This is a genomic window from Aquabacterium sp., from assembly GCF_050725395.1.
Taxonomy (GTDB): domain Bacteria; phylum Pseudomonadota; class Gammaproteobacteria; order Burkholderiales; family Burkholderiaceae_C; genus Aquabacterium.
In genome coordinates, this window is sequence record NZ_JBOHHL010000002.1 from 1 (window position 1) to 57,671 (window position 57,671).

Here is a 57,671-nt window from a genome sequence, read left to right on the forward strand (position 1 = left end):
GGATGTCAGCCGCCTTGGGGATGCTGAGGCCATTGCCACCCGATACCACCAGATCTTGGCCCGCGTGCACCCAAGCCGCCTGGCTGTCGTCCTGGTGCAGCGTGCTGGCGTGGTTGACCGTGTTGAGCGCCTCCAGGTTGTTGCCGGTGATGTCGCTGGTATAGCTGGCGGCGCTCGAAATCGTGGGGCGCGACACGGTCAGGTTGGTCCAGTTGGCCGGGTCCGAGTCGCCCATCGTCACCTTGGCGAGCCGGACATCCCCACCCGCGTAGATGCTCAGGTTGCCGGTTTTGCTCGGGAACAGGATCAGATTGATCGAATCGTCCATCGACACCTGACCTTCGATGGAGGTCAAGTTCAAGGTGGGCGGGGCCACGGCCAGGAGCACGGGGTTGGCCTCCTCGTCGGCGGGTTTGAAATCGATCTGCTCGCTCAAAGGACTGGCGTCGTTGTGCAACGACACCAGCAACTCGCTGGTCAGGGCGCCGGTCAAGGCCACGTCGCCGCGCACGCTGTTCAGCGACAGCGAAGAAGCATCGCCATAAGTGAAGTACGCGCCGGCGTTGGCCTGATCGACCCTGGGCTTGCTTCCCTTGGTGAGGGACCTCACCACGGTGGGGTTGTAGATGCCAGCCAGTTGCAGGTCATCGTGAGCCTGCACGGCCCATTGACCATCCATCAGGCCCAGGATCGGGGCCAGTCCTGATTCAAGGCCGGCCGTGACACTGCCACCAGCTTCCACCCGACCATCGCCGCGGCCGATCAGGTAGACGCCGCCATGGACATCGCCCCCAGCGCGCACCAGCACGTCGCCACCGTTCTCCACCACCTGTCGGTAGGTGGTGGCCTCGCCATTGGTTCCGACCACGGCGACGGTCCTCGCCGAAGTTGGCGCCACCACACCCAGTTCATCGATGTCGCCGCTGGCCACCACCCGAACATTGCCGCCGCCCATCGATCCCAGGCCTTGCTTGAAGCTGCCAAGGGCGGTGAACCATTCCACGTTCTTGTAGGCCGAGGTCGCGGAGCCCGCGCCCAAGTGGTACAGCCAGTTGCCGAACAACTGCGAGGCGGCTGGCGCCTTGATGTTGCCTCCCGCATGAACGTCGAGGCGGCCGCCACGGACGCCGTAGCTGGCCCAGACACTGGCCGCCTTGTTGCTCATGCCGGCCGGCGCGGCGGAAGGCTTGCCAGCCACGTACACCACGGCCTGCGCGTTGCCCTGTCCCAGGGTGACATCACGGGCCGCGGCCAGCTCGATCGAACCGGACGTGGTCCGGATCATCTTGTCGCCCGCCACGGTCAGCGAACCGGATTCAGCCGCGCCATTGGTCTGGGTCAGCCCGGCCGCCTTCAGGTCGGCACCCGCCGTGATCCGCAAAGATGCGCCATCGCCCAGGATGGGGGTGGCCACCTCGGTCTTGGTCGTCGGTTTCTTGGGATCGGTCACCGCCATCATGGTCGGCGTGATCGCCGCGAAACCATCGCTGAGCGTGCCATTGACGTTCACATCGCCCTTGGCCCGGATGGTCAAGCTGATGGACTCGCCACCCGCGTGCGTGGCATCCCAAAGGTTCCAGTCGTCCAGGATGTCGAAGCTGTCAGCAGCGCGGATTTCCACGCCGGAACGCAGGTGCACCTTCGCCAGGCCGCCCAGGCCCAGACCCGCCAACAAGGCGTCTTTGCCCGCCATGAACGTGTCGGAATCGCTTTCCAACGTGGCTTGACCCAGGACCGAGTCCTGGCTGGCGCCTGCGGCCAGAGCCGTGCCCTCGTAGGTGCGAACGGACTCGATGACGACCTGGCCTGCCTTGACCTGGGCCAGGGTAGTGGCGTCCAGGCTCACGTTCAAACGCTGCTCGGCTGAACTCGTCTGGCTGTCATCGCGCTGCGCACGAATCACCACCCGACCATCCTGCTCGTCATCGCCGCCCGCGCTGATGGCCACGCCCTTCTGCAGGACGACCTTGCCACCGCTGGAGGCCAGCAGCACGTCGCCACCATTGGCACCCACGCTGGCCTCCGCGGATGAATCGGCCTTGATGCGGGCACCAGTGAGGAGGCTCAGGTCGCCACCGGAAGACAACTGCACCACGCCGCCACGCACCGCCGTGGCATCGATGCTCGCGCCTTCTTTCAAGGTCAGCGAACCCGCATCGGCGCTCAGGATCACCCGGGCAGCGGTCAGGCCGTTGTTGAGCGACTGGTTGCCTTCGCGCACTCGGACGTCGATTTCACGGTGGAACCCACCATCGTTCAGCAGCCTGGCCAGGTTGTCCAGCGTGCCTTTGGCGCCCGCGGCCGCAGCCGCAGAGGCACTGCCGCTGTCCAGGTGACGCGCGTCCACCGTGGCCATGCCAGAGTTGGCATGGGTTGCGGCACCGCCCTTGATCTGGGCGCCATCCTTGATCACCAAGGTTCCGCCCGCGCCCGTTTCGCCGTGGGCAATGAGGGTCACCGAGCCCGCGGTGGCGGAGGTCGTGGAAGTGCTGGCGGTCGACACCGGCACCGACACGTCCAGCAGACCACCCAGCACCAGGCGGCCTTGCTCGGCCGTGGCCTTGATGCTGCCCCCAGGGGCCGTGGTGGCCCAAACCTGGCCCTCGCCGACCACGAAACCATTTGCCAGGGTCTTGGAGCCTGCGTCGAAAACCACTGTGTCGATATTGCCCACCTGGCCCCGCCCGGTGATGTTCAGTTGCCCCGAAGGCAGATCGATGGTGCCGCTCTGAACCACGCGCTGGCCCGACAAGCTCAACTGGGCGCCGGCCCCCACCCGGTCGCCCAGGGTGCGCGCCGTTTTGGCATCGGCTTGGCGGATGCTGAGCACACCGCCACTGTCCAGGCTTTGCCGAGCCGCGGTGTTGGCGGTGACGCGAGCGGCGCTCACCGTCACATCGCTTTGCGCGGTCACGGCACCGCCGTCATGAAACACCACGTCTCCGGTCGTGTTGAGGTCCGCCGAGGTGAAGGCCAAACGCTGCCGTCCTCCCCCCAGGGCGATGCCTTCGGCCGTCGCGTCCTTGACCGGTGGCCGAGCGGTGATGACCAGCTTGCTGGTCCCGACCTCATCAGCGGCCACGGGTGTCAGCTTGGAACCGTTGAGGAGACTCACATGCTGGGCCTGTACCGACACCACATCGTCAGCCTTACCCAATCCACGGACTGTCGGTGCGTCGATCACCAGGCTCTGCAGCGTGGGCGTGCCGTCGTTCGCCAGTTGGCCGATGCCCACCCCGCCCATCAGGTCAATGCTGCTGTAACTGCGCAACTGCAGGCGGCTCTTGTCCTCCAGCAGTTTGGCCCCGACCACCAGGGCGTTCTGGTCCTCAGACGCGCCACCGATGGCAATGCGCGGTGCACCCAGGCCCAAGGATTGGGCCGTGAGGTTCAAGCTTGGATCCAGTTTGACCAGGCGGCTCCCATCGACCTGCGCCGCCACCGCCGTGATCGTCACCTTCTTGCCGACATCAAGTTGACCCAGGCCGGCGTCATCCGCGCTGCCCGATAGATCGCGCGTGATGGTCGTGCCCAGCCGGTTGCTGAGCACCAAGGCCGCACCTTGTCCCGACATTTCCAAACGATTGGCATGCCCGCTCGCGGCCCCCTCAGCCTTCAAGGTCACGCCTTCGGCGACGACGACCCGGTCTTTGGCCACGGCCAGCAATTCGCTGACCGAAACGCTGGTGTTGAACAGCACCGACGATGCCAATGTCGTGACCGTGGCGCCATCGAGCCCGACCGAACGCGTGCCCCCCAGCAGAATGCTCCGCGCGCCCGAGTCTTCCGCCAGGGCCTCCAGGGCGTTCACAGTGACCGCGCCAAACCCGTTGGGCGCGGCTTCCCCCTCTTTGACCACTGCCATGTTCGGCATGACCAAGTCAAAGGCCCCCGCTTCAAAGCCTGACGCACCACCCAGTTGGTACTTGGCTGACCAGTCGAACGAATCCGTGGTGCTGATCAAAGAAACCCGGCCCGCATCGCCTGGCCGGTTGGGCATGGCTTGGCCGGCCTTCCCGGCTTGGCTGGCCAAGTATTCGTTGATGGAGGTAGTCTGCAAGGTCGACTTGGCCCGGAAGGTGGACTCCGGCTCCAGCAGCAAGGCCAGACGCGAGTCGTTGCCACCGCGTCCCTGGCTGCCCACCGTGGACTTGTAGCCCGACACGAAAACGCTGCCGTCGTCCTGGGCGAGGCCCGTCGGCGCAGCCACGTTGGCGGGCAGGCTGGTCTCGGACACCAGCACGGCCCCGGGCAGCACGCCATAGCGGGCGGGTAGCAGGGTGTAGCTGCCCTTGGCCAGCACGCCGTTGTCCGTGTTGACCGTGACCTTGTCACCCGCGTTCAGGGTGGTCCCCGCCGCCAGGGTCGAGGCGTTGATCTCGGTGTCGAACGGCGCGAAGTCGTATTGGTAAGTGGGCAGGATCGCGAACACGTTCTTGCGGTTCAAGGTGTCGGTGCTGCCGCCCACCCCGGCGATGAACTCCCAAGCCAGCAGATCGCCACCGGCTTGCGCCTGGAACTCCGACGTGCCATCAATCTTCAGGCCCTGGCCCTTGACGGTGATGCCCTTGTCGACACTCAGCCCATCCAGCACCTGCACGCCGTCGGCCTTGGGGTCGACGCCGCCCAGCGTGCCCGTCGTCGAGTAAACCCATTCACGCTCGTTCACCGTGGTCCCGACCGGCACCGTCACGCCATCCCCCGACACCGAGAGCAGGCTGCCCGCGCGCAGTTCCGGGCGGGTTTCGGCCAGGATGTCGATGGTGCCGAAAGGCTGGCGCACCACGCCCTTGATCACCACGTCGTGGGCCTGCAAGCTCAGGCTGGCCAAGGCCGACATCGGAGTCCGGCTGGTGGACGACTGCCCGTTGCGAGGGCCCGACACGGTCAGGCGCGACTGCCTGGCATCGGCGGCTTTGCCAAGCACGCCCTGAACGGTGAACCTGGACAAGGTGCTGGCATAGGCCTGCCCCGCCTCAATCTCGAGGTCGCCATCGAAGTTCAAGCTGCCCGTGAGCGCCGACTGGCCCGTCAAGGCCCGGCCGATGAACCGCACCTCGCCATCACGGCGCGATCCGACGACGCCATCGGCCCCCAGGGTGGCCGACAGCAGCGTGGTGTCCAGGCCTTGCAAGGCACTGTGGCCATGGACCTCGATCAAGCCGGCATACACGTCCAGCTTCGCTGTGCCCAGCACCGCCTGGGGCGGACCGGCGGGGGTTGGCAAAGGCCTGACCTGCAGGTCGCGGTCACCCAGGGAAACATAGGCAGCCTGCACCCGATGGGCATCTTGGGCTTGGCCGAGCACCTTGAGTGCCCGGGTGTTCAGGATGACCGAACTCAAGGCGGCCTTGCCTTCGCCCGCGACCAACTGACTGCCTTCGGCCATGACGATGCCGTCATCGGCGCGCAGCTGAATGCGTTCGAAGCCGGCCTTGGCCAGTTGCTCCGTGGACACAACACCTTGCCCAAATGCACCCTGTTTCAAATGCCCTGTGTTGTGCTCCGCCACCTTGGCCTCGCTGGCTTCCAGGATCAGCGTGTGCTCACTGCCTGGGTAGGCCGTCGTTCCCGTCTTCACGAAGTCATTGGAGCGCTCGGTGCTGACCGAGGCGTTGAACGTCCCCGCGCTCACGCTGGCATCCGGACGGTCCGCCACCATCTCACCTTGCAGCAGGAAGCCATCGGTTGCGCCCACGTTGAGGGTGCCCGCGCCCTTGCTGACCCGCGAAACCTGCCCGCGGTCCAGACGCAGCTCGGCCGAAGTGCCACTGACATTGATCTTCGACCCCAACTCGGTGACCACCATGCCGCGCACGGCGGTGCCAGGCGTGTAGTTCAGGTTCACGGTGCCCCCGCCCAGCACCTTGCCGGTGCCCAGCGAACGCGAAGCCGTGGTGAGGGCTGTGCCCGACACGTCCAACAGCGAACCAGCCGCCAACCTGATCTCTTGATCGGCCAGGTAGCCCACCGTGTTGGTGGAGGTTTCCGGGGTCAGCTGGGTGTTCTCACGCGTGCCGGCCAAAGCCAGTGCGATCTGGCCACCATGGGCCACCAGCTCGGCATCGTGGTTGACCAGCATGCTGCGGCCGGCCTTGAGCGACAGCGTGCCGCCCATGCCCACATCCACCCGCGCATCGCGGCCAATGGTCAGGCGACCACCCTCTTCGAAGCCGGGCAGCGCTTCACCACCGACCCCCAAGGGCGTGCTGCTGGCTTCCAGGTGCAACGTGGCGGCCTGGCGGTCCACATCGGCCAGCGTCTGAACGGTGGTCAGGCGCTCGGTACCGCGGCTGACGCGGCTGGTCGCCATGGCCAGATTCTTGATCACCGGCTGGACGTTCGCGCGGTCCAGCACGTCCACATCCCCCAAGGCCGACAACTTGAATGTGCCAAAACCATGGTCCGAGAAGAAGCTGGAAGACAATGCCAGTCCGCCATCCTTGGCCACGACGTTTTGATCGCCAATGGCCAGCGTGCGCATGCCGGACAGGCTCAACGTGCCGCCCGACTGGAAGTCGTAGGCCGACCATTGCCCCCCTGCCACCATCTGACCTGTGGGCGCCTCGCCAGAGAGCAGGCCCTGATTGACCTTCACATCCAGCGCGCCGGCCACACCTTTGCTGAGGGCACCGCTGGCGCTGCGCCACACCCCGGCGGACACGTCCACGGCACTGCCCTCGGAGAAGACCGCCGAACCATGCGCCTGAACACTCAGTTTGCCGCCGTCCACCGACAAGGGGTCGCTGCCTGAAGCGCGGCCCAGTTCGTCCAACTGGCGTCCCGCCAAGTCGATCACGCCACCTTCGGCCAGGGTGAAATCGCCCGCCTTGGCCAGGACATTCACCGCGCCACCTTCTGCCCTCAGGGCGCCGGCCACCGACACGCTTTGAGCCGTCTGCAGGGTCAAGATGCCCGAAGCCCCCAGGTTCAAGGCCACGTCCTTGCCGATGGTGATGTCCTGGGCGCCGATCAGGGTCAGCTGGCCCAGCTGGGTTTGGCCCAGTTCGGCGCTGGACACCTCGGTCACGGCAGGCAGGGCCGCGAAGAACTGATCGGCTTCGGGCGTGCCCAGTTCCGGCACCTCACCCAAAGGCAGGGCCCGTTGAGCGGACAGTTGAACCGGCCCGCCAAACCAGATGGGGGTGGTGATGTTGCCGCCCAGTTTGCCAATGGTGATCAGACCGGCCTGAGGCCGCAAGGTGCTGTACAGATCGGGCCTGTTCTTGAGAACATCGGCGGCATAGCTGCTCGCCACACGGCCGCCGCGCTGGCGCGGCCCCACCACCACGCCGGCCTTGAAGCCCGACAGGCCGGCGTAGGTCTTGCCAAAGCCTGCCACCTGGGCGGAGCCGGCATCGGCACCCTCCACATAACCTGGCGTGACCGCGCCGCTCTGACCGGTGATCAGTTCGTCGTATTTCTGGTTGGCCTTGGCGTCACTGAAACGGACCAGGCGATTGCCCTGGCGGAGGTAGGAGGTGGACAGGACACCATCCTGGTACTTGACGCTGCCACCTGAGACATCCACCTTGGCGCCGTCCAGCACCACCACATCGCCCTGCCCCTGGATGGTCACCTTGCCGCCCTTGGTCGAGAGTTCCTGCGCGCTGCGTTCGATCGCGCTGTAAAAGCCCTTGACGTTGGCCACCTGGACCGGGTCGCGCGCATCGAACTGCACCGCGCTGCGATACAAGACCCCGCCACGTTGCACCGGCGAGTCCGCCAGTTCAATCTGGAACAAGCGGCCCGCCTGCTGGTTGCGCGCCATGCTCAGCACCACATCCCGCTCGCCCGAAGCATCGATCAGCGCACCGCTGTCCACCACGAGGTGGCTGCCATCGGCGCCGCCCTGGCCCAAGGTGGGGATGCCCATCACCTGCCCGTCGCTGTTGACCTGGCTCACCGCCGTCAGGCCGATCTCGCCGGAATGGGCCACCACCTGGGCGCCGCTGGCCACGCGCACGTCCTGCCCCACCACCTGGATGCGCGAACGGTTGAAGGTCTCCGCGTCTTTCTGGGTGGCGCTGGCGTTGGCATCGGCGGTGACAGTGGTCCGGCTGGTGCTGCCCAGCTCGACCGAGCCGAGCTCGCTCGCGAAGCGGTAGCCTTCGGAGTTGCTGGTATAGGCAAGGTCGGTGCGCTTGCTGGCTTGCAGGTAGACGGCGCCGTTCTGGCCCTTCACGGCCGTGGTCGCGCTCAGCACCCCGTTCTGGCGGATGGTCATGCCCACCAGGTTGATGCTGCCTTTTTCCGCCACGATCGCGTTGATCTTCTGGGCCAGGGCCTCCGTGCCGCCAACTTCACTTGGCGGCTGGTAAGGCAAGCCCTCGGCCTGTTCGACGGTGTTGGTCCCGTCGGGCAAGGGCGCGGCACCATCGGCGCCCGGCAGGAAGGCGTCCACCGCCACCAGCAGGCCCCGCTGCGCCGGGTCGGCGGTCGTGTTGAACAGGTAGACCTTCTGGCCCGCGGCCAGGATGGCCTGGCCGGAAGGCGTTTCAATGCGGCCTTCGTTGTACACCTTGGGGCCGATCAGCATCACGTCGCCACCCGCCAGCGCCTTGATCTCAGCACCGCGTTCGACGGACACAAAGCCCTTGGCCGAATCGGCATCCGAGCCGAAGATGGCCTCGCCCTTGGCATTGTTGCGGATGCCGTTCAGGAAAGTATCGCGGCTCAAGGACAAGGCCGTGGCCACGAAGCGCTGGGTCTCGACGCGGCCCGTGGGGCCGAAGATCACGCCATTGGTGTTCTCCAGAATCACCTCGCCCGTGGCGGTGAGCTTGCCCAGGATCACCGTGGGGTTGAGGTCCCAGATCTTGTTCAGCGCCGCGCCACCCGTGGGCTGCTGGAAGTGCACGCTGTAGCCGCGCCCGATGTTGAAGCTGTCCCAGTTGATGATGATGCTTCGGTCGGTCTGGTCCACCCGCATGCTGGTGCCATCGGGCAGGTAGGTGATGCCGAAGCCTTCTGCCCGGGTGTCGCCTGAACGCCGCGAGGAACCCAACGGGCTGCGCACTGGCAGATTGTCGTTGGTGTTCTTCGTGGTAGTGCGGCCCGTCCAGGCCGTCGCCGAGCGGGGGATGGACGCGCTCAGCGACCGGGGACCGGCCACGCCCTCGTCCGCCATGGCCAGCAGGGTCATGGCGCAAGCCAGCGCCACGGCGCGGGTCTGTCCACCACCGGCTTTGCCGGCCGACCGAACATGCTCGGCGGCGGGCACACGCATGCCACGGCGGCGGTCGAAAACCAGACGATGCACTTGCTTGTTCATGGCGATACTTCCTTGCTTGCTTGGTCGATCAGTAGGCTTGGCGGATGCTCAAGTACCAGTGAGGTTCACGTCGAGTCGCCACCTCGTGACCACCGCTGTCCGCCGGGCGGCTGGTTTCATGGATGGGCATGGCCACGTCGGCCGAGACCTGAAGGCCCTGGCCGTTGTCCAGGCGCCAACCCAGGCCATGGCTGGCCAAATGCACGCGAGCGGTCTGGCCCGCCTGAGGTTCCTTCAACAAGACAAACCCCCGGTCAAAAAATGCCAGCCCCGTGGAGCGCCAGCTTCCCCAGGCCAACCATGGAGGTGATTCCAGTTCAAGGCGCGCAGCCCAACCCCAGTCGCCTGATTGTTCGGCGTCGTAGTAGCCCCGCACCGTGTTGTGGCCACCCAAGGTGTACTGCTCCCCAGACGCCAGCGGCCCTGAAGAGATCTGCGCGTCGCCACTGGCGTTGATCCGCCAGCCTCTCCAAACGGGACCGTGGTAATCAAGGCCGGCCTTCCAGACCATGAAGTCCGGGCTGGCGCCTTGGCGCTTGCACTCGAACTGGTCAAGGCGCCGCCCGTCACAGTCGACCTCGCGCCCCGACAAGCTCTCGGACGAGGCCGCCACCGAAGTCGACACCCCCACCGTGCGGTCCTCGCTGCCGAGCCAGGAGAGGCTGTAGCCCGCCGACAGCACCGTGTATTTCAAGGCGGGCTTGTCGCTGCTCAGTTCGGCGGTGATGCCGGTCTTGTCCTGGTTATTCTTGTAGTCGATGGCTGCGAAGACGTTGTGCCGCACCGGCCAGTTCAGCGCGTCCAGTTCACGTTGCCACCGCAGTCCAAAGGTGTTGCCCTGCGTCAAGGTGCTGCCACCGCTGCCGGTACTGATCGGGGTGTCGCTCTGGCTGTCGCTGACCGAGGCGATGAGCTCGTCGCGCCAATTCAAGGGCACGCTGTAGATCAAGGACAGCGAGTTGGCGTCGCCCGGTCTCATCGGAGCGTACTGCCAGCTCAGGCTGATGCGGTGGCCGAGCTGGAACAGGTTGCCGTAGCTCAGTGCCGCCAGCACCCGCCCCTGGGTGGTGTTGAAACTCTGGCCGCTGTTGACCTCCAGGGAGCCGTGCCAAGGCAGGCTGTCCTGCACCTTCAGATCGACCTGGATTTTGTCGGGCTCCGCGCCTGCGGCGATGAGCGGCGTGACCTGCACGTCCGCCGATTGCAAGCGGCCCAACTCTTGCTGAACCTCCGGAAAATAAGGCGTCTTCCCGGCCGCCAGGCTGGGCACTTGCTCGCGCAGCTTGCTGGGAAGGTGGTACGTGGCACCGGCGATGTTCAGGCGCTCGACCGAGGCCTCGGTCACTTCCAGCCGCACCTCGCCGGCGTTGATCCGTTGGTTCGGCAGGCTCACCACCACGGACAAGAATCCGGCATCCTGGTAGGCCTTTTCAAGGGCCTCTCTGGCAGCCTCGATGTCTTTGAAGGTTTTGCCAGGGCCCATGTACGGGGTCACGGCCTTTTCGACCACATCACCGGGCAGCACCGTGTTGCCTTCGATGACGAACTCCAACACGTCGAAGTCGACGCGGGCATCCGCTGCCACCGACAGCGCAGGGCATCCTGCCCACAGGCACCACGCCAAACTCAAGGCCAGTTTTTTCATTTCGCTTCAAACACAAACGAGCAGTCCCCACGGGGTGGGGACTGCACCAACAACACATTCACGGGCCAGTGCGCTTCACGAATCCAGCATGCGAAACACGCCGGGACGTGAAGGACTGTTTTTTAGTTCGTGGCGTAAGGCGCCAGCGAGTTGCCGCCGCGGGTGTACAGCGACTCAGGCGTGGTCGAGTTGACGTTCAGGAAAACGCCAGGGGTCGTGGGGCCAGTCTTGATCGACTTGTTGATCAGGTCCAGCACCTTGCCGGCCACCGTGGTGGCGGCGTTGGGGTTGAACAGCACGCTTTCGAAAACGTAGTCGTAAGCACCCTTGATGGCCGAAGCGGTTTGCGACGAACCAGCCACGCCTTCGGCGAAGTCAGCCTGGCTGAGCTTGACGAAGCGGTAGTTGTTGGTGCCAACGGGGTTGTTCTCGGCCGACAGGAAACCGAAGGCGAAGCCAGCGGCGTCCAGGCAGGTGCGAACGTTGCCAGATGTGCTGTTGATCTTGTAGGTCACGGTGTTGCCCGTGCCGTTGTCGGCCACCACATCGGCGTCGCCGTCATTGACGGGATCGTGGATGGTGAGCGCGCCAGCCAAAGGACCGGTCAGACCAGGGTTGCCCAGGAAGTAGGCTTCAGCCGCTGCTTGGGTGCCCGAAGTGTTGGGACGGCGGCAGTAGGTCAGGTTGGTCTGGGCGGTGCCCGGCACCAGGAACTTGGGGCCCAGGTTCTTGGCGTCGTTGAAGTCGAAGTTGCTGATCAGCGAGACCAGTTGCGACTTCGAAATCGTGGGCTGGTTGGCGGGCGTGGCGTTGGCGATGCCAACGGTGAGGCCTTGAGCGCCTTGCAGGGCTTCGTACAGGTCCTTGCTGACGGCCACGCCGAAGACTTGGCTGAACGTGGCGGGCTTGACGGTGTAGTTGCCAGAGATCAGGTTGGCGGCCTTGAACAGGGCAGGCTCAACGTCCAGGAAACCACCGGCGGACTTGCCGGAGGTCAGAGGCGCGGCGGCAGCGCAGTTCTGCAGCTTGGTGCCGGTCAGGAAGGCCAGGGCGCCCGTGCCCGCCACGCCCGTGCAACCGGTGGTGGTCGACGGCAGGAAGCCGCCGTTGCCAGCCAGGGCTTCAGAAGCGCCAGCGGTGGAGAACAGGATGGCGTTCAGGGAGCCGCCGTTCACGTCGAACTGAACTTCGTTCTCGCCGGAGGTGCCGAAGTTGCCGCTGGTGCACTTGACGGTGAAGTTGTTGCCCAGGGAAGACGTGGAGGTGCCGCGCTTGTAGACCAGCACGCTGTTGCTGGGGCAGACGTTGTTGGTGGACAGGGCTTCGACGACGTTGACGGCCGTGGCGGAAGCGCCGCTGACGCGGGTGACGGCTTGTGCTTGCTCGGCCATGGCGACCAGGGCCAACGAAGCGATGACGATTTGGGTGAGTTTCATGACAAACCTTTGGAATGGGAATCAGACGGGGGCAGGTGGGCGCCACAGGGGCCGTGCCGGACAAGGCCCGGCCCCTGCGATTCGCGAAGGCGTGTTGCTTACTTGGCGGCGCGGCGGCGGGCCACGAAGCCCACGGCGGCCAGGCCGATCAGGGCCAGCGCGTAGCTTTCTGGCTCGGGCACGGAAGCGGCAATGATGGCGGTCTGGTACGTCAGGGTGCCGGCAGCGGAGTCATAGGTGAACGTGGCCTGGCCATTCAGCGTGTTGCTGGTGTCCAGTTGGAAGCCAGCGGCCACTTCGTACAGGCTGCTGTCGCCGATGCGGACTTCGGAACCATTGGGGTTCAGTTGGGTCAGGTTGGTGCTGGCACCGTCGTCGGACCAAGTGGACCACTTGATGTTGTTGCGCCAGCCGTTGAAGTCGGTCGTGCCGTAGGTGGTGGTGGCACCAACGTAGGACGAGTCGGTCGAACCAGCGGCGTAGGCACCGTTGTCCGCGCTCAGGATCGTGCCCTTGTTGCCATCGACCAGGGTCTTGACCAGGGGGGTGTTGATCTGCACGAAGTTGGCGGTGTTGGCGCCACCTTGCTGGGTCAGCAGGTCGTCATCGGGCGTGCCCGAAGCCAGGAACTTGACGGGGGTGTTGCTCTTTTGCGAGCCAGCCAGGATGGCCCACTTGCTTTCGCCAGCGTCGGAGTTGGCCAGGAAGATGCTGCGTTGAGCGGCCCAGGCGTTGGTGATGCCAGCGAGCACGGTGCCATTCTGGGTGATGGTGTTGTCGTTGAAGTTCCAGACGATCTTTTGGTTGGCGCCCGTGAAAGCGGCACCAGCGGCGAACTGGCTCAGCGTGTAGCCCAGGTCGACGGTCAGGGACTGGGTCTTGTCGCCAGTGCTGTCCAGATTGACAAAAATCAGCGAGCCGTCGCCAGCGGTGGTGCTGGTGGCGCCAGTGGCTTGGTTGATGCTAGCGTTGGCGATGCCGGTGACGGCCAGGGCCACGACGGCCACGATGGTTTGCAGTTTCATTGAATGTTCTCCGAGGATGGAATGAGACAGGGTTGAAGCCTGGTATGCACACGAGCCTTGACGGCCGGCTCGAGTGGCTGGAGTGTCGGAAACGCGTGTGACAGACGTTGCGGGTGCGAGGGTCAATACCATGGTCCATTCGGACGTCCAGGGCGTCGCCCCAGCACCGATACCGCCAAGATAGCCACGCGCGATGACGTGTCGCGCCTCCCCTTCGACCAACTTCATGAGCCGTTCGGACCACCATTGATGACCAATCGCCCGTGACCCGAGGCGCGGCCGGCACACCCCTTGAACAGGGGGAATCACGGAAACAAGCCGGCCCTGGATGCAAAACGCCACCAGGCGATCAACCGTGGTGGCGTGGCTCAGGCGAGAGGGTGGTCAGGGATGGGTGACGGTCTCGCGTCCCCACTGGTCGGACTGGTCCAGGAGCACCTGGGTCAGGACCGTGGTGGGCCCGACGCCCTGCTGCTCAAGCCAGGCCACGGCCTCGCGTTGCTGCCCAAGGGCGGCCGCATGCAGGGAATTTCGGCCGTGTTGGTCAGGCATGTCCAATGGCCAACCGGCATCGGCCAACTGCCGCAGCACACCGATCTGCCCGAAGTAAGCGGCTTCGGCCAAGGCATGGCGGCCTTCCCGGTTGAACGCGCGCGGGTCCGCCCCAGCCGCCATCAGTTGCCTGACCACGCGCTGCTGCCCGGTGGCGCACGCCAGGTGCAAAGGCCACTGCCCCGTGGCACTGGCCACATCGGTGCGCGCGCCTTGGCGCAACAACTCGCGCACGACCAGTTCGTGTCCCTGAAAGGCAGCAGCACCCAGCGGGGCCATGCCCCCAGCTCCGCGCTGATCGGCTTGCGCGCCACGCCGCAGCAGTTCTTTCACCAACTCCACCAAACCGGCGGCCGCCGCCAGGCTCAAAGGCGTGGCACCGAGTTCATCGGTGGCGTTCGGGTCTGGATTGGAATGCTTGAGCAGCGCCAGGGCCTCGGCGGCGCGTCCCTGGCGGATCAGGGTCAGCAGTTGCCGCTCGCTGGCCTCCACCGTCCCCACCGGTTCGGGGCGCCAAGGGCCGGTCTGCTTGAGCACCTGGAACTGGTGGTCGGCCACTGGACCAGTGCGCTCGGCCTGCGCCGCCGGCACCCCGAATGAGGCCCACTCGCTGGCATCCTGGGCGTGGTGGACCTGGGCCAGACATGAGGTGGTGGCGATGGACAGAAGGCAGGCCGTCAGCAATGCGCGCATGGTATGGATCAGATGTAGGAGTCGCCCGAACCCACCTGGGTCGAGCCGAGTGCATTCATGGTCATGGCCTTGGCCACGGCCTGCGCGCGGTTGGCCGCACCCAGCTTGCGCAGGATCTTCTGGACATGGTTCTTGACGGTGAGCGCGCTGATGCCCAGCTTCTCGCTGATCTGCTGGTTGCTCAGGCCGTCGCGCACCCAGACCAGGATCTCGCGTTCGCGCAGCGTGATGGCGACCTGGCGCTGGTAGGCCAAGGTCTGCGGCGATGAGGCCAGGCGGGGACTGGACATCTGGCGCTCGGTCACGCACACGCGCTGGTAGGTGATGTGCACGCAGGCCAGCAGCATGCCCAAGGCCTGCAAGGAGGCTTCGCCGTGAGGATGGCTCGGGTGCGCCAGCATGAAAAAACTTTCGATCTCTTCAGGGCGCCCCGGTCGGCACAGCCCATGCACCAGCAGCTGGTCGTAGCCCGCGGCCAGCAGCGCTTCGGTCACTTCGTCGTGACCGCCGCCCAGGCTCAGGCTCAACAAGGCGGGCTGCAATCGGCCCTTGCGCCAGGTCTGGATGGCCGCCGCGGTCAAGGGCGAACGCGCGTCCTTCAAGGCCCCCATCAATGGCTCGGGCAGCGTCACGCTGTTGAAGACATCGAAGACGAGGTCGCGCCGATCACGGTCATACGCGCCGCACACCAGGATCTTGTGAGGCAACCACCGTTGCAAATCGCCCTGGGTCCAGGCGAAGAACTGGTAGCGACGACAGACCTGCGGCGCAGCCTCGATGATGCGCAGCAGACACTCGGAGCTTTCTGGCGCAATGTGGGTTGGGGACATGGTGAGGTCGGTGGCAGAGACGAAGCAGTCTAGTCAGGACGAATGACGGTTTGTTGACGGACCGTCAGGGCCCGAGCGGCACCACCGCCACCGCGTCCACTTCAAAACGCCAGTCCTCGTAGCGCTTGACGCCGTCGGGCGCGCCCAAGGGCGACTGCGTGGCCCGGCTGTACACGCCCCTGATCTGCTCGCCTTCGCGCACCAGCCCCCAGGGTTCAGCGGTGATGGGGTCGGGCCACCAGCGCCTCAGGTGGTGTTTCACGGCGGGGCCACGCGTGTCCTCGAGCAAGTCTTCCAGGCGCGCAGGCAAGGCCTTGGCGTCACCAGGAGAGTTGTCCAGGTAGCTTTTAAGCGCGGTTTTGATCTGCTCGCCCCGGAACACCAGTTCCATCTCGCGTTGCCGCCGCGATTCGACGGACCATTGCTGGGCCAGCGCCGCCAGCATGATGCTGCTGATGGCCATCCACCAGAGCAGCACCAGGTAAGTGAAGCCCGCCAGGGGGCGCGGTCGAGGTCGATGACGGCGTGACATGGGACACTCACCAATCGCTGAACGGTGTACCGTCCTGGCCTTTGCCCGTGGCGCCGCTGCGCACATCGGCCATGCCGCCCTGGTTCATGCTGTCGGCGGGCGGCGGCAACATCTGCCAGCTGTCGGGACGGCCAGTCACCGGGTCCTGCGGGATCTGCCGGATGTAGCCCCGCTGCACGAGTTCATCCAAGGAGTCGGGGTAGCGGCCACGGTCACCGAGGTATTTGTCGATGGCATCGCGCATGACGTTGAGCGAGGTGCGCAGGCTGGCCTCGCGGGCGTTGTCCACCGAACGGAAGTAGCGCGGCGCCACCACGCTGGCCAGCAAGGCGATGATGGCCATGACCACGATGAGTTCGATCAGGGTGAAGCCTTGTTTTCTTCTCATGGCGGCGCTCACCAATCCTGGTAAAGGGTGCCATCGATGGCGACACCTTCCCGCAATGAGCGGACATCGAACACATCCTTGCCCGGCGCAGGTGCGTCGGGTGGGCTGTCGTAGCTGCGCAGACCCCAGGTGGATGCCGCCGGCACCGCGGGGTCATCGGCCATGGGATCACGGGGCAGGCGCCGCAGGAAGTAGATGCGTTCACCATTGGGCGAAGTCACATCGGGCACGCCTTTGACCAGCGCCTCCAGGTTGGGGGGGTAGCCCGATTCATCGGCTTTCTTCTCGATGTGGCCCAGGTCCCAGGCCCGCTTGTAAGCATCGATCGCGGTGCGCAAGGTGCGAAGGGCCTGCCGAAGATCGGCTTCTTGCGCACGGCGTTTGTGCAAAGCCGCCAGCGGCATGGCCGCGCTGGCCAGGATGCCCACCATGAGCACCACCACGACCATTTCAATCAGCGTGAAGCCGCGTTGGCGATGGGGACGCATGAGCTGAGCCTCAACGGTCATTGTCGGGCAAGGCGGGCGCCGGTTCGGGCGTCGGCTGAACTGGCGCATCCGCCGCCGACGGCAGGTCGGCGCCGGGTGGCCGGATGCGCAGTTGCAGGATGCCCCCGCTGGCGAGACTCACCGTGGCATCGGCCACCACGCTGGCAGGCTTGGCCGACAAGGTGATCACACGGCTGCCTTGGGGTGGCACTTCCACCGCAACGCCATTTTCACCACCCGGTGGTCCCGCGATCCATTGCGGGTCGAACAACACCGTCGTCTGCAAAGTGGTCGTCGTCGGATTGCGCACGGTCACCTGGAAAGAGGCACCTGGCATGACTTCCTCGGGACCGGTGATCTCGGGCTGCGACCGGCTGGCCGCACCAGGGCGACCACTGCCCTGTCCCCCGCCACGCCCGCCCGCCGAACCCGGCCCTGCATTGGAACCCGCCGTGCCTTCGCTGATCAACAAGCGGGCAGCACCAGGCTGGGCCTCGGTGCCCGAAGGCATGGCCGAGCCGGCGGTATCGGGTTGCGGCAGGTTGCGGATGATGTGCGGCGTCACCAGCAGCACGATCTCGGTCTTGTTGTGCTCGTCCTTGGTGGTGCCGAACAGGCGTCCCGCGATGGGCAGGTCGTGCAGGCCCGGGATGCCCGCCGAGCTTCGGCTTTCATCGTCGTTGATCAGACCGGCCAGGATCTGGGTCTCGCCGTCCTTCAGGCGCAAGGTGGTGGTGGCCTGCCGCGTGCCCACCTGGTAAGCGGACGAGCCCGAACCCGCGGGGCCGTCGACCCGGGCAGTGACCGTGCTCACCTCCAGCGCGATCTTCATCGTGACGTCATTGTCCAGTTGCACCTGGGGTTCGATGTCGAGCTTGAGGCCCACGTCCAGGTAGGTGATGGTGGTCGATGCGCCACCACCGGTGCCGGCCACCAGGTTCGAGGTGAAGACCGGCAGCTTCTCGCCCAGCATGATCTTGGCCTTCTCACGATTGCGGGCGCGGATCTTGGGGTTGGCCAGCATGTTGGTGTTACCACTGGTGCCGCGCAAGGTGGCGACGGCCAGCGGGTTGCTGGTGCTCCACTGCAAGCCTTTGAGTGATGACAGCGTCGTGATCGAGCTGGGCAAGGCCCCGTAGCTGGCCTTGTCCACCGGCGTGATGCCGATCTCCATCAGTTTTTTGCTGGAGACCTCCATCACCTCGACCTCCATCATGACCTCGGGGTCGGGCAGGTCCACGCTTTGCACCAGACGTTCGACCAGGCGCATGACCTCGGGCGTGTCGCGCACCACCACCAGGTTGAGCCGGTCATCGACATAAATGTCGCGTGACTTGGCCACGGCGCGGATCATGGTCTGGACCTGCTTGGGATCGGCATTGACGAGGTAGAAGCTGCGGGTGACGGTGTCCAGCAGATCGCGCTGCTTCTGGGTCGAGTTGGGGAACACCAGCATGGTGTTGTCGTTGAGCAGCTTGGAGCCCAGTTGCTGCGTGCTCAAGATCACGCGCATGGCTTCGTCCACGGTGGTGTTGCGCAGGAACAGGGTGACGCGGGCATCGCCACGCACATCTTTGTCGAACACGAAGTTGACATTCGCTGCGCGTGCCAGCGACTCGAAGACGGTGCGCAGCGAGGCCTCACGGAACTCGAGCGTGATCGGCTTGCCGGCCGTGGCGAGCTGCAAGGTGCTGGCCCGGCGGGTCTGGTCGGCGCGCATTTCCTCGATGCGCGTCAGCATGCCCCGGGCGGTGGTGTTGCCCAAGTCCTCGCTCAGGATGGTCCGCAAGGTGACTTCGGCGCGCTCGTAGGTCTTGGCGTCCATGGCCTGTTGGGCGTCGAGCATCAGGCGCTGGTGCCGTTTGAGGCGCTCCACTTCGCCGCGCAGCCACTGGGTGCGGGGGTGGTCCGGCGCGGCCACTTCCATGCGCCGCAAGACCGACTCGATCTGGTCCATCCGGCCCGCCGCGCGTGCCGCATCGGCCTGGTAGACCAGGTAGGCCACGGTGGTGTCGGTCTGTTTGAGCACGGCCGAACGCAGAAGGCGGTCGTCCTTTTGAAGCTTCAAGGCTTCCTGCAGGCGTGCGAGTGCCGCTTCATGCTGGCCGGCCTGGCTCAGGTCCTGGGCGTCGCGCAAGGCGGGGTTGGCGCAGGCCGCGAGGAAGCCGGTGGCCAGGCTCAAGACCAGCCACGCCAAGCGCCGAACCAATGGGATGGGGTACTTCATGGTGATTTCATGGCAATCGTTTGGCGTTGCTGCAAAGGCAGGTAGGTCAGGCTCATCTGTCGTTCCTGGATCTGGTCGATGCGCCATTGCCCATCAATGACATCGCCCACCGCGACGACCCAGGTGGCATCGCCGCCGGTCAGCACCGCGCGTTGAGCCTCGTCATCGAAGCGCCCGACCCAGGCGTGGGGAAAGGGTGGTGCCATGGGCGGCGGTGGCGGCTCGGCCGTGACCACGGGGGCAGGCGGTGGTGGCGGCGGGCGCTGCGAGGCCCAGGGGTTCGCTTGGTCCGACGGCCAGGGGGCCAACGCCGGGCGGGATTGCCACTGCGCCACGCTTTGCACCAACAACTGCGCCTGGCTGGCGTCGGGTTTCACGGCGGCTGCCGGTGACTTTCCCTTGCCGGCACTGGCGCGTTGGCCGGGGGCAGGCACCCGGGAAGGCGCATCCGCGCGACGCGTGGGTTCCACCGCCGCATCGTCCTCTTGCAGGGCCACCCAGGCCGTCAAAGCCAGCGCCAGGATCAGGCCCATCAGCATCGGAGCGCGCATCAGCGGGCACCTCCACCGTTGCGCCACCACAAGGACACGCTGATGCGCGCCTTGACCGCATCGCCCATGACATCGGTGCGCTGGAGATCGACCGCGTCCAGGCTCAAGGCTGGCTCGCTCAGCAACAGGGCCAACCACGCGCGGACATCGGCATAGCGCCCTTCCACCGGCATGGTCAGGCGCTGCCGCCAGAGACCTGGCGGCCCCTCGGGCCCGCCCTTGAACTGCACCGCGCTCAGGCTCAGCCCCTGGTCACGGGCCGACGACAGCACCTGTGACTGCAGCGCCGTGCGCTGGGATGAGTCCGGCAACTGCGACCACAGGGATTGCCAGGCCGCATCGGGCGTGAGCACGCGCTCCGCCGCCCTTTTGGCGCCGGTGGCATCGGCGGCCAGCAGTTCATGGCGCAACTGGCGCGCCCGTGAGGCCTGCGCCTCGGCTTCCGCCTGCTGTCGCGGCAGCCACACCGCCTGACCCCAGCCGGCACCGGCCAACACCAGCAGCCCCACCAGACCCGGCAGGCCCAGGCGCTTGAGCAGGTGAAGCATCATGGCCCTGCTCCTGCTGCCCAGCTCGCCTCGGCCCGCAAGGCGTAGTGCCCCTGCACAGTGTCGAAGGGCGTGGCCAGGGCATCACGGCCCACCAGTTGCGCGCCTTCGCCATGAGCCGCCACCCACCGCAGGGCCGCGGCGTCATCGGGCAAGGCCGCCTGCAAACGGGCGGGCGGCAGCGCATCAAGCTTGCCCCCCCCAAGGCTGTTGATGTCCAGGCTGAACCCCATCAACACGGCGCGCTCTTGCTGGGCCGCTTGTTCCAGGCGCCCGATCACCGCTGGCCAGGGATACGCCAGCAGCTGGGACACGCGCGCGGCCTGTTTCAAGGCAGCAGGGGTCAGCGCGGGATCGGTCGCGTGGGGCGACGAAGCCGCGCGGGGTGCGGCCAGGGCCAACGCCTTCTGATGCTGGGCACGCTCCAGTCGGCGCAAGGTGGTCTGCACGTCGTCCTGGGCGGTGGCCAAGGTCTGCGCCTGTTCCGCCACGGCCATGCTGGCGGCCAGTGCGCCCACCAGCAAGGCCCAGGACCCCATCGCCACGCGAACCCGCGGCCCGACGAAGTCAAGGGCCTCGGCCCAATGGGCCTTCCAGCGTGGTGTTTCAGGGCGGGTCCATTCGACGAGCACGCTGTCTGCAGGAACACCGGCCTCGATCCGCACGCCCCCCTCGCTGTCCAACGTGGCCTCCGATGGCTCCTGACCCTCCTCATGGGCCTGCGTCCAGGCCTGAACCAAGGTGCGCTGCCCACGCTCGCCAATCTCCGCCTTGAACGATGTGCTCATCCCGGGCTCGAAAGCCTGCAGGGTCTGCGTGGACGCGTCTGGCGGCGCCTGCCAACAGGCCTGCACAGCCCAGGCCCACCACGGGCCGACCCATTCCAGCTTCACCGCATGCAAGCGCGCCGCTTGCATCAGTCCCTCGACCAAGGCACGGGGCGCGATGCAACTCAGGTCGGGTGCGACCACCGACCTCAGCACCCAGGACTGGTCGATGGTCGCCTCGCTCAACTCCATGTAATGCGCCCACTGCGCCAGCGCCTGTGCTGGCGCGCCCGCGCACGGGATCACCCAATGGCTCGACAAGGCCAGCTCGCATCGGCTGCCGGCGTTCTGCGCGCACCATTGCGCCCACTCGGCCAAGGCCGCCTCGTGCCCAGCCTGGGCCGTCGGTGGCCTCAAGAACAGCGTGTGCGAACGCCAGCGCTTCATCGGGTTCATCATTCGGCCAGGGTCACGCGGTTCAGTTCATCCAGGGTGGACTCGCCGCGCAGCACGCAGGCCAAAGCGGACTCGCGCAACAACCTGGTGCCGCTCGACCGCGCGTGCGCCTTGATCTTGATCAGCGAGGCGCGGGTCACGATCAGGTCGCGCAAGGTGTCGTCCATCAACAGGATCTCGGAGATGGCCTTGCGCCCCCGGTAGCCCGTGCCCCGGCAGTGTGGACAACCGACCGCCTGGTGAAAGTTGCCATGGGTGTCCAAGGGCAGCATCGCCGCTTTCAGGTCGCTGGCTTGCGGCAGCCAAGGCCGAGCGCAGTGCTGGCAAAGCTTGCGCATCAGGCGCTGCGCCACCACACCATTCAGGGCCGACACCACGTTGTAGAGGTCCAGCCCCATGTGCATGAAGCGGCCCACCACGTCGAACACATTGTTGGCGTGGATGGTGGACAACACCAGGTGACCGGTCAGCGCGGCTTGCGAGGCGATCTGCGCAGTCTCGGCATCGCGGATCTCACCGACCATGACGCGGTCCGGGTCGTGGCGCAGGATGGAGCGCAGGCCACGCGCGAAGGTCAGGCCCTTCTTTTCGTTGACCGGGATCTGCACCACGCCGCCCAGCTGGTATTCCACCGGGTCTTCGATGGTGATGATCTTGTCGCGGCCATCGTTGATCTCTTGCACCACCGCATAGAGCGTGGTGGTCTTGCCGCTGCCGGTGGGGCCAGTCACCAGCAGCATGCCGTAGGGCTTGCCCGCCAGGCGGCGCACCACGGCGCTGTCATCCGCGTCGAAGCCCAGGCCTTCCAGACTCAAGGCCTCGGCTTCGGTCGACAGGCGCGAGCGGTCCAGGATGCGCAGCACGGCGTCTTCGCCAAAGCTGGACGGCATGATGGAGACGCGGAAGTCGACATCGCGCACGCCACTGTCCACACTTTGCTGCACGCGCAGCTTGAAGCGGCCGTCTTGCGGCAGGCGGCGCTCGCCGATGTCCAGCTCGGCCATCACCTTCAGGCGCGACACGAGTTGCTCGGCCACCTCGCGCGAGACGACATCGCCCACCTTCACCATCACGCCGTCCAGGCGGTGGCGGATGACCATGCCAGTGGCCGTCGATTCCAGGTGCAGGTCGCTGGCCTGGGCCTTGAGCGCGTCGAACAAGGTGGCGTCCAGCATCTTGACCACCGGGCTGCTCTGGCGGCTGATGGTGTCGACCGACAAGGCGTGCGTGGCATCCAGCTTCTCGGAGGCGTCGCCCTCGGCGCTGGCCAGGGCCAGGGTGCCCCGCGCGTCGAAGTCTTGCTCGCCCTGGGCCAGCAGGCCGGCCAGCATGTCTTCGGACACACCGCGCCAGCGGATGGCCTGCGCCACGCGACGGCCCACGGCTTCGCGCAGCATCACGTCGTCGGGCGTGGTGGTCAGGGCCCAGAGCACCTGGCGCTGGTCAAGCGCCACCACCACCCGCAGGCGCATGGCCTGGGCCAGCGGCCAGCGCTGCCATTCGGGCGTGAAAACCTCATGCGCCGCCGATGGCTTCAGGAGCGCGCTCATTGGATCTGCTCCGCCACCTGGAAGATGGGCAGGTACATCAACACAACGATGCCCCCGATCAACACGCCCATGATCAGCATCAACACCGGGCTGACCACGCGGCCGATCCAGTCGGTGAAGCGCGCCAACTCTTCGTCGTAGAAGGTGGCCGCGCGGTCCAGCATGGGGCCGAGTTCGCCCGTGTGCTCGCCCACGCGCATCATGCGCAGCGACACGGGCGTGGTCAGCTCGAACTGCTGCAGGCTTTCCGACAGGCGTGCACCTTCGCGCACCCTTTGCGTGGCCTGGGCCAATGCTGGCCGCAACGAGGCGGCCACGAGTTCATGCGAAGCTTCCAACGCGGCCACCACGGCCACACCGGCTTGCAGCAACAGGCCCAGGGTGCGGTACAAGGCGGCCAGCTCGACCAGGCGCAGACGCTCCCCCACGTAGGGCAGGCGCCAAAGGTAGTTCGCCACCGCCGCGCGGACCACGGGCGATCGCCATGCCGCCATGAACGCAGCCACGAGGGCGCCCAAGCCCATCATCACGAGCCAGGGGTGGTCGCCCACGGCCTTGCCGGTGCGGAGCAAAGCGCCCGACAGCCAGGGCAGGTCGCCGCCCATGCCTTCGTAGATCTCGGCAAAGCGTGGCACCACGAACACGGTCAGGAAGGTGATCACCAGGAAGCTTGCGCCGATGAGGATGGCCGGGTAGATGGCCGCGCTGACCAGCTGGTTGCGCAGGCCGCTGATCCAGGCCAGGTAGGTGGCGTGCTGGCGCAGGGCCTGCGGGGTTTGCCCGGTGCGCTGGCTGGCTTCGATGGAGGCGATGAGCAAGGAACTGAAGGCCAGGGGCATGGTGCGCATGGCCTGCGCCAGGGTCTTGCCCTGCGTCAGCGCATCGATCAACAGGGCCAGCACTTTGGCGACGTCGGGCGAGGCTTCCTTTTCACGCAAGGTGACCAGGGATTCGACCAGCGGGATGCCGGCGTCCAGCAGCACCGCCATCTCTTGGCAGAACAACTGGCGCGGGAAGTCCTTGCCCACGGGCGCCTGGGCGGCCGTGTTGAACCAGGGGAATTTCATCAGCGTGTCGCGCTTCATGGTGATGCTCGCAGGGCCAGTGGCATCACCAGTTGGTGACGTCCTGGTCCTCTCCTTCACCGCCTTCGCGCCCGTCCTTGCCCAGCGAGAAGACATCGTAGTCGCCATGCTCGCCGGGGGCACGGTATTGGTACTCGCGGCCCCAGGGGTCTTTGGGTGGCGCCTTGCGCAAGTAGGGCCCCCACCAGCGGGATTCGTCACCGGGCTTGACCCACAGGGCGTTCAGGCCCTGCTCGGTGGCGGGGTAGTGGCCGGTGTCCAGGCGGTACTGGTCCAGCGCCTTGCCCAAGGCGTCGATCTGCGCCATGGCCGTCTTGACCTCGGACTTGCCGATCTGCGCGAAGAACTTGGGACCCACGTAGCCGGCCAGCAGGCCGATGATGACCAGCACGACCAGCAGTTCGAGCAGGGTGAAGCCGCGTGAGGGACGGTGGCTTGTCAGGGCAGTGGCGGGATCAGCGAACACCTCCGGGCGAGGTGTCAGGCACTTGGTCATCGGGGCTTCCTTTAAGCCCCGAGGCAAGGGATACAGGGCTTGAAATGATCCTATTGGACTACGCTGACAACTTGATGACAGCCATGGATCGCACCGGCCGACCGCGGCGATTCAGCCTTGGTCCGTTCGAGCCACGCGCGCTGAACGAGGCGCGTCATCGCCTGACACAAGCGCCCGCAACACTGCCACTTGTCGTCAACCACCCAGAGATCCATTCCATGTCAGTTGCTGCCTCCTCGCGCCGTGCCGTGCACTTGCTGAGCGCCATCGCGCTCGCCACCTCCACCTTCATGGCGCAGGCCTCCACCAGCGGCGTGGTCATCAGCCAGGTCTACGGCGGCGGTGGCAACAACGGGGCCACCTACACGCACGACTTCATCGAGCTGTTCAATGCGGGCTCGGCGCCCGTCAGCCTCAATGGCTGGTCGGTGCAATACGCATCTTCTGGCGGCACCTCCTGGCAGAAAACGGCCCTGGGCAATGTGACCCTGCAGCCCGGCCAGTACTACCTGGTGCAGGAAGCCCAGGGGACAGGTGGCACCACGCCCCTGCCCGCACCCGACGTCACCACCGCCAGCCCCAGTTGGATCGCCATGAGCGGCACGGCCGGCAAGGTGGCCCTGGTCAGCAATAACACCGTCCTGAGCAGCAGCGCCACGCCCACCAGCGCGGGCGTCGTGGACTACGTGGGCTTCGGCACCGCCGCCAGCGCCTTCGAAGGCGCCGGCCCCACCGCTACACTGACAAACACCACCGCGGCCATCCGCGTCAACGCCGGCTGCACCGACACCAACAGCAACAGCGCCGACTTCACCACGGGCGCGGCCACGCCCCGCAACACGGCCACGACCTTGAACGTCTGCACCGGCAACGGTGGTGGCAACAATGGCGGCGGCAGCAATGGCAGCACCGTCAAGGTCTACGACATCCAGGGCACGGGCCACACCAGCCCCCTGGTCAACACCGACGTGGTCACCACCGGCGTGGTCACCAAGGTCGTCAACAACGGCTTCTACCTGCAAGACCCGGTCGGCGACAACAACCCGCTGACCTCGGACGGCATCTTCGTGTTCACCAGCACGGCACCCACCGTCACCGCGGGCCAATCGGTGCAAGTCAGCGGCAAGGTGGTCGAGTTCAACGTGGGCGCCGCCGGCAACGCCGAGACGCTGGCCCGCACCATCACCGAGATCACCACCCCCACCGTCACCCCGCTGGGCACCACCGCCAGCATCAATCCCACGGTCATCACCCTGCCCGTGGCCAGCGACAATGAACTGGAACGCCTGGAAGGCATGCTGGTCACCATCAACACCCAGCTCACCGCCTCGCAGAACTACTTCCAGGGCCGCTATGGCCAGGTCACGCTGTCGGCCAACGGCCGCCTCGAAGTGCCAACCAACCGCGTCCGCCCCGGCGCCGGTGCCCAGGCCCTGTTCCAGCAGAACGCGCTCAGCAGCATCCTGCTGGACGATGGCACCTCGGTACAGAACCCCGACCCCACGCCCTACTTCGCGGCCGACAACACGCTGCGCGCGGGCGACACCGTCGATGCCATCATCGGCGTGATCGACTATGGCCTGGCCACGGCCAGCAACACCGGCATCGCCGACTACAAGATCCACCCGACGCAGCCCGTTACCTTCACCCGCATCAATGCACGTCCCGCCACGCCTGAGGCTGTCGGCGGCAACGTCAAGGTGGCCAGCGCCAACGTGCTGAACTTCTTCACCACCTTCCTGGATGGCAACACGGCCGCAGGCCAGAGCGGACAAGGGTGCACCCTCGGGGGCGCGGTCTCGGCCTCCAACTGCCGCGGCGCCAACAACCTGGCCGAGTTCAACCGCCAGCGCGTCAAGATCGTCGAGGCCATCGCCGGCACGGGCGGCGATGTGGTCGGTCTGATGGAGATTCAGAACAACGTGCCCAACCCCGGTGGCTCGGGCGTCAACCCCGACACCGCGGTCCAGAACCTGGTCACCGCGCTCAACGCCAAGCTGGGCGCCGGCACCTACGCCGCCGTGCCCGCTCCCGCGGCCGGCACGGGCACGGATGCCATCCGCGTGGCCTTGATCTACAAGCCCGCGAAGCTGAGCCTGTCGGGCACCGCGTTGTCCGACACCAACGCCATCAACAACCGCCCCACGCTGGCCCAGACCTTCGCCGCCCCCAATGGCGAGAAGTTCTCGGTCGTGGTCAACCACCTCAAGTCCAAGGGCAGCTGCCCCAGCAGCGCGGCCGATCCCGATGCCGACCAAGGCGACCTGCAAGGCTGCTGGAACGACACGCGCGTGCAGCAAGCCACCCGCCTGCGCAGCTTCGTGACCACCGTGCAGACCGCCAGCGGCAGCGACGACGTCATCCTGATCGGCGACTTCAACGCCTACGCCCAGGAAGACCCGATCGAAGAGCTGACCAGCCACGGCTACGTGGACCAGATCGGCCGCTTCAACACCTTCGGCTACTCCTACGTGTTCGACGGCGCCGCTGGCCGCCTGGACCACGCCATCACCACGCCCTCGCTGTCCACCAAGGTGACCCGCGCCATCGAATGGCACATCAACGCGGACGAGCCCTCGGTGATCGACTACAACACCGAGTTCAAGCAACCTGCCTGCGCCGCCTGCGGCCCCGACTACTACAGCCCCACGGCCTACCGCAGCTCCGACCACGACCCCGTCATCGTGGGCCTGAACCTGCTCAAGCCGGTCAACGGCACGCCGGGCCGCGACACCCTCACCGGCACCGCGGGCGATGACCTGATCAACGGCGGCGAAGGCAGCGACACCATCACCACCGGCGCCGGTCGCGACGTGCTGGTCTACACCAGCCTGCGCGATGGTCTGGACACCGTCACCGACTTCACGCCGGGCAGCGACCGCATCGACCTGAGCAGCCTGCTGGCCTCGCTGGGCATCTCGCCCACGCAAGCCATCAGCGGCGGCTTCGTGCGCATCGTCGACAGCAGCACTGGTGCGCAGGTGCAGATCGACACCGATGGCAGCGCCGGCACCACCACCCCCAAGGCACTGGTCGTGCTGCGCGGCGTGAGCGCCAGCCAGCTGCAAGCCGCCCGCGACCTGGCCCTGTGATTCACCGAAGTACCCAAGGAAACCCATTCATGCACATGCACGCACTCCCCACACGCATCGCCCGCACCGCCGTCCTGGTGGCCGGCTTGATGGCCGGATCTTTGGCCCACGCCAACATCGCCAACGGCAACTTCTCGGCCGGCCTCTCCGGCTGGCAGACCTTCGGCGACGCGGCCGCGCTGAGCAGCAGCCCCGCCAGCCTGGCCCTGCCCATCGGCAACAGCACCCTGGTGCTGGGCACCGCCTCACTGGGTTCTGACGACTACCCGCAGGCCAGTGGCCACTACAACGTGTCCGGCCAAGACGTGGGCGCCATCGGCACGTCCGGCGGCCTGGAAGACTTCGTGGGCGCGGCCATCGGCTCGCTGCACCCCGACCCCATCAACTTCACCAGCATCCTGTGGGAAGGCTCGGCGGCCCGCCAGAGCTTCACCGTGCAGGCCGGCGACACGCTGAGCTTCACCTGGAACCTGCTGAGCACCGACCGGGATTTCGCCGACCGCGCCTTCGTGGTCATCGACGCCCACACGGCCAATGGCCTGCAGGTGCTGGCCCTGGGCGATGCGGCGCAGGCCACCAACGCGGTCAGCGGCAACGGCCAGTTGCTGCAGACCGGATCGCAGATCTTCAGCCACACCTTCACCACCGCCGGCACGGTGACCCTGTCGCTGGCCGTGGCCGACCTCGATGCGCCTGACCAGACCTCGCTGCTGACGGTGAACGACGTGGCGCTGACGGCGGCCGTGCCCGAGCCCAGCACTGCGGTCTTCGCCCTGCTGGGCCTGGCCGCTGGCGGCCTGTTCATGCGCCGCCGCCAAGGCTGATCGCGGGCGGCACTGCCTCACCGCCATTGACACAGAGGCCTGCCAGGGTTCGCCCCTCGGCAGGCCTTCGTTTTGCCCGCATGGAAATTGCATGACATGCAGGCCTCATGAACCCAATGCACTGGAGTAGTGAACATGAATCAACAGGTCCATTCACACACGGATGTGGTCTACCGCCGCACCACCAAGGGGCAGGCCGCGGCCATGCCCAGCACCATGCCGCGCATGGACGACGAGCACCGACGTTTGTTGCTGCTGGTCAATGGCTTCACCAGCCTGGACGTGCTGGCCCAGGTTGGTCAGTTCATGGAGGGGCCCGACCGGGTGGCGCTGGACTTGAAGTCCTCCGGGCTGATCGAAGAGGCCTCCAGCCACCAGCCGGAAACCTTCATGCGTTCACCTTGGCGCACCGCCGACGCGCAATGAGGGCGCAAGCATGAGCCGAACGGCTCATGCTTCAAGCTGGCTGTAACCAACCGTCAAAGATCACTCAGATGAGTATGACCATTTAATCAAGGTAAACCCCTCATTCGCGGGGGTGCGAATGGGCGCATGCTGGGTCTCCAACCAAACCAAGCAACAGGAGGCTCACCATGCTGACACTTGCCCTGATGTCCCTCGTCATGACCACCGTCCTCGTCCACCTCGCTGTTCGCGGCGCGCACAGCACCACCGAGTTGTCGATGCAGCGCCACGATGTCTGATCGACCCTGGCGCCAGCTTCTGGTGCCGCAGACAAAAAAGGCCGCTGACAGCGGCCTTTTTCATTGGCTTGCCAAGGTCTTCACTTCCTGCCCGGTCACCGGATCATATTGTTTGATGCGGTTGATCGTCTGCGCATGCAAATTGGGCCGGCCCATGAAATGGTCCTGCAGCCGCTGAACAACCTGTTCCGCCATCCACCAGGCCATGCGCTCCATGCCCAGGATGGCGTCCGCCGTCGCGGGCGAGAACTGGTTTTGCCAAATGATGCGCAACTGGTTAGATCCGACCGGCTGGTTCCAGTAAGGTGACTCGGACGCCAGGGATCCCACCAAGGGTGCGTCTCCCAAAAATATCCACCCACCCGCCTTGGCCTCCCCCTTGACCATGGGCACCCTGAAAGCCAGAGGGGCCTGCACCAGATCCGACAATGGCGGGAAATCTTCGATGCGATCAAACTTGCGGTCAAAGAATGCGAAGTCTCCACCTTCGGCCACCTGCGCGGCCCCGAAGCCAAGCTCGCCCAAGGGCACAGCCAAGACCGTGCCAGTTTTCAGTTGCCGAGGGAAGGGACGTTTTCGCATGATCACCATTGTCATGGAAGGACCTCAGGTACAGGCTCTGGTACATCAAGCTGCCGTCTGCATCTGGCGCGCGATGCGCCGACCTTCGTGGTCGTAGTTGGCGGCCCAGATGCCCGACAGGCGGCCCCGCCGTCGTACAAATAGTTGGTCTCGCCGCCTTCGCTGTAGCACATGCGCTCAGACCGGGATGGACGCCATCCCCCGTGAGCATCCATGCCCAAACGGAAGACAGAGACGAACAAAGGGCCGCTGACAGCGGCCCTTTGTTCGAACGGGGAATGAGTATCTGGTGTGAATGGTACTCAGCTACTTGCAGCAACACACTTTTTAAAACTCATAAACCCATTGAGGATAAGCATCGTGCTCAGCGTAGTACATCAACAAGGCTCGACGCTCCTCAATCGTAGGCTTATGTGCTCCGAACACTTCCAATACTTCGCTTGCAGCGCTCGCTTCGATAAAGTAGTCAAAGCCCATGTTCTTCATTGCTACCGGAACACGGAGGCTTGCATCCAATTGACCTATCTCAGCATCAGCATCGAGCGCCCACGGTTTGCGAGCAAATATAACGTCATCATCAGTTAGCTGATCTATCCGATCCAAGGCGTCTTGAAGTTTCATATCCACTCCTTAATAGTCAGCACCCCAGAGCTTGAAGCCACCAACTCCATCAGGATGCAATAACGACTGGAAGGATCCGGCTTGATGCTGGGCTCTGGGAACCAATTGCATGACACCTGGTTGATCTGCAACATGATGCCAAGTCCAATTGGCCGGGCTTCTATCCATTCGTCCTACGCTAACTCCCAGATCCTCCATGGTTTTCGCAAAAGACGCATCCGACTTCATGGTGGCAAGGAGTGAAGCATTAGCGTCGGCAAAATGTGATGCTCTGGTGCCTGCCCCGGCTTTCGCAATGGTGGTCTCGAATCCCACCGAATAACCGGCTGCGCCCTTTGCTGAACCAAGCAGCTTGAACTCTCCACCACCTATCAACGAGGCGCCAATATTCGTTGCCGTGGCTAAACCGCTGGCCAACTGCCCGTTGGCAGTGCTGCCATTATATCCGCTGGCATAAGGCGCCACCTGGTTAGCCAGCCAGTTGTTCGTCCACAGGCCTGCAGTAGAGCCAGGCTTATTGTTCTCGACAAAGTTATAGGCCAACTTCCGACCGAATTGGTCAAGCGCACCTAAAGGGTCGAGGTTCGATGCAAATGTCTTGGTGCCGGACACTGTGGTGTCGTAGTAATTGCTGATCGTGCTACCAACACCACTCAAGGTGTTCGAAATGCTCTTGGCATACAGGCCACTTGGATCCGTGAAGTTCACTGGGTTGTTGTCAACGTAGGCATAGGCATTGATCCCGCCCTCTAGCCCAATCGGGTCACGCCCCAGGAAGCGCCCCAGCGTCGGGTCGTAGTACCGCGCTCTGTAGTACATGTAGCCCGTGCTCAGGTCCGGCTCGCGGCCCGAGTAGCCGTAGGTCGGCATCGTGCCGCCCGTGCCGATCACCCGGCCCCAGGGGTCGAAGCGTCGGTAGGCCTGCAGATTGCCCGCCACATCGGTCAGCAATGAAGGACTGCCCAGACCATCGGCGTGGTAGTACCGGTTGCCCGCACTGCTCTGGTGGATCAGTGGGTCATCTTCGCCAGGGCCTTGCGTGTAGGCCGCCACTGGCGTCAGCCACTGGAGGGCGTATTCCTTGTGGATGTCCTGCCCGTTGTAGAGGTACAGGCTCTGGTACAGCGAGCTGCCCGTCTGCATCTGCCGTGCGATGCGGCGGCCTTCGTGGTCGTAGTTGTAGATCTCGTTGTAAGACGTGGTGGTGGTCGTGCCGCCCACCACGCTGCTGACCTGGCTGATCACCTGGCGCAGGTCGTTGTTGGCGTCCCAGCCCAGTGCCTGCACGGTGTTGCCGGCCGTCTTGCTGGTCAAGTTGCCCGCCGCGTCATACCCCAGGGTGGCCTGCGTCGACTGCTTCACGCCCGCCAGGTTGTACAGGTCGATCTGGTTGAGCTGCTGCGCGCCGACGTTGGTGGGCACCCCGTTGACCTTGTCGTACACGTAGTCCAGGTAGTTGCCGTCCTTGTCGGTCTGGCGCGTGCGGTTGTTCAGGATGTCGTAGCGGTACTGACCGATCAGCGTCGTCGTCGTGGCGCCGCTCACGGTCTGGCTGTACTGCGCCTTGATCAGGCGGTTCAGCTCGTCGTACTCGTAGCCGTACTTCAGCTCGGTGCCGGCCAGGTTCTCGGCGTGCTCCTTGCGGTTGCCCCAGGCGTCGTACACATAGCTGTGCTTGGCCTTCTCGGCACCAGCCACCAGGTGGCGGATGCTGGCCAGGCTGCCGTCGTCGTTGTAGACGTACTCGGCCTTCACACCATTGGGCGACCACTTCTCGCTCAGACGTCCGCCCTTGTCGTAGGCAAAGGTCAGGTAGTCGTAGTTGGCGGCCCAGATGCCGGACAGGCGACCCAAGGCGTCGTACAGGTAGTTGGTCTCGCCGCCTTCGCTGTCGCGCATGGCGTTGAGCTGGCCGGCCGGGCTGTACTCGTAGTAAAGCGTCTTGTTGCCGCGGCTGTCGTTCACGCTTTCAAGGCGGCGTTGGCCGTCATAGGTGAAGTTCTGCGTGTACGCGGGGTTGGTGTTGACCACCTTGGTGGGCAGGCCCAGCACATCGCGCGTGAAGGTCACCGTGCCCACTTCGTTGCTGCGCGTTTTGAGCGTGCCGTCCGTGTTCCAGGTTTGCGTGGTGATCTTGGCACGCGGGTCGGTCACGGTCAGGACATCGCCCGCCATGCTGTAGGTGTACACCCATGCACGGCCCGCGCCGTCCTTGTCCTGGAGCTTGCGGCCGAAGTCGTCATAGGTGTAGCTGGCCTGCAGGGTGACGTTGTCGTTGGCCGCATTGGTGCCGGTGGCATCGGTGCGGCCGGCGTGCACCTGGGTCAGGCGTCCCAGGTTGTCGTAGGTGTACTTGGTGACGCGCCGGATGTTGCCGTTGGCCGGGTCATTGACCACAGGGCCCACCACGCGCACCGGGCGGTTGAGTTCATCGTAGGTGCTCAGGGTTTCGCGCTCGGCGCTTCCATCGGCCGGGATCACCTTGGTGCTCTTGACGTTGCCCACCTCGTCATAGTCGTATTCGACCGCACGCGCGTTGGCAAAGCCAGAGGCCTTGGGCTGGGTGAGCCGCTTGAGGCGGAAATCGCGGCTGGCGTCCCAATAGCTGTAGTTGACGCTCAGGCCATTGGGGTCGATCACCGTCAGGGGTCGGCCATCGATGTCCAGCGTCTTGCTGACAGCATTGCCTTCCTTGTCCCGCGCGCTCACCACGCGGTTCATTTCGTCGTAGGTGTAACGCAGGGTCCGGCCGTCAGGATCGGTCTGGGCAATGAGGTTGCCCGAGGCGTCGTACTCGAAGGCCGCGGTCAGGCCATTGGCCATGACGCGCACCTTGCGGTCGGCATCGTCGTACTCATGGGCCGTGACCTGCAGTTGGCGGACCACGCCCGCCACCGTGGCTTCGAGCTTCTCCAGCTTCACGTTGCCGTTGGCATCGTACTCAACCCGCGAGGTCACGTTGGCGGCATTGGTCACCGACTTCACGCGGCCTTGGTCATCGTAAGCGTAGTTCACGGTCGACCAGCGGCCATCCACGCCCGTCTTGGTCTGGCCCACGGCGTCCGGCACCAGGGTGGCGGTGTCGAACTCGTCGGCGGCGATGGTGCCATCGCCATTCTTGTCGCCGCGGCGGGTGACCTTGTTGCGGTAGGTGTTGGTGGCCTCGTAGCCATACTCGACCGTGGGACCGACCTTGGTGGCCATGTCCCGCACCTTCTTGCTGGTCAGCAGGTTGCCATAGCTGTCGTAGGTGTTGACGGTCCACGCGGCGATCTGGGCCACGGCGTCGGTGGCGGAAGGTGCGTAGGTGGTCGGGTCAATGCTGGCGCCGAAACCGCTCTTGAGCTGGATGGTCTCCAGCACGTTGCCCTTGGCGTCGTACTTCAGCAGCGTGTACAGCCCCCGCACATCCTTGATGCGGCCTGGCTGCGAGAAGCTGTTGTAGTGGCTGCGCTCTTCGATGCGGCCCGAGGCGTAAGTGGTGGTCAACAGGTTGCCGGTCGTGGCATCGTAGGTGTACTTCACACGTGCGCCACGCGGATCCACGGATTCCGTGAGGTTGAAGCGCTGCGGCGAATCTTCACCGCCATAGGTGAATTCGCGGCCCGCCAGGTTCTCTTCCACTGTCTTGAGCGGCATGCCGTTCTTGTCGAAGAAAAAGCGGCGCTCGAAGCCGCGTTCATTGACCTGCACCGTCTCACGGCGGAAGTCGTTGTACGAGAAGGACATCGACTCGCCCTTGGAGTTGGTGTGGCTCAGCACCCGGCCATTCGGGTAATAGACGAACTCCATGTAGTTGCCACGCGCCAGGGTGTAGCGCTTCATGGCATGGTCCAGGTTGGGACCATCGGCGGTGGCGTAGTAGCTGTAGCTCACTGTGGGCGTGTCTGACGCCACGGTCAAGCCTGGCTTCCAGACCTTGACGAGGTTGCCACTGCCATCGTAGGCAAAGCTGTGCTTGCGCGAAAGCGGATCGGTCACGTCCTTGATGCGCGTGGACGCGCCGTCGTAGCCGAAGGTCAGGGTGCGGCTGCCATCGGTCACCGTGCTCAGGCGTTTGCTGCCGTCGTAGTTCAGCGTGATGGTGTTGCCATTGCGGTCCTTGATGCTGGCCAGGTTGGCACGCTGGTCCTTGGTCCCTGCCACCGCCTCGAAGGTGTACGACACACCGCCCTTGTCGGTCAGGGTGTAGGTGTTGTCGGCATTCTTCTTGAAGCTGAAGTAGTAGCCATCGGGTGTCTTGAAGGTGGCCGTGGTGGCCAGGCCGGCGGCGCTGGCGCCCGCCGTGACGGCGATGTACTTCTCGCTGCCAGTGCCTTCGGTCCAAGTCACCGACGAGGTGAGGCCGTCCGTGTCGGCTGCCTCCGTGCTGCCGTTGACGTTGTCGTCGCGGAAGGTGATGAACTGGTTGAAGCTGTGCGTCCAGCCGAAGCCCAGCGGGCCGTCCACACCCTTGCGGCTGTTGTAGGCGCGCTGGAACACCAAACGCTGCCCACCCCGAACGGTCAGGTCCACATCGGTCTCGTTGTGGTACATGTTGCCGGTCACCATGTTCACGGGGTCACCCGAATATGTGTTGCCCAGCGAGCTACCGTAGTTGATGTAAGAGTTGACGACCGGTGGTGGCGTGTAGGTCTGGACGACGCTGTTGAACGACACCGGCGCGATGGGCGGGGTGTAGTAGTTGTAGCCCGTCTGCAAGTATTGGTTGTAGTTGTAGGAGATGGGGTTGGACAGCGAGTAGCCGCCGCTGTAGCCGCCAGAGATGGCGTACAGGCCCGATCCCTTGGTGGCGTTCTCCGAGATGTAGACGGTGCCCACCCAGTTCTCGTAGGTGATCTTGGCCTTGGGGATGTAGAGGGTGGCCCCGGCATCGATCTCGGCCTTCAAGGGCACCTTCTCGGCGGCGGTGTAGGCCAGCTGCGCGCTGTCCGTCGCCCAGTTGGCGCTCGTGAGCTTGAGCACGGTGTTGCCGTTCTCGTTGGCGAACTGCAAGCCGCGGATGGTGGACACGGCGTCCACCTTGGCGTTCTCCTGCCAGATGTAGGACTCCATCGCGGACATGCTGCGGCCGCCCAGGAAGAACAGCTCCGTGTTGGACACCCCGGTGCTCAGGTTGCGGAAGTCACTGAGCCCACCCGGCACGTCCACCAGGAAGCCCTTGCGGGTGATCGCGAAAGGCTGGTCGAACACATAGGAGATCTTCGACTTGGCCGTGGTCACGCCCAGGTGCGGTCCCTCCCATCCGAAGTGGCCTGAGTTCTGGCTGATTTTCGCAACGGTGTCCGACAGGTAGCGCCCGTACTTCTGCGCCACCACGTTGAGGAACTCACCCTCGATCTCTTCGACGTTGCCGTTGGGCGCCGAGGCCGAAGCCTTGATCGCGGCCTGGAGCTTGGCGATGCGCTTTTGCAGGAAGGCGTCCGACGCGTGGAAGCCTGACGCCAGCAGCGCATAGATGTTGGGGGCTTCGATGTTGGAGAAAAATGCCTTGTTGACGCAGCCTTCGCTCGTCGTCACGGAGTTGACCGTGCACGACAGCGCGGGCAAGGACACGAACAGGTCCATCTTCACGTTCTTGGCGCAGAAATCAACGGGACTGCTCACCGCGCCGGCCGCTTGCTCCACGCCATCCGCTTTGATGGTCGGCACCACGCGCGTCATGTCCGCCGCGGTGCAACTGGGCTCTGGCGAGTCCATGGTGCCGGCGTTGCGCCATGCATCAATGCGGGCCTGGTGGGTGGCGTCGATGCCCTTGAAGGACACCGTCATCCGCTTGAAGATGGCCTCGACCATGGGCAGCGATTTCTCGGCCAGGATCGCGGTGCCCGCCTGGTTCTTGACCACCACCTTGAGCACATTGCGCTGGGCGTCCGGCAAGACGGCCACATCGCCTGCACCACCCACGAAGGTCACGAACTGGTTGACCTTGTAGGGCAGCGAAGCCGGCAGGACGTCGAAGTTCCCGGCGCGCACCGCGCCCCGGTAGGGCACATCGGCCAGGCCCGCACCGGGGTTGGAGGCCCGGATCGCGGCCTCGACATCCTTGAGGTACTTCTCGTGCGGCAGGCTGTCGGGGCCATTGGTCCGCTTGGCCAGGTAGGCGTTCAAGTCGAAGTTGACGTTGTGCTGGATGCCTGGCTGGTGGACCTTGTCCTTGTAGCTGGCGTCCAGCGGCAACCAGCGGTGCCCACGGTTCGTGAGCTTGACGCCTCGGTAGCTCGCGTAGGGCAGGCAGGCCTGCACCCACACGTGCAAGGTTCTGACGCCAATGGCCTGCCCGCCCGCGTTCTTGAGCACCTCTTGCTGCAAGCCAGCCTGGTTGGCACTTTTCACCGCCGCATAGTCCTTCACCGACAGCCACCGGTTGATCTGGCCATCGGCGCCCATGGGTTGCGGGTCCACCACATCGATCTGCCCGAACACGTAGCGGGCCGGGACATTGGAAGCCCGCAGCAGGGCGACCAACAAGGACGCGTGGTCGTAGTCATTGCCAGCCTGGCTCAGGTAGGTGCCATAGGCCCCCTTCATCGAGCCGAAGTAGTTGGACTGGTACTTGATGTTCTTGTTGACGTACTCGAAGATCTTGACGGGGCTGTAGTCCAGGCTCTTGGCCAGGTCGGCCAGTTCCGGGTACTTGCTGCTGTTGACCTCTTCCTGTGCCTTGCCCAGGTCGGTGGTCGCGTTGTATGAACAGGAGTTCGCTTCCGCGGGCGTCGGCAGCAGGACGGCTGAGCCCCCCGCGGCCGCCAGCGCCAAAACGGGGTAACCGTCCTGGTTGTACTGGGCATAGGCGGGTGGCCGATCGGGCTGCCCCAGTGGCGTGGTCAGGAAGGTCTCCGTCCCACGGGACAGGGTGGGCGTGGCCGGCGCCAGCAAGGGTTCCGCCACACCTTCGCCATTCGTGCCCTGGTAGCGCTTCACCAGGGCCTGGGCCTGGGCCGCGGCCTGGATCAGTTCGGCCGACTTCTCGGCCTTGGCCCCCGCTGACAGCAGGCGGCTCAACTGGTCCAATTCACGCAGGGCGCGTCCGCCCTTGGCCTGGTCCTGGAAGCCTTGCTGAACCACCGTCCTCACCGATCCCAACAGGGTCTGCTGGCTTTGCAGGTCCGTCCTGGCAGTTTGCAGATAGGCCCGCAACTGCACCGCGCTCAAGGTGTCCTTGGGCGGCCCGGCATAGCGCTCAAGCACCGCGCTCATCTGCCAGAGCAACTGGCTGACCTGGTCGGCCAGCACGGCCTTGGGCGACATGGGCGCGTTGACGACCCGTTCGATCACATCGGCCGGGATGGGCGCGACGTCTCGGTGGGCCGCCAGGGCCTGCACGCCAGTCATCTGCACAACGGCCGCGGCCAAAGCGCTGCCGACGAACCTGGCAAGGTATCGCTGTTGCATGGAGATCCCCTGATGTATCGGTTATTTATGGAATGAATGGGGTCACGGCTGGACGATGGTCACGGCGCGGTCCACCGCGCTCACGTCCAGCGTCTTCTGCGTGCCATCGGGCCACTTCACGACGACCGAAGCCGCCATGGCGTTGCCCAGGCCGAAGTGCAGCGCACCGCTCCCTGCGTGCTGCGCCAGCACCTGCCGGGTCTGCGTCTGTCCGGCCGCGGTGACCTGAACCTGCGCGCCCAGGGCACCGCGGTTGCCGGCCTTGCCCTTCACGACCACGTCGATCGCATGGTGCACATTGCCTTCGTTCAGCAGGCGGTAGCCCGTGTTGGCCGAGTTGGGCCAGAACAGGTCGGCCTTGCCGTCATCGTTCAGGTCGACATACACCGGCGAGTCATGCGCCGCGACCGCGGTCGGGAAACCCGTTTCAGCCACTGCCTTGACGAAGCTGCCGTCCAGTTGCTGCCTGAAGATGGCGTTTTCCAACTGGGTGGCGGACACATCCCTTGCCGACACCACGATGTCGGGCCGACCGTCGTCATCGACGTCGGCCACCAAGCCACCGCGGTTGACGGCATCCGGCAGGTTGCTGACGGCGGACAGGACCGCATCGGTGCGGATCACGAACTTGGGCTGCAGGCTGGCATTGAGGCCACCATGGTTGAGGATGGTGACCCGGCTGCCCGCGTAAGCTTCGGTGGCACCGGTGCCCTGCGTGGCGGTTTCGAACAGGACCAGATCCAGGTTGCCATCGCCATCCACATCGGCCGGCACGATGCGGTTGATGCGCTTGCTGGCCAAGGCCGGCAAGCTGGTTTCATTGGCCACCGCCGTGAACGTGCTGTTGCCGTTGTTGCGGAAGAACTTGATGCCCGTGGTCGCGTCCAGCGACACCAAGTCGATGGTCTGCGAGGCATCCCCGTCAACATTGAAGCCCACGGGCGCCTTGACCGCGCCCAGGCCGGAGCTGGCGCTTTTGTCCTCATAGGTCAGGAGGGTGCTGTTGTAGACGTAGAGCTTGGCCGCGGCGCTGCCATTGCTGACCACGAAGTCGGGCACGCCATCCTTGTTTGCATCCAGGACGACCACGTCACCTTCGGGGGCCACATCCAGCTTCAGGGCCACGGTCACATCGGTGAACAGCAGGACACCGCCCGCGGGCGTGTCGTTGCGCAACAGCACGACCGGCCTGAATGGCAAGGTCGACTTGTCGGCGGCATCGGTGCTGCTCGTGACGACCTTGTTGAGGTTCAGCACCAGGTCTTTCTTGCCGTCGTTGTTGAAATCGACCACCTGGATGCTCTTCAGGTCACCCGTGAACTTGACGCTCGTCAGCAGCTGGTTCACGTAGGCCAGGGAACCTCCAAAGTTCTGGAAGGCGGTGATCTGCCCCCAATCGGGACCGGCATACGGCGTGCAGGGTGAGCAGTTGAGCCGATTGAAGGCTTCGTTGGCGCCGCTGAAGTAAGCCACGACATCCTGGCGGCCATCGTTGTTGAAGTCATCGACCACGGCCTGCCAGCCGGCCTTCAGCTTGTTCAAACCCGCATCCGAGGCGAACAGGGTCGGCAGATCGTAAGGGTCGGCATCGGCACGGAACAAGGTCGGCTCAACGTCAACGCGAAGCTGCACGGCCTTCTCAAGGCCCGCCGCGGTCTTGTAGGTGAAGCGATGGTAGAAACTTCCGACATCCGTGGGCGAGCCACTCAGTTGCAGCGTCAAAGGAGAGCCCGTCGCTGCCAGGCTCACACCAGGCGGCAGAGCACCGGACGTCGTGGTGCAGCAAGTGGTGGCATCGGTCACCGGCAGCTTGAAGAGCAGCGCCTTGCCACGCAAGCCTGAATAGGCGTAGACCACGGCATTTTGATTGGCCGGGGTGTCGATCCCCGTGTTGGGCGAAGCCAATTGCTTGCCATCGGCCTTGGTGGCATCGGTGCCCAGGTAGGCTTCGATCGAATCGGGCGTGCCATCGCCATCCGTGTCCACCACAGGCGTGGACGACGTGCCGACCAGTTGCAGCGCCAGGGCGGTCGAGAGCGCATCGCCCCAGTCCCCGTTCGCACTTTGGCTGCGCTTGAGGTAATCCAAGGCCGCCTGGACGGGCGCGTCGGCGCGGGCACCATTGGCCATGAGCGCCGAGCCGGCCAGGGCGGTGTCCAGCGGTGTGTACAGGCCATCCACCCCAGTGAAGGCACCTTGCCCGCTGCCAGCCGTTCCCTGCCTGGCCTTCAGGTAGGCCACCGACTCGGCCAAGGCCGTGGGCGACAGGTTCAATGTCTTCAGCGCCAGGGCGCTGAGCGCCGTGGGCAGCACCGGCTCGCCTTTGGCCTCGCCCGGCGACGAGCCCATGGCGTCCAGACGGTGCAGCCAGTAGCGCTGCCCGGTGGCCGGTGCCGTGCTGGAGGTTTCGAACTGCGTGGCCAGGGCCGCGGTGTCAGTGACCGCCACGCCCGCCGTCTGCAGGGCCAGCATGGCCAAGGGCGTGTCAGGGATGCTCGATCGGTACCCGGGATAGGCGCCCCAGCCTTTGTCGTCGGCATTGCGCCGATCCTGAAGTGCCTTGGCCAGGCGCAGGGCCGTCGCATCGGCCCCGGCTTTCTTGAGCGCGATCACCTGTCGGGCCAAGGCATCGGTGCTGCCGGCCTCGGCGTTCTGCAACCACGACACCGCGGCGGCGAACTGAGGCAGCTTGGTGTGCGAGGAAGCGACCAGTGCCTCGATGACGGCAGATGTGGCCTGGACATCCAAGCCCTCACCGCCGGCTGACCACCGTCCATCGGCTTGCTGTGTCTTGACGAGCCAGGCCACCGCCTTGTCCCGAACCACGTCCAGTTCCGCCTGGGTGGCCGCATGAGCCCACGCTGGAGCAATGGACACCAGCAAACACAGTGTGAGCTTGCGCATGACATTCCCTGAAAATTGAATTTATGCCGCCCAATCTAAGGGCCCGGTAAGTCACGCGTGCGACAAGCCCATGATCCGAACAGCGGCGCGGACAACCGTCTTGGTCCTGTCATCCCGCCATGCTCGAATGCGCCATCAAATGCAAAAGGGAGAGCGAGAATGAAGCTGAAATTCTGGGGATGGGTGGTCCTGCTGGCCGCCTCCCTGCCAACGCAGGCAGCGACCAAGGAAGCCCGCCAGGATGTGCTGCGGTCCTGCGCCCAGCAATCACGCGACCAGTCCTTCACCGGGGATGACCATGCCACCTTCATGCGAAGCTGCCTGAAAGCCCCCGATGACGCCAAGCCACCCGCCTTCGCCAGCAGCGGGCCGCAGAAGCTGCCCCCCGGCCAGGTCATCCAACCGGTGATGGTGCAACCCGCCAAGACCGACAGGAAGCCCAGGTAGCCCAAGACCACGGGCGGGGTGTCATAGTGGCGCACCATGAGCGCCACCACCCACCTGATCTACCTGCACGGCTTCCGATCATCGCCACGCTCCACCAAGGCGCAGCAGATGACGTCCGCCGTCCAGGAGCTGCGCCAGCAAGGCCACGCGCTGAGCTGGGCCTGCCCCCAGCTGCCCCCTTCGCCCGCCCAGGCCTGGGCCGACATCCAGCAGATCGTGGCCGACTGGCCGCGCGACACCATGGCGGTCATGGGCTCGTCCCTCGGTGGCTTCTATGCCACGGTGCTGGCGGAACGGCTCGGCTGCCGCGCCGTGCTGGTCAATCCCGCCGTGGCCCCGGCCCGCGACCTGGCCCGCCACATCGGTGAACTCAGCCACTTCCACGACCCGGACGCCAAGTTCTTCTTCCGACCCGAATTCATCGACGAATTCAAGGCCATCGAGCCTTACCCGATCAGCGGCCCCGAGCGCTATTTGCCCATCATCGCCAAGGGCGACGAGGTGCTGGATTGGCGCGAAATGGTGGCTCATTACCCTGGCACGCCCATGCGGCTGTTGGACGGCGGCGACCACGCCCTGACCGATTTCGCCCCCCATTTGCCCGCCGTTTTGCGTTTTCTGGGCCTGGGCCAGCAGCCGTAGGACAATACGCGCTGCCTTTTCTTCCCAGCTCCTTCCTAGCGACACCTTCTGAATGTTTGCCCTTTTTGACGACGCCGGTAAATTCCAGGCCGGCCGTGTGATGTCCGAAGCCGACAGCTCCATGCAGATCGAGCTTGATTCGGGCAAGCGCGTGAAGGCGAAAAACGCCAACGTGCTGATCAAGTTCGCCAAACCGAACCCGGCCGAGGTGCTCGCCCAGGGCGCCGCCCAGGCCGCCGACATCGATTTGGACCTGATCTGGGAAGTCGCGCCGGAAGAAGAGTTCGGTTTCGAAGACCTGGCCAAGGAATACTTCAGCGACAAGGCCGACGCCACCCAGCAGGCCGCCATGCTGTTCCGCCTCTACGACGCGCCGCACTATTTCCACCGCCGTGGCAAGGGCCGCTTCCGCAAGGCGCCGGAAGACATCCTCAAGCAGGCCCTGCTGGCCATCGAGCGCAAAAAACAGGTCGCCGCCCAGATCGAATCCTGGACGGAAGACCTGGTCAAGGGCAGTTGCCCCCAAGCCATCCGCGAACAGCTCTACAAGATCCTCTTCAAGCCCGACAAGAACGGCGCCGAGTACAAGGCCGTGGTCGAAGCATCCAAGCGCTCGCAACGCGCGCCTTTGGACCTGCTGAAAGACGCCGGCGCCATCGACAGCCCCTACCAGTTCCACTGGCGGCGTTTCTTGTTCGAGAACTTCCCCAAAGGCACGGGCTTCCCCGCTTTGGAGGCGCCGCCCATCAAGGACGAGCTGCCCCTGGCGCCCGTGCAGGCCTTCTCGATCGACGATTCCAGCACCACCGAAATCGACGATGCCCTGTCGGTGCAAGGCCTGGGCACGGGCACGGTCATCTACGGCATCCACATCGCCGCGCCAGGCCTGGCCATCGCGCCCGGCACGCCCGTGGACGTGGTCGCGCGCAACCGCATGTCCACCGTCTACATGCCCGGCCACAAGCTGACCATGCTGCCCGACGAGGTGGTGCAGCGCTACACCCTGCAAGAGGGCCGCCACTGCCCCGCCGTGTCGCTGTACGTCACGTACGACGAAGCCACGCTGGAAGTCAAGGGCAGCGAAACGCGCCTGGAAACCGTGCCGATCGCCGCCAACTTGCGCCACGACAAGCTCGATGGCACCGTCACCGAAGCCACCTTGAACGGCGAGGCCACGGCCGACTACGCCTTCGGCGCAGAGCTGACCTTCGCCTTCCGCCTGGCCAAGCATTTGAAAGCCCAGCGCGAAATCGTGCGCGGCAAGCCCGAGAACTTCAACCGCCCCGACTACACCTTCAAGCTGGTCGAAGCCGATGGCAGCGAGAACACCACGGAAGACCGCCTGGAGCCCACCGGCACCGAGCAGGTCGTCATCGGCACGCGCCAGCGCGGCTCGCCGCTCGACCTGATCGTGGCCGAGGCCATGATCCTGGCCAACAGCACCTGGGGCGGCTGGCTCAACGACTTCGGCCTGCCCGGCATCTACCGCAGCCAGGCCAGCCTGCAACCCGGCATCAAGGTGCGCATGGGCACCAAGGCCCTGCCGCACGCCGGCATGGGCGTGGCGCAGTACACCTGGGCCACCTCGCCGCTGCGCCGCTATGTCGACCTGGTCAACCAGTGGCAGATCATCGCCGTGGCCAAGCATGGCCGCACCGCCGCCCTGGTCGCGCCCTTCAAACCGAAGGACGCCGACCTGTTCTCGATCATCTCGAACTTCGACGCGGCCTACAGCACCTACAACGGCTTCCAGTCCAGCCTGGAACGCTACTGGACCCTGCGCTACCTGGGCCAGCAGAACATCACCGAGCTCGACTGCGCCGTGATGATCAACGGCTTGGTCCGCGCTGACAATTTGCCGCTGGTGTTCCGCGCCATCGGCGCCGACAGCCTGCCGCGCAACGCCCGGGTTCGGGTGCGCGTCACTGGCGTCGATGAGCTGACCCTGGACGTGCACGCCAGCGTTGTCGCCCGCATCGATGAAACCGCCAGCGCGGCCACGGATCAGGGTGATGCCGAGGGTGATGAGGCCGATGAAGCACTGGACAATGCGGGACCGCTGACCCTGGCCATCGACGTGACCGACGCCGATGCGCCGCCCCCGGCCAGCCCCGAGGCCTGATCACTTCCTTCAACCCATCCCATGCTGCAACGCCTGCGCGCGGCCCTGAGCCACCTCACCCTGCTGCACAAGACGCTGATCGTCTCTGTGGCGATCCACGTGGTGTTGATCACCGTGCGCTTCGTCGACCCCGAAGGCTTCAACCGCGTCTTCAAGGACACGCCGCTGGAGGTGATCTTGGTCAACGCCGGCAGCGAACAGCGGCCTGAGAAGGCGCAGGCCCTGGCGCAGCACAACCTGCAGGGTGGCGGCGAAGGCGAAGGCCGCGCCACCTCGCCCCTGCCCCCGGCTTTCCAGACCGAGGTCGGCGAGTCGCTGGACGAATCCCAGCGCATGGTCGAACTGATGCAGGTCGAACAGCAGCAGTTGCTGACGCAGATCCAGAACGAGCTCTCCAGCCTGCCACCGCCGCAACCGCGCCAGAAGCAGGAAACCGCGCAAAACCGCGCCGACGAAGAGCGCCGCCGCCAGTTGACCGAACTGCTGGCCGAGATCGACAAGCGCATCCGCGCCGAGAACTCGCGGCCCAAAAAGCGCTACCTCAGCCCGGCCACGCTGAAGTCGAGCGACGCGATGTATTACAGCCATTTCCGCACGATCATCGAGCGGGCCGGCACCGAGCACTTCCCCACTGGCAACAACGGCAAGAAGCTGTATGGCGAGCTGGTCATGGAGGTGTGGATCGACCGCAAGGGCGAGGTGATCGAGGCCATCGTGACGCAAAGCTCGGGCAACAAGCAACTGGACAAGCGCGCCCAGTCCATCGTCAAGAAAGCCGGCCCCTTTGGCGCCGTGCCCCTGGAAGTGAGCCAGGGCCGCGATCTGTTGTTGATTTCGTCGCGCTTCCGCTTCACGCGCGATGCTGCCCTGGAAGCCACCACCACCCAGGCGATACCCAACGGAGGCAATGCCCCATGAGCGCCCGCTATGCCGTGGCCGGCAACCCGGTCGAGCACAGCCGCTCGCCCGCCATCCACCAGCAGTTCGCCCAGCAGACCGGGCAAGCCGTGGACTATGGCCGACTGCTCTGCCCACTCGATGCATTCAAGAGCACCTTGCAGGCCTTCGCCAACAGTGGCGCGCTGGGTTGCAACGTGACCGTGCCCTTCAAGTTCGAGGCTTTTGAAATGGCCGCGCGCCGCACTCCGCGCGCCGAGCTGGCCCAGGCCGCCAACACCTTGCGATTCGACCCCTTCAGCGAAGGCGGCTGGCTGGCCGACAACACCGACGGCGTCGGCCTGGTGCGCGACATCACGGCCAACGCGGGCGTGGCCCTGGCTGGCCAGCGCGTGCTGCTGCTGGGCGCGGGCGGCGCCAGCGCTGGCGTGCTGGGCCCGCTGATCGAAACGCGGCCCGAAGAGATCGTGCTGGCCAACCGCAGCCTGGACAAAGCCCAGGCCCTCGTCGCCCGCCACGCCGACTGGGCCGCTGAACACGGCGTGCGCCTGACCAGCCGGGCCCTGGACAATGCCGGCCAGGCCTACGATGTGTTCATCAACGGCACGGCGGCCAGCCTGTCGGGCGGCGGCGTGCCGGTGGGCTCGGGCGTGCTGCGCCCTGGCACCCTGGCCTTGGACATGATGTACGGTCCCGCCGCCCAGCCCTTCCTGCAATGGGCACGAGAGCACCACGCCGTGGCCCGCGACGGCCTGGGCATGCTGGTGGAACAAGCCGCCGAAAGCTTCACCCTGTGGCGCGGCACCCGTCCCGACACCGCCCCCGTGCTGGCCGTTCTGCGCGCCCAGATCGACGCCCCCCAGGAATCAAGCCGATGATGCGCAGCGCCTGGCGGCTCTTCGTCCTGATCGTGCTCGGCGGCATCGCCCTGCAGCTGTACTTCGTGGCCCGCATCGCCCTGATGACCGTGGTCAATCCGCAATCCACCACCTTCCAGCGCAGCGAGATGTTCAGGCTGGCCCGCGACAAGCACCAGGTGCTGTGGAGCCAGGAATGGCGGCCCTACAACGAGATTTCCGACAACCTCAAGCGCGCGGTCATCGCTTCCGAGGACGCCAATTTCGTGGACCACAGCGGGGTCGAATGGGAGGCCCTGCGCAATGCCTGGAAACGCAACAACCAAGCCCAGGTCAAGGTCGACAGGGCGCGCGCTCAGGCACAGGCCCGCCATGAACGCGCCCTGGAGCGCGCCAAGGCGCGTGGCCGCAAAATGCCCGAGCCTCCGGCCCGCGCCCTGGCCGCCACACCCAAGGTCATCGGCGGCTCGACCATCACGCAGCAACTGGCCAAAAACCTCTTCCTGAGCGGTGAACGCAACTTCCTGCGCAAGGGTCAGGAGTTCGCCATCACCTTCATGCTGGAAGGCCTGTTGGGCAAGGAGCGCATCCTGGGCATCTACCTCAACAACGTGGAATGGGGCGAGGGCGTCTTCGGTGCGCAAGCCGCCGCCCGCCATTACTTCCACGTCGATGCCAGCCAGCTCAGCGCCACGCCAGCGGGCCGCCTGGCGGTGATGCTGCCCGCCCCCAAGCGCTTCGAGAAAAATCCGCAGTCGGGCTATGTGGCGGGCCGGGGCGCCACCATCGCGGCACGCCTGCTGGGAGTCGAGCTGCCCTGATGACCGCGCTCAGCGCATGCGCAGCAGCGAAGGAAACAGGCGCGGCATCAACCAGGCATCCAGCGCCAGCCGGCCAGGGCCGAACACCACCAGGGCGAAGCTGAGCACCGCCCACAGCACGTGGTCCTTCAGGCCCGCCGGGCTGATGTCGGGGTAACTGAAGGCCGCCACGGCATTGAGCATGAACACCCCCACCGCGGCCGGCCGGCTGAACAAGCCGATGGCCAGCAAGGACGAGAACACCAGTTCGCCCCCCGTGCCCATCCACGCGGCCAACACTGGCGGCAGCACCGGCACGTGGTACTCCTCGGTGAACAGGAACAAGGTGGCTTCCCAGTCGTGAACCTTGGTCAGGCCCGACTTGAAGAACACGTCCAGCAGGTAGAGGCGCGCGGCCAGCAAGACCAGCGATTGCGCCCAGGGCTCGATGCGCCGGGCGAGTTGCACCAGGGGTTCGATCCAGCGCTCGAGGGGTGAAGGTGTGTTCATGGCAAAGCTCCGTTGGGGTTTCTCTTGCCATGAGTCGCACAAGGAAGCGACTTCTTACAGGCGTCCGGCGGACGGCCCATCATCGTCGTCCTGGCGCTGGGAGAAAGCCTGCATTGCCTGGCGCAGAAAGCCCACCTGCTTCCTGAAATTGCGGCAACCCACACAGGTCCAGGTGTGCACTTCCAGCATGGTGCGCTCGCCGTTGGTCAGCGGCCGGTCCTGCGACTCGGACATCAGCCGGGTGGCTCGAACGCAATTCATCGGCGGCCTTTCTTCTTCGGTGCCTCGGCAGTCCCGAACCAGCGCTGCCCCAGGCACTCCTGCAGACGCAAGCGGGCCCGGTGCAGCATCACGAACAGGTTGGCCGAGGTAATGCCCACGGTCACGCAGATCTCGTCGGTCTCGAAACCCATGAACTCGCGCATCATGAAAACACGCGAGTGCTGGGCGGGCACCCCTTCCAGGCAGGCCTCGAAGATCAGCCAGAACTGCTGCTGTTCCAGGCTCGCCTGCGGATTGTCCCAGCCCGCGGGGCGGCTGTCCGCCAGCCAGTGACCACGCTGGTCGAACAAATCGTTGGTCGCGGTTTCCTCGTTTTCCTTACAGAGGCTGCTGGCGTCCACCATGCGCTGCTTGTGGCGCAGCACATCGGCCACCTTGTTCTTGAGGATGGCGAAGACCCAGGTCTTGAGGGCCGCTCGGCCCGCGAAGCGCTGGGCGCCCACCAAGGCGCCGGCCAGGGCTTCCTGCACGGCGTCTTCGGCCTGGTGCGCATCGTTCAGGTGAAGCTGCGCGAACTTCACCATTTGCAGCCTCAAGGTGCCGAGGTAGCCTGCATCGAGCAGGTCGTCGTCCGAAGCGGCAGCAGCAGCGGTGCTCATGGGTGGTCACGGGTCGGCAGGAGACCCCGGGGTGGTGTCACCCGCGACTGTACAAGCAGATCAGTCGTCCAGGGCCTCGAAGTCCACCTTGTCGCGCACCGCACACCCGGGACAGGACCAGTCCTCGGGGATCAGGGACCAGGCCGTGCCGGCGGCGAAACCATCATGGGGCTCGCCTTGGGCTTCGTCGTAGACATGCTCGCAGTTGGGGCAACGGTATCGCATCGGCATTTCATCCTTGCTCATGGCTCATCATGACCGATGGCGGGCCAGCAGCTCGGCACGCCGGGATGGCTGCAGGTTGACCAGGCTCATGTCGCCCTTGTAATGCGCCAGCACCCGCTTGTTCATCACGGCATACCAGAGGGGCGGGATGTAGGCCAGCACGATCATGCCGGCGTAGCCCGATGGCAACTGCGGGCTGTGGTCGAAGTGGCGCAGCGACTGGTAGTGGCGGGTGGGGTTGGCGTGGTGGTCGGAGTGGCGCTGCAACTGGTACAGGAACAGGTTGCTCACCACGTGGTTGCTGTTCCACGAATGCTCGGGCTCGCAGCGCACGAAGCGGCCATCCTGGCCCTTCTGGCGCAGCAGGCCGTAGTGCTCCAGGTAGTTCACCACTTCCAGCAGCGAGAAACCATAGATGGCCTGGATGATCAGGAAGGGCAGCACGGCCCAGCCCAGCAAGGCGACCATCGCGGCGAACAGCACGACCGACATGGCCCACGATTGCAGGTTCTCGTTCTGCAGGCTCCACACGCCCTTGCCCAGGCGCTGCAAGCGTTCAGCCTCCAGGCTCCAAGCCGAACGGAAGCTGCCGATGATGGTGCGCGGCAGGAAGGCATAGAACGACTCGCCAAAGCGCGAGCTTGCCGGGTCGTGCGGGGTGGCCACGTTCTTGTGGTGACCGCGGTTGTGCTCGACGAAGAAGTGGCCATAGAACGTCGGCGCCAGCGCGATGCGGGCCAGCCAGCGGTCGAACTTCAGCTTCTTGTGGCCCAGTTCGTGCGCGGTGTTGATGCCGATGCCATTGATGATGCCCACGCTCAGGGCCAGGCCCACCTGGTGGTACCAGGGCAAGTCGTGCGTCACGGCCAGCCAGCCACCGAAGACCAGCACCGCCAATTGCAGCGGCACGAAGGCGTACAGCACCCAGCTGTAGTAGGTATCGGCTTCCAGTTCGGCCAGGGCCTCGTTGGGCGGGTTGCTGCTGTCTTCACCAAAGAGCCAGTCCAGCGCGGGGATGGCGCCGTACAGGATGGCGAAACCCACCCACAGGAGCCAGGTTTGTTCGAACTTCCAGAATCCCAGCAGACCCGCGCCGGCGACCAGGGTCACCGTCGGGCTGAGCAGCCACAGGTAGCGTTTTGAATCGACCCAGCGGCTGGGTGCGGTAGCGGCTTGTTGCATGACGGTTCCTTTCAACTGGCGCCAGTGTCCCGCGCGGAGGCCCTGGCGTGAATAGGCGGAAAGCCGGCGCGCTTCATCGATCCGCCGCCCACCCATTGGCGTTAACCCTGGGCCCATGCAACGCTGGCGGATCACACCAGAAATCCGGCGAATCACGCCTTGCAGAACATGGCATGCTCACGGCCCATGGACCCTCTCAGTTTGATCCTGGACGACATGCATTTCAATGGTGTCGTTTTTGCGTACACCGAAATGACCGCGCCCTGGTCGCTGAGGCTGCACACGCCCGGCCTGGCTTCTTTCCACACCGTGGCCGCCGGGCAATGCTGGCTGATCCGCGAGGGTGAAGAGCCTTTGCTGATGCAGACCGGCGACCTGCTGGTGTTGCCGGCCGGCACCGCGCACATCGTGCAGGACAAGCCCCACACCACGGCCCAGCCTGAAGACCTGCGACCCCACTTGAGCAGCTCCAACCTGAGTGCGCTCAAGCTGGGCGGCGGCGGCGCGGTGTGCCATTTGATCAGCGGCCATGCCCGCTTCGACATCGACATGGCCGCCCCCTTGGTCGCCGCCCTGCCCCCGCTGATGCACCTGCGCGGCCTGGGCGAAGCGCCCCCGCTGTGGTTGGGCATTGGCCTGCAGTTCCTGGCGCAAGAAGTTTCGGCGCGCCGTCCCGCGCAGCAGGCCATCATCAACCGCCTGGGCGACATCCTGTTCATGGAATGCCTGCGCGACCACGTCGAATCGATCCCCGAAGGCTCGGGCAACTGGCTGGCCGCGCTGAAGGACCGGGCCTTGTCGGCGGCCCTGTCGCGCATGCACGAGAACCCGCGCCACAACTGGACGGTGCCCGAACTGGCGCAGCACGCCTGCCTGTCACGTTCGGCCTTCGCCGACCGCTTCGGCCAGGCCCTGGGCGAGCCGCCCCTGACTTACCTGACACGGCACCGCATGCGCCTGGCGGCGCGCCAGCTGAGCAGCGGTGGCCAAGCCGTGAGCCGGGTGGCGGACCAGGTAGGTTACGCGTCGGAGGCGGCCTTCAGCCAGGCCTTCAAGCGCGAATACGGGGTGTCGCCTTCGGTGTGGCGACAGCAGCGCGCACGCGCCCTGTCGCCCGAAGACTCAACGGCAGAGTGAACCGGGGCCGCCCAGCAAGGCCGCGACCTTGCGCTTGGGCTTGATGAAGCGCGAAACGCTGCTGGTGCTGCTGGCCGGCGTGGCGCTCTTGTCTTCCCAGACAGGATCGGCACCGGCGGCGGGCTCGTAAGGCTGGTTGAAGAACGGGTCCACCGGCTCGGAGCGGCGGTAGGCCGGACGCGCAGGGCGGGCGGGACGGCTGGCATCGCGATCACGGTCACGCGATGATGGCTCACGGTCACCGCCAGCCGAAGCCGACGACTCGGCGGGACGCTCTTCGCGGTCTTCGCTGTAGCGCGATTCGCGGCGCGGACGGCGATCGTCTTGCAGCTCGAAGGGCTCGACCTCGATCTTCTTCTTGATCAGCTTCTCGATGTCGGCCATCAGGCGCGCGTCGGACGACGTCACCAGGGACACGGCCAGGCCCGAAGCGCCCGCGCGGCCGGTGCGGCCGATGCGGTGCACGTAGTCTTCGGCGCCGAAGGGGATGTCGAAGTTGAACACCGCCGGCAAGGCCGCGATGTCGATGCCTCGGGCAGCCACGTCGGTGGCGACCAGCAGCTCGATCTCGCCGGCCTTGAAGGCGGCCAGGGCCTTCAGGCGCTCTTCTTGCGACTTGTCGCCGTGCAGGGCCGAGGTCTTCAGGCCATCGCGCTCGAAGGAACGCGCCAGGCGCGAAGCCCCCAGCTTGGAGTTCACGAACACGATGCTCTGCGTGATGCTGCGCTGGCGCAGGATCTGGAGGATCACGTTGCGCTTGTCGTCGTCGGTGGTGCGGTAGAAGCGCTGCTCGACGTTGGTGGCGGTCTGGTTGGGGCGGGCCGTCTCGACCAGGATCGGGTCTTGCAAATAGCTCTGCGCGAGCTTTTTGATCTCGGGCGAGAAGGTGGCCGAGAACAGCAGCGTCTGGCGCTGCTTGGGCAGGTAGCTCAGGATGCGCTGCAGGTCGGGCAGGAAACCGATGTCCAGCATGCGGTCGGCTTCGTCGAGCACGACGTACTCGACCTGCGACAGGATGCAGTTCTTGGCTTCGATGTGGTCCAGCAGGCGGCCTGGGGTGGCGATCAGCACTTCGACGCCGGCCTTCAACTCGACCGTCTGCTCTTTCATGTTCATGCCGCCGAACACCACGGCCGAGCGCAGATTGGTCTTGCTGGCGTACTTCTTGATGTTGACGGCGACCTGGTCGGCCAGCTCGCGGGTGGGCGTCAGCACGAGCGCGCGCACCGGGTGGCGGGCGGGCGACATGCTGGGGTTCTCGTGCTTCATCATCTTCTGAAGCAGCGGGATCGAGAAGGCGGCGGTCTTGCCGGTGCCGGTCTGCGCGGCGCCCATGACGTCGCGGCCCTCCAGCACCAGGGGAATCGCCTTGGCCTGGATGGGCGACATCGTCGGGTAGTCGATGGCGCGCAGCAGCTTGGGATCGAGCGGCAGCGTGTCGAAGCGCTTGGGCTCTTCGGGCACCACATCGGCGGGCAATGCGCTGGGGATGGAAGCGGCCTCTGCGGAAACGGTCTGGTCGACGGTCGAGGGCGTGGGCGGCAACTCTGCCGCGAGGGGGGTGTTCTGATTCATCAAGTCGAACATTATCCCCTCTGCGCCCCCCAGGCGCAAGCGAGCGCCTAGAAGGTGTAACCCACGGTGCGTTGCACCCCCATGGTGCTGGCCTCGGCGGCCTCCAGAATCTTGGCCAGCGGCCCCAGCCCTTGATAGCGAGTGCACACTTTGTGAGCGTGCGTCCAGACACGGGGGATGTCCTTCAGATAACCCTCCTTGCCGTCACGCAGCGCCAAACGGGCAAAGATGCCCAGCACCTTGAGGTGGCGCTGCAAGCCCATCCAGTCCAGATCGCGCCAGAAATCGCCGAAATCGGCCGGCACGGGCAGGCCCTGCTTGCGGGCGCGCTCCCAGTAGCGCACGGCGTGGTCCAGCTGGGTTTCCTCGTCCCAGAAGACGTAGGCATCGCGCAGCAAAGACACCAGGTCGTAGGTCAAGGGGCCAACCACGGCGTCCTGGAAATCGATGACCCCGGGGCGGGCCTGGGTGTCGCCCAGGGACACCATCAGGTTGCGGCTGTGGTAATCGCGGTGGACCAGCACGGTGGCCTGCGACAGCACCTGCGACTTGATCAGGCCGAAGGTCTTGGCCAGCATGGCTTGCTGGACCTCGTCGAGCGCTTGGCCACGCAGCTTGGTGAGGTACCAATCGGGGAACAGGTCCATCTCGCGCTGCAGCAGGGCGTCGTCGTACAGCGGCGTGCCGGGCGGCGGGGTCACCGATTGCAGCCGCAGCAGCTCTTCAATCGCGGCGTTGTAACGGGCACGGCTGTCGGGCGTTTCAAGGTTGCCCACTTCCACGCCGGCATCCAGGGTGGACAGCAAAGTGTGCTCGCCCAGGTCGGTCAGCAGCATGAAGCCTTGCGCCTCGTCCCAGGCCAGCACCTGGGGCACGTTCACGCCACCAGCGTGCAGCAGGCGGTCGATGGCCACGAAGGGGCGGCAGTCCTCCTTGGCGGGCGGCGCGTCCATGATGATGAAGGAAGCCTGGGCAGCCCCCTGCGCATCGATCCGGAAATAGCGGCGGAAACTCGCGTCGGCGCTGGCCGACCGCAGCGTATCGGGCAAGAGGCCATGGGCCGGCGCCAGCTGGTTCAGCCACTGTTGGAACGAGGCGTGGCGGTCGGCATCCGACCAGGCGATGGCATCGAAAGAAGGCATGGGTGTGGGCGCATGAAATAATCCACCGATTGTAGGCAAGGCCGCTGCCGAAGCGGCGCCCCTTCCATCCAGGACAGCGCCCGCTCCACACCGTGACCCGATCCACCGCCCGCCCCCTGTCCGCCCGCTGGACCCCGATCGCCTTGGCCGCCGCCCTGGCGGCGGGCCCGCTGGCTTGTTCAACCGCCCAGGCCGCGGACGACACCCCGCCCGCCGCGGCCACGTCGGCGGCCTCGTCGCCCGGCCAGGCACCGGCTTCACCCAATGGCGCGCTGGTCGATCCATCGCGCTTTTCCTTCAACCTGGACGTGCCCCTGGCCGGCAAGGGCAACCAGGCACTGCCCCTTTTCTTTGAAGCCGACCACCTGGAAGGCCAGCCCGACGACCGCTTGCGGGCCACCGGCTCCGTGCGGCTCAAGCAGGGCGACCTGAGCGTGCGCGCCGACGAGGTCACCCACACCTACCAGGACAACACCGCCAGGGCGGTGGGCAATGTGCGCATCAGCCGGCGTGGCGACTTCTACAGCGGGCCGGAACTCACGCTCAAGCTGGACACCCTGGAGGGCGAGTTCGTCAAGCCCAACTACCGCTTCGCCCGCACCAACGCTGGCGGACACGCCGACCTGGTCGAGTTCCTGGGCAACAACCGCCTGCGCGCCACCAATTCCACCTACAGCAGCTGCACGCCTGAAAACACCGCCGATGGCAGCCCTGGCGAGCCTGACTGGGTGCTGGTCACGCGCAAGGTGACGATGGACATCGATGCGAACGAGGGCCGCGCCGAAGGTGCCGTGATCCGTTTCCTGGGTGTGCCCATCCTGGGCGCCCCGGTGCTGACCTTCCCCCTGACCGATGCGCGCAAGTCCGGCTGGCTGCCGCCCAGCTTCGACGTCGACAACAAGAGCGGCTTCGAGCTGGCCGTTCCCTACTACTGGAACATCGCGCCCAACCAGGACGCCACCTTCACGCCCACCGTGTCCACCCGGCGCGGCGCGGGGCTGGACGCGGAATACCGCTACCTGCTGCCCAGCGACTCCGGCACCCTGCATTTCTATGCCCTGCCCGACGACCAGGTGGCGAACCGGTCCCGCGGCCTGGTCGACTTCAAGCACCAAGGCGATCTGAACACCAGCGGCGACCCCACGGTGACCAACTACGACCTGCGCTGGCGGCGCCTTTCCGACGACGACTACTGGAAGGACTTCCCGCGCAACCTGCCTTCGCTGACGCCGCGCCTGTACGACAGCCACGCCAGCATCGAACGCCAGCTCAACACCCGCAACTGGGGCCTGGGCAACAGCCAGACCTCGCTGTACGCCAATGTGCAGACCTGGCAGACGCTGCGCGACCTGTCGCCCACGGCCGACGCCGACACCCAGGTCATCTCGCCCTACCGGCGCGAACCGCAGCTCGGCGTGCACAGCCGCAGCACGTCCGAGGCCGGCTGGGCCTGGAACCTGACGGGTGAGTTCAACCGATTCACCAATGAAGACCGGACCCGCCTCAGCGGGGACCGCCTGCACGCCATTGCCCGGCTGGAACGCCCGATGGGCGACAGCGGCATCGCCATCACGCCCCGCATGACCCTGCACGCGGTCAGCTACTCGCTGGACCGCCCCCTGGCCAATGGCCAGCGCGAAGCCAGCCGCTTCATCCCGACCTTCAGCATCGACAGCAGCGCCACCCTGGAACGCCAGGCCAACTTCTTTGGCCAGGACCTGATCCAGACGCTCGAACCCCGCGCGGAATACGTCTACACGCCCTACCGCAACCAGTCGGACCTGCCCCTGTTCGACAGCGCGCCACGAGACTTCAACCAGTACTCCAGCTTCGACGAAAACGCCTTCACCGGGGTGGACCGCATCTCCGACGCCAACAAGATCAACCTGGGGCTGACCACGCGCCTGTTGAACCCGCTGACGGGCGAGGAAGCCCTGCGCCTGGGCGTGGTGCAAGGCGTGCTGTTCTCGCCGCAACGCATCACGCCCAACAACGAGGCCCCCTCCAAGCAAAGGTTGTCCGACCTGCTGGTGCTGGGCTCCACCACCGTGGCGCCCCACTGGACCCTGAACGGCACCGCCCAGTTCAGCGCGCAAGGCCACCGCAACGAGCGTTCGGTGATCGGCGTGCGCTACTCGCCGGGCGCCTGGCGCACCATCAGCGCCGACTACCGCTACACCCGAGACAGCAACGAACAGCTCGCCCTGGGCTGGCAATGGCCGATCTTTGGCAAGAAGCCGCCCATGAACGACATGGCCAAGCAGGCCGTCGCCGAGGTCAACGCCATGAACTTCGACAAGCCCGCGTCGGGCGGATCGAGTTGCAAAGGCACCTGGTACAGCGTTGGCCGCCTGAACTACAGCCTGCGTGACAGCCGCTTCGCCGACACCCTGTATGGCTTCGAATACGACGCCGGCTGCTGGATCGGCCGGATCGTGGCCGAGCGCCTGTCCGTGGGCCGCGACCAGGCCAGCACCCGCTTCATGTTCCAACTCGAACTGGTCGGCCTGTCCCGCCTGGGTTCCAGCCCCCTGCGCGCCTTGAGGGACAATATCCCTGGCTACCGGCTGCTGCGCGAAGACCACAGCGTGCTGACGGCCCCGAGCACCTTGCCCACCTCCTCCGATGACTGATCACTCCAAGCCCCACTTCACCACCGTGTCCCGCCAGCCCCGCCACCACAGGCTTGCTTCGGCACTGTGTCTGGGCCTGGCCCTGCTGACGGCCGCGTCCGCGCCCCAGGCGCAGGGGTTCAAACGCCCCGACGCGCCTTCGGTGGCGCCCCGCATCACGGGCAACCGCGGCCTGAGCACCGAACTGCAGTTGTCGGGCGTGCAAAGCACCGCCGACTACATCGTGGCCGTCGTCAACCAGGAGCCCATCACCCACATGGAGGTCGAACGGCGTGTCAGCCGTGTGCTCGAGTCGGCCCCCTCCGGCGCCCGGATGCCCAACGGCGACGCCTTGCGCCAGCAGGTGCTGGACGCCCTGATCAACGAGAAAGTGCAACTGGCCTTCGCCAGGCAGGCCGGCATGGACGTGCCCGAGGCCGAACTGGACGCCGCGATCGACAACATCGCCACCCAGAACAAGATCACCGTGGACGAACTCAAGGCCCGCATGCGCGCCGATGGCCTGGACTTCCAGCGCTACCGCGACAGCCTGCGCGAGCAGATCCTGCTGGAGCGCGTGCGTGCCCGCGAGGTCAACTCGCGCATCCAGGTCAGCGATGCCGACGTGGCCGCCTTCTACGCGCAAGGCGCCGAAGGCCTGGGCGAGACTTCCTACAACATCGCGCACATCCTGATCGTCGTGCCCGAAGGCAGCAGCCCGGCCCAGGTCCAGGCCCTGCAAGCCAAGGCCCAGGCGCTGCAGGAACGCGCCAGCCGCGGCGAGAACTTCACCCAGTTGGCCAAGGCCAATTCCGCCGACACCAACACGCGCGATCAGGGCGGCACCGTCGGCATGCGCCCGGCCAGCCGCCTGCCCGACCTCTTCGTCGAAGCGGTCAAGGGTGTGGAAGTGGGCAAGGTCGCGCCCCTGGTCCGCTCGGGCGCGGGCTTCCACGTGGTCAAGCTGATCGAGCGCGAGAACTCGGGCAAGGCCACCTACACGCAGCAACGCGCCCGCCACATCCTGATCCGCACCACACCCCAGCTGGACGCCAAGGCAGCCGTCAAGCGCATGGACGACATCCGCAAGCAGATCGTCGGTGGACAGGCGAGCTTCGCGCAGATGGCCCGCCAGTACTCCGAGGACGGCAGCGCCATGCGGGGCGGCGACCTGGGCTGGACGGCCCCCGGCCAGTTCGTGCCCGAGTTCGAAAAGGCTTTGCTGGCCTTGCAACCCGGCCAGGTCTCCGAGCCCGTGACCACCCGATTCGGCGTGCACCTGATCCAACTGATCGAGCGCAAGGAAGTCGAACTGAGCGACGCGCAGAAGAACGAAGCCGCCCGCAATGTGCTGCGCGAGCAGCGCTTCGAGGCCGCCTACGACGAATGGTCCAAGGAACTCCGCGCCGCCGCGTACGTGGAATTGCGCGATGCCCCCTGACCGCAAGAGCCACAAGGGGCATTTCGCCCGCAAGCGTTTTGGCCAGCATTTCCTGGCCGATGTCGGTGTCATCGAGGACATCGTGCGCGCCATCCGGCCCAAGCCGGGCCAGGCCCTGGTCGAGATCGGCCCTGGCCTGGGCGCCATGACCGACCCGGTGGTCGCGGAAAGCGAACACCTCACCGTGATCGAGCTGGACCGCGACCTGGTGCAACGCCTGCGCCAGCGCCCCGAACTGACGGTGATCGAGTCCGACGTGCTCAAGGTGGATTTCGGCGCCCTCGCGCAAGAGCACGCCCCGAAGAAGTTGCGGGTCATCGGCAACCTGCCGTACAACATCTCCACGCCCATCCTGTTCCACCTGCTGCCTTGGGCCGACCAGGTCGAAGACCAGCACTTCATGTTGCAGAAGGAAGTGGTCGATCGCATGGTGTCCGGGCCAGGCAACAAGGACTACGGCCGCCTGAGCGTGATGCTGCAGTGGCGCTACCACATGGAATCGGTGGTGGACGTGCCGCCCGAGGCCTTCGACCCAC

At 65.5% G+C, this 57,671-nt stretch carries 40 protein-coding genes (1 of these 40 running past the window's edge); 13 read left to right on the plus strand and 27 right to left on the minus strand.

Annotated features, from left to right (window positions below; all coding sequences use genetic code 11):
• From ACREB4_RS01440 to gspG, 16 genes are all read right to left on the minus strand, one after another.
• On the minus strand, positions 1 to 9,274 hold a 9,274-nt coding region (locus tag ACREB4_RS01440; RefSeq protein WP_431586407.1), incomplete at its 3' end, for a filamentous hemagglutinin N-terminal domain-containing protein.
• A 28-nt stretch (positions 9,275 to 9,302) separates the two neighbouring features.
• Positions 9,303 to 10,919 (minus strand): ShlB/FhaC/HecB family hemolysin secretion/activation protein, encoded by a 1,617-nt coding sequence (locus ACREB4_RS01445; protein ID WP_431586408.1) that lies wholly within the window; start codon positions 10,917 to 10,919, stop codon positions 9,303 to 9,305.
• Between the two features lie 122 nt (positions 10,920 to 11,041).
• Positions 11,042 to 12,355, minus strand: coding sequence for a hypothetical protein (locus ACREB4_RS01450; protein ID WP_431586409.1), 1,314 nt, complete (start codon positions 12,353 to 12,355; stop codon positions 11,042 to 11,044).
• Between the two features lie 98 nt (positions 12,356 to 12,453).
• Entirely contained in the window at positions 12,454 to 13,380 is a 927-nt protein-coding gene (locus ACREB4_RS01455; RefSeq protein ID WP_431586410.1) for a PEP-CTERM sorting domain-containing protein, read from the minus strand.
• Between the two features lie 384 nt (positions 13,381 to 13,764).
• Positions 13,765 to 14,625 (minus strand): ankyrin repeat domain-containing protein, encoded by an 861-nt coding sequence (locus tag ACREB4_RS01460; protein ID WP_431586411.1) that lies wholly within the window; start codon positions 14,623 to 14,625, stop codon positions 13,765 to 13,767.
• An 8-nt stretch (positions 14,626 to 14,633) separates the two neighbouring features.
• A complete protein-coding gene (locus tag ACREB4_RS01465) occupies positions 14,634 to 15,455 on the minus strand; it encodes a LuxR C-terminal-related transcriptional regulator (protein ID WP_431586412.1) in 822 nt (273 codons plus the stop codon).
• 64 nt (positions 15,456 to 15,519) lie between these two features.
• A complete protein-coding gene (locus ACREB4_RS01470; protein WP_431586413.1) occupies positions 15,520 to 15,987 on the minus strand; it encodes a hypothetical protein in 468 nt (155 codons plus the stop codon).
• Positions 15,988 to 15,994: 7 nt separating this feature from the next.
• A complete protein-coding gene (locus ACREB4_RS01475; RefSeq protein ID WP_431586414.1) occupies positions 15,995 to 16,375 on the minus strand; it encodes a type II secretion system protein in 381 nt (126 codons plus the stop codon).
• An 8-nt stretch (positions 16,376 to 16,383) separates the two neighbouring features.
• The gene (locus ACREB4_RS01480; RefSeq protein WP_431586415.1) at positions 16,384 to 16,863 is read right to left on the minus strand and encodes a type II secretion system protein; all 480 of its coding nucleotides are present in this window, start codon (positions 16,861 to 16,863) and stop codon (positions 16,384 to 16,386) included.
• Positions 16,864 to 16,873: 10 nt separating this feature from the next.
• Complete coding sequence (locus ACREB4_RS01485) at positions 16,874 to 19,090, minus strand: secretin N-terminal domain-containing protein (RefSeq protein ID WP_431586416.1); 2,217 nt, start codon at positions 19,088 to 19,090, stop codon at positions 16,874 to 16,876.
• Positions 19,087 to 19,641, minus strand: a complete 555-nt coding sequence (locus ACREB4_RS01490; protein WP_431586417.1) for a hypothetical protein — start codon at positions 19,639 to 19,641, stop codon at positions 19,087 to 19,089. The genes ACREB4_RS01485 and ACREB4_RS01490 overlap by 4 nt, the downstream gene beginning before the upstream one ends.
• Positions 19,641 to 20,192, minus strand: coding sequence for a hypothetical protein (locus ACREB4_RS01495; RefSeq protein WP_431586418.1), 552 nt, complete (start codon positions 20,190 to 20,192; stop codon positions 19,641 to 19,643). Before ACREB4_RS01495 ends, ACREB4_RS01490 begins: the two co-directional genes overlap by 1 nt.
• Positions 20,189 to 21,403: a hypothetical protein gene (locus ACREB4_RS01500; RefSeq protein WP_431586419.1), complete on the minus strand. Its 1,215-nt coding sequence runs from the start codon at positions 21,401 to 21,403 to the stop codon at positions 20,189 to 20,191. Before ACREB4_RS01500 ends, ACREB4_RS01495 begins: the two co-directional genes overlap by 4 nt.
• An 8-nt stretch (positions 21,404 to 21,411) precedes the next feature.
• Positions 21,412 to 22,962: a GspE/PulE family protein gene (locus ACREB4_RS01505; RefSeq protein WP_431586420.1), complete on the minus strand. Its 1,551-nt coding sequence runs from the start codon at positions 22,960 to 22,962 to the stop codon at positions 21,412 to 21,414.
• Entirely contained in the window at positions 22,959 to 24,047 is a 1,089-nt protein-coding gene (locus ACREB4_RS01510) for a type II secretion system F family protein (protein WP_431586421.1), read from the minus strand. The genes ACREB4_RS01505 and ACREB4_RS01510 overlap by 4 nt, the downstream gene beginning before the upstream one ends.
• Before the next feature lie 25 nt (positions 24,048 to 24,072).
• Complete coding sequence (gspG, locus tag ACREB4_RS01515; RefSeq protein WP_431586422.1) at positions 24,073 to 24,543, minus strand: type II secretion system major pseudopilin GspG; 471 nt, start codon at positions 24,541 to 24,543, stop codon at positions 24,073 to 24,075.
• A 218-nt stretch (positions 24,544 to 24,761) separates the two neighbouring features.
• Between gspG and ACREB4_RS01520 the strand changes: the two genes are divergently transcribed.
• The 3 genes from ACREB4_RS01520 (at position 24,762) to ACREB4_RS01530 (ending at position 28,885) form a co-directional block, all read left to right on the plus strand.
• Positions 24,762 to 27,635, plus strand: coding sequence for an ExeM/NucH family extracellular endonuclease (locus tag ACREB4_RS01520; RefSeq protein ID WP_431586423.1), 2,874 nt, complete (start codon positions 24,762 to 24,764; stop codon positions 27,633 to 27,635).
• A 35-nt stretch (positions 27,636 to 27,670) separates the two neighbouring features.
• Entirely contained in the window at positions 27,671 to 28,459 is a 789-nt protein-coding gene (locus ACREB4_RS01525) for a PEP-CTERM sorting domain-containing protein (RefSeq protein ID WP_431586424.1), read from the plus strand.
• A gap of 135 nt (positions 28,460 to 28,594) precedes the next feature.
• Positions 28,595 to 28,885: a hypothetical protein gene (locus tag ACREB4_RS01530; RefSeq protein ID WP_431586425.1), complete on the plus strand. Its 291-nt coding sequence runs from the start codon at positions 28,595 to 28,597 to the stop codon at positions 28,883 to 28,885.
• Between the two features lie 338 nt (positions 28,886 to 29,223).
• Here the strand turns inward: ACREB4_RS01530 and ACREB4_RS01535 are convergent, their stop codons facing one another.
• The 4 genes from ACREB4_RS01535 to ACREB4_RS01550 form a co-directional block, all read right to left on the minus strand.
• Positions 29,224 to 29,760 carry a hypothetical protein gene (locus tag ACREB4_RS01535; protein ID WP_431586426.1) on the minus strand — a complete coding sequence of 179 codons (537 nt, stop codon included), beginning with the start codon at positions 29,758 to 29,760 and terminating at the stop codon, positions 29,224 to 29,226.
• A gap of 312 nt (positions 29,761 to 30,072) precedes the next feature.
• Entirely contained in the window at positions 30,073 to 30,366 is a 294-nt protein-coding gene (locus ACREB4_RS01540; protein WP_431586427.1) for a hypothetical protein, read from the minus strand.
• A gap of 9 nt (positions 30,367 to 30,375) precedes the next feature.
• Positions 30,376 to 37,761: an RHS repeat-associated core domain-containing protein gene (locus ACREB4_RS01545; RefSeq protein WP_431586428.1), complete on the minus strand. Its 7,386-nt coding sequence runs from the start codon at positions 37,759 to 37,761 to the stop codon at positions 30,376 to 30,378.
• Positions 37,762 to 37,803: 42 nt separating this feature from the next.
• Positions 37,804 to 40,665, minus strand: a complete 2,862-nt coding sequence (locus tag ACREB4_RS01550; protein ID WP_431586429.1) for an FG-GAP-like repeat-containing protein — start codon at positions 40,663 to 40,665, stop codon at positions 37,804 to 37,806.
• A 159-nt stretch (positions 40,666 to 40,824) separates the two neighbouring features.
• On the opposite strand from ACREB4_RS01550, the gene ACREB4_RS01555 reads away from it, so the two are divergent.
• The 6 genes from ACREB4_RS01555 to ACREB4_RS01580 are packed head-to-tail and all read left to right on the plus strand — an operon-like array spanning position 40,825 to position 46,451.
• Positions 40,825 to 41,112, plus strand: a complete 288-nt coding sequence (locus ACREB4_RS01555) for a PsiF family protein (RefSeq protein ID WP_431586430.1) — start codon at positions 40,825 to 40,827, stop codon at positions 41,110 to 41,112.
• A 36-nt stretch (positions 41,113 to 41,148) separates the two neighbouring features.
• Positions 41,149 to 41,754, plus strand: coding sequence for a YqiA/YcfP family alpha/beta fold hydrolase (locus ACREB4_RS01560; RefSeq protein WP_431586431.1), 606 nt, complete (start codon positions 41,149 to 41,151; stop codon positions 41,752 to 41,754).
• Positions 41,755 to 41,806: 52 nt separating this feature from the next.
• Positions 41,807 to 43,876 (plus strand): RNB domain-containing ribonuclease, encoded by a 2,070-nt coding sequence (locus ACREB4_RS01565; RefSeq protein WP_431586432.1) that lies wholly within the window; start codon positions 41,807 to 41,809, stop codon positions 43,874 to 43,876.
• Positions 43,877 to 43,897: 21 nt separating this feature from the next.
• Positions 43,898 to 44,794, plus strand: a complete 897-nt coding sequence (locus tag ACREB4_RS01570; RefSeq protein ID WP_431586433.1) for an energy transducer TonB — start codon at positions 43,898 to 43,900, stop codon at positions 44,792 to 44,794.
• Positions 44,791 to 45,651 carry a shikimate dehydrogenase gene (gene aroE, locus ACREB4_RS01575; protein WP_431586434.1) on the plus strand — a complete coding sequence of 287 codons (861 nt, stop codon included), beginning with the start codon at positions 44,791 to 44,793 and terminating at the stop codon, positions 45,649 to 45,651. The genes ACREB4_RS01570 and aroE overlap by 4 nt, the downstream gene beginning before the upstream one ends.
• Positions 45,651 to 46,451, plus strand: a complete 801-nt coding sequence (locus tag ACREB4_RS01580; RefSeq protein ID WP_431586651.1) for a transglycosylase domain-containing protein — start codon at positions 45,651 to 45,653, stop codon at positions 46,449 to 46,451. Before aroE ends, ACREB4_RS01580 begins: the two co-directional genes overlap by 1 nt.
• 9 nt (positions 46,452 to 46,460) lie before the next feature.
• On the opposite strand, the gene ACREB4_RS01585 is transcribed toward ACREB4_RS01580, so the two are convergent.
• The 5 genes from ACREB4_RS01585 to ACREB4_RS01605 are packed head-to-tail and all read right to left on the minus strand — an operon-like array spanning position 46,461 to position 49,228.
• The gene (locus ACREB4_RS01585) at positions 46,461 to 46,940 is read right to left on the minus strand and encodes a DoxX family protein (protein WP_431586435.1); all 480 of its coding nucleotides are present in this window, start codon (positions 46,938 to 46,940) and stop codon (positions 46,461 to 46,463) included.
• Positions 46,941 to 46,994: 54 nt separating this feature from the next.
• Complete coding sequence (locus tag ACREB4_RS01590; RefSeq protein ID WP_431586436.1) at positions 46,995 to 47,201, minus strand: zf-HC2 domain-containing protein; 207 nt, start codon at positions 47,199 to 47,201, stop codon at positions 46,995 to 46,997.
• Positions 47,198 to 47,821, minus strand: a complete 624-nt coding sequence (locus tag ACREB4_RS01595; RefSeq protein ID WP_431586437.1) for a sigma-70 family RNA polymerase sigma factor — start codon at positions 47,819 to 47,821, stop codon at positions 47,198 to 47,200. Before ACREB4_RS01595 ends, ACREB4_RS01590 begins: the two co-directional genes overlap by 4 nt.
• Before the next feature lie 60 nt (positions 47,822 to 47,881).
• The gene (locus tag ACREB4_RS01600; protein ID WP_431586438.1) at positions 47,882 to 48,067 is read right to left on the minus strand and encodes a rubredoxin; all 186 of its coding nucleotides are present in this window, start codon (positions 48,065 to 48,067) and stop codon (positions 47,882 to 47,884) included.
• 6 nt (positions 48,068 to 48,073) lie between these two features.
• On the minus strand, positions 48,074 to 49,228 hold the full coding sequence (locus ACREB4_RS01605) for an alkane 1-monooxygenase (RefSeq protein WP_431586439.1): 1,155 nt from the start codon (positions 49,226 to 49,228) through the stop codon (positions 48,074 to 48,076).
• 186 nt (positions 49,229 to 49,414) lie between these two features.
• Here ACREB4_RS01605 and ACREB4_RS01610 point away from each other — a divergent pair, with 186 nt between their 5' ends.
• Positions 49,415 to 50,365: a cupin domain-containing protein gene (locus ACREB4_RS01610; protein WP_431586440.1), complete on the plus strand. Its 951-nt coding sequence runs from the start codon at positions 49,415 to 49,417 to the stop codon at positions 50,363 to 50,365.
• Here the strand turns inward: ACREB4_RS01610 and ACREB4_RS01615 are convergent.
• Both ACREB4_RS01615 and ACREB4_RS01620 read right to left on the minus strand, forming a co-directional pair.
• Entirely contained in the window at positions 50,351 to 51,940 is a 1,590-nt protein-coding gene (locus tag ACREB4_RS01615) for a DEAD/DEAH box helicase (protein ID WP_431586441.1), read from the minus strand. The genes ACREB4_RS01610 and ACREB4_RS01615 overlap by 15 nt on opposite strands.
• Before the next feature lie 47 nt (positions 51,941 to 51,987).
• On the minus strand, positions 51,988 to 53,082 hold the full coding sequence (locus ACREB4_RS01620) for an aminoglycoside phosphotransferase family protein (RefSeq protein WP_431586442.1): 1,095 nt from the start codon (positions 53,080 to 53,082) through the stop codon (positions 51,988 to 51,990).
• A gap of 92 nt (positions 53,083 to 53,174) precedes the next feature.
• Between ACREB4_RS01620 and ACREB4_RS01625 the strand changes: the two genes are divergently transcribed.
• The 3 genes in view from ACREB4_RS01625 to rsmA are tightly spaced (each overlapping or abutting the next) and all read left to right on the plus strand, a layout consistent with a single transcriptional unit that may run on beyond the window.
• Positions 53,175 to 55,715 carry an LPS-assembly protein LptD gene (locus tag ACREB4_RS01625; protein WP_431586443.1) on the plus strand — a complete coding sequence of 847 codons (2,541 nt, stop codon included), beginning with the start codon at positions 53,175 to 53,177 and terminating at the stop codon, positions 55,713 to 55,715.
• Positions 55,708 to 57,135 carry a peptidylprolyl isomerase gene (locus ACREB4_RS01630; protein WP_431586444.1) on the plus strand — a complete coding sequence of 476 codons (1,428 nt, stop codon included), beginning with the start codon at positions 55,708 to 55,710 and terminating at the stop codon, positions 57,133 to 57,135. Before ACREB4_RS01625 ends, ACREB4_RS01630 begins: the two co-directional genes overlap by 8 nt.
• Positions 57,125 to 57,671, plus strand: the 5' portion of a protein-coding gene (gene rsmA, locus ACREB4_RS01635) for a 16S rRNA (adenine(1518)-N(6)/adenine(1519)-N(6))-dimethyltransferase RsmA (RefSeq protein ID WP_431586445.1). The gene runs 242 nt beyond the window's last position; only the first 547 of its 789 coding nucleotides appear in the window; it begins with the start codon at positions 57,125 to 57,127; the stop codon falls past the right edge of the window. The genes ACREB4_RS01630 and rsmA overlap by 11 nt, the downstream gene beginning before the upstream one ends.

Excerpts from the sequence above, each read along its gene's own strand:
- gspG (WP_431586422.1), bottom strand. The coding sequence starts at position 24,543 with ATGACCAAGTGCCTGACACCTCGCCCGGAGGTGTTCGCTGATCCCGCC.
- ACREB4_RS01500 (WP_431586419.1), bottom strand. The coding sequence starts at position 21,403 with ATGAAGCGCTGGCGTTCGCACACGCTGTTCTTGAGGCCACCGACGGCC.
- ACREB4_RS01535 (WP_431586426.1), bottom strand. The coding sequence starts at position 29,760 with ATGACAATGGTGATCATGCGAAAACGTCCCTTCCCTCGGCAACTGAAA.
- ACREB4_RS01620 (WP_431586442.1), bottom strand. The coding sequence starts at position 53,082 with ATGCCTTCTTTCGATGCCATCGCCTGGTCGGATGCCGACCGCCACGCC.
- ACREB4_RS01495 (WP_431586418.1), bottom strand. The coding sequence starts at position 20,192 with ATGATGCTTCACCTGCTCAAGCGCCTGGGCCTGCCGGGTCTGGTGGGG.
- ACREB4_RS01570 (WP_431586433.1), top strand. The coding sequence starts at position 43,898 with ATGCTGCAACGCCTGCGCGCGGCCCTGAGCCACCTCACCCTGCTGCAC.
- ACREB4_RS01455 (WP_431586410.1), bottom strand. The coding sequence starts at position 13,380 with ATGAAACTGCAAACCATCGTGGCCGTCGTGGCCCTGGCCGTCACCGGC.
- ACREB4_RS01475 (WP_431586414.1), bottom strand. The coding sequence starts at position 16,375 with ATGAGAAGAAAACAAGGCTTCACCCTGATCGAACTCATCGTGGTCATG.
- aroE (WP_431586434.1), top strand. The coding sequence starts at position 44,791 with ATGAGCGCCCGCTATGCCGTGGCCGGCAACCCGGTCGAGCACAGCCGC.
- ACREB4_RS01595 (WP_431586437.1), bottom strand. The coding sequence starts at position 47,821 with ATGAGCACCGCTGCTGCTGCCGCTTCGGACGACGACCTGCTCGATGCA.
- ACREB4_RS01490 (WP_431586417.1), bottom strand. The coding sequence starts at position 19,641 with ATGCGCGCTCCGATGCTGATGGGCCTGATCCTGGCGCTGGCTTTGACG.
- ACREB4_RS01605 (WP_431586439.1), bottom strand. The coding sequence starts at position 49,228 with ATGCAACAAGCCGCTACCGCACCCAGCCGCTGGGTCGATTCAAAACGC.
- ACREB4_RS01615 (WP_431586441.1), bottom strand. The coding sequence starts at position 51,940 with ATGAATCAGAACACCCCCCTCGCGGCAGAGTTGCCGCCCACGCCCTCG.
- ACREB4_RS01450 (WP_431586409.1), bottom strand. The coding sequence starts at position 12,355 with ATGAAACTCACCCAAATCGTCATCGCTTCGTTGGCCCTGGTCGCCATG.
- ACREB4_RS01520 (WP_431586423.1), top strand. The coding sequence starts at position 24,762 with ATGTCAGTTGCTGCCTCCTCGCGCCGTGCCGTGCACTTGCTGAGCGCC.
- ACREB4_RS01470 (WP_431586413.1), bottom strand. The coding sequence starts at position 15,987 with ATGTCACGCCGTCATCGACCTCGACCGCGCCCCCTGGCGGGCTTCACT.
- ACREB4_RS01560 (WP_431586431.1), top strand. The coding sequence starts at position 41,149 with ATGAGCGCCACCACCCACCTGATCTACCTGCACGGCTTCCGATCATCG.
- ACREB4_RS01510 (WP_431586421.1), bottom strand. The coding sequence starts at position 24,047 with ATGAAGCGCGACACGCTGATGAAATTCCCCTGGTTCAACACGGCCGCC.
- ACREB4_RS01565 (WP_431586432.1), top strand. The coding sequence starts at position 41,807 with ATGTTTGCCCTTTTTGACGACGCCGGTAAATTCCAGGCCGGCCGTGTG.
- ACREB4_RS01590 (WP_431586436.1), bottom strand. The coding sequence starts at position 47,201 with ATGAATTGCGTTCGAGCCACCCGGCTGATGTCCGAGTCGCAGGACCGG.
- ACREB4_RS01630 (WP_431586444.1), top strand. The coding sequence starts at position 55,708 with ATGACTGATCACTCCAAGCCCCACTTCACCACCGTGTCCCGCCAGCCC.
- ACREB4_RS01480 (WP_431586415.1), bottom strand. The coding sequence starts at position 16,863 with ATGCGTCCCCATCGCCAACGCGGCTTCACGCTGATTGAAATGGTCGTG.
- ACREB4_RS01530 (WP_431586425.1), top strand. The coding sequence starts at position 28,595 with ATGAATCAACAGGTCCATTCACACACGGATGTGGTCTACCGCCGCACC.
- ACREB4_RS01585 (WP_431586435.1), bottom strand. The coding sequence starts at position 46,940 with ATGAACACACCTTCACCCCTCGAGCGCTGGATCGAACCCCTGGTGCAA.
- ACREB4_RS01610 (WP_431586440.1), top strand. The coding sequence starts at position 49,415 with ATGGACCCTCTCAGTTTGATCCTGGACGACATGCATTTCAATGGTGTC.
- ACREB4_RS01465 (WP_431586412.1), bottom strand. The coding sequence starts at position 15,455 with ATGTCCCCAACCCACATTGCGCCAGAAAGCTCCGAGTGTCTGCTGCGC.
- ACREB4_RS01545 (WP_431586428.1), bottom strand. The coding sequence starts at position 37,761 with ATGCAACAGCGATACCTTGCCAGGTTCGTCGGCAGCGCTTTGGCCGCG.
- ACREB4_RS01525 (WP_431586424.1), top strand. The coding sequence starts at position 27,671 with ATGCACGCACTCCCCACACGCATCGCCCGCACCGCCGTCCTGGTGGCC.
- ACREB4_RS01555 (WP_431586430.1), top strand. The coding sequence starts at position 40,825 with ATGAAGCTGAAATTCTGGGGATGGGTGGTCCTGCTGGCCGCCTCCCTG.
- ACREB4_RS01485 (WP_431586416.1), bottom strand. The coding sequence starts at position 19,090 with ATGAAGTACCCCATCCCATTGGTTCGGCGCTTGGCGTGGCTGGTCTTG.
- ACREB4_RS01580 (WP_431586651.1), top strand. The coding sequence starts at position 45,651 with ATGCGCAGCGCCTGGCGGCTCTTCGTCCTGATCGTGCTCGGCGGCATC.
- ACREB4_RS01540 (WP_431586427.1), bottom strand. The coding sequence starts at position 30,366 with ATGAAACTTCAAGACGCCTTGGATCGGATAGATCAGCTAACTGATGAT.
- ACREB4_RS01460 (WP_431586411.1), bottom strand. The coding sequence starts at position 14,625 with ATGCGCGCATTGCTGACGGCCTGCCTTCTGTCCATCGCCACCACCTCA.
- ACREB4_RS01505 (WP_431586420.1), bottom strand. The coding sequence starts at position 22,962 with ATGAGCGCGCTCCTGAAGCCATCGGCGGCGCATGAGGTTTTCACGCCC.
- ACREB4_RS01445 (WP_431586408.1), bottom strand. The coding sequence starts at position 10,919 with ATGAAAAAACTGGCCTTGAGTTTGGCGTGGTGCCTGTGGGCAGGATGC.
- ACREB4_RS01600 (WP_431586438.1), bottom strand. The coding sequence starts at position 48,067 with ATGAGCAAGGATGAAATGCCGATGCGATACCGTTGCCCCAACTGCGAG.
- ACREB4_RS01550 (WP_431586429.1), bottom strand. The coding sequence starts at position 40,665 with ATGCGCAAGCTCACACTGTGTTTGCTGGTGTCCATTGCTCCAGCGTGG.